The sequence below is a fragment of the Pseudarthrobacter sp. TE3704 genome, from assembly GCF_056279405.1.
On sequence record NZ_JBWCCJ010000006.1, the window covers coordinates 55,970 to 111,818 of the forward strand.

The following is a 55,849-nucleotide window of genomic DNA, read 5'->3' on the forward strand; positions in this document are numbered from 1 at the left end:
CGGAATTCTGATAGGCGACGACGCCGCCCTGGAGCATGCCGGAAGCACCGGGGGTGTCGGCCAGGACGGCCGACACCATGCCCGCGGTCAACGACTCGGCGGTTCCCACGGTACGCCCGGACTCAAGGGCCTGCCGCACTGCCTGCTGGGCGAGGTGGTGGAGGTTCGTCATGGCTGTTCCTGTCCCTGGTCGGGCCTTGCCTGCAGCTTCCCCTTGGCCCGGAGGCGCAACGCTTCAACAACATATTCGACGCCGGTCCAGACGGTGATGATGACAGCAGCCATCATGACGGCGAACGCCACCCAGGCCAGCCAGGGGGCGAAGGCACCCAGCGGCAGGAGGTAGAGGAAGATCGCCGCGGTCTGCACCACGGTCTTGAGCTTGCCGCCGCGGGACGCGGGGATGACGCCGTAGCGGATGACGAAGAAGCGCAGGCCGGTGATGCCCCATTCACGGACCAGGATCACCAGAGTGATCCACCACGGCAGTTCGCCCAGAACCGACAGCATGACCAGGGCAGACCCGGTAAGGAGCTTGTCCGCGATGGGATCGGCAATCTTGCCAAAGTCCGTGACGAGGTTCCGGCTCCTGGCGATGTCGCCGTCGAGCTTGTCTGTGTAGATTGCGACGGCGAACGCCAGGACCGCCGCCCAGCGCCACAGCCCGGACTCGCTGCGCAGGCCGGGCGCATCGGCCAGGAGGAACCAGACGAAAAACGGCACCAGCGCGATGCGGAGCATGGTCAGGACGTTGGGGAGGTTCCAGACCCCGGCACGGCCCGGGCCGGCGGCGGTTGCATCGGTGCTAGTCACGTTCTTAGGCTACCGTCTTTAGGGCTAGCGTCCGGTGAGGGACCAGGCGTCTTCGGACCCGTCGTCGTCGTCGCCGTAGCCCCCGGGTGCCGTATCCGACCCGTCGTAATATTCGACGTTCTGCTTCCGCTGGTCCAGGTCCGCCGCCACCAGGTCCTCGGCATAGCCGCCCTGGGCGATGTTCGCATTGGCGTTGTCACTCAGGGCGGCGGTCTGTGCGTCCGCCGAGGCCGGAGCCTCCTGGCCCTTCATGGCTGCGAGGACGGCAGCGAGGTCATCCGGCTTCACCAGCACGTCGCGGGCCTTCGATCCTTCGGAGGGTCCCACCACTCCCCTGGACTCCAGCAGGTCCATGAGCCGGCCGGCCTTCGCGAACCCGACGCGCAGCTTGCGCTGAAGCATGGACGTGGACCCGAACTGGGTGGTGACCACAAGTTCGGTGGCCTGCAGCAGCACCTCGAGGTCGTCCCCGATGTCGTCGTCGATCTGCTTCTTTTCCGCCTCCGGGGCGACGTCGTCACGGTAAACGGCCTGGAGCTGTCCCTTGACGTGCTCCACCACCTTGTGGATTTCGGATTCCGTCACCCAGGCGCCCTGGACGCGCATCGCCTTGGAAGCACCCATGGGCAGGAAGAGGGCGTCGCCCTGGCCAATCAGTTTTTCGGCTCCGGGCTGGTCGAGGACCACGCGGGAGTCGGTCACGGAGGACGTCGCAAACGCCATGCGGGAGGGCACGTTGGCCTTGATCAGGCCGGTCACCACGTCTACTGAGGGCCGCTGGGTGGCCAGGACCAGGTGGATGCCGGCGGCACGGGCCAGCTGGGTGATGCGGACGATCGAGTCTTCAACGTCGCGCGGCGCCACCATCATGAGGTCGGCGAGTTCGTCCACGATCACCAGCAGGTACGGGTAGGGACGGATGACCCGCTTGGAATCCACGGGCGGCTGGACCTTGCCGGCGCGCACCGCTTTGTTGAAGTCGTCGATGTGCTTGAACCCGTAGTTGGCGAGGTCGTCGTAGCGGGCATCCATCTCACGGACCACCCACTGCAGGGCCTCCGCCGCTTTCTTGGGGTTGGTGATAATGGGCGTGATGAGGTGCGGAACGCCTTCGTAGGCGGTCAGTTCCACGCGCTTGGGGTCCACCATCACCATGCGCACCTCGTCCGGGGTGGCGCGCATGAGGATGGAGGTGATCATGGAGTTCACGAAGGATGACTTACCCGCGCCGGTGGCGCCGGCCACCAGGAGGTGGGGCATCTTGGCCAGGTTGGCCACGACGTAGCCGCCTTCCACGTCCTTGCCCACGCCCATGACCATGGGGTGGTCCGTCCGGCGGGCGTTCTGGCTGCGGAGGACGTCGCCGAGGGAGACGGTCTCGCGGTCAGTGTTGGGGATTTCGATGCCGATGGCGGACTTCCCCGGAATGGGGCTCAGGATCCGGACGTCGCTGGAGGCCACGGCATAGGAGATGTTCTTGGACAGTGCCGTGACCCGCTCCACCTTGGTGCCGGGCGACAGTTCGATTTCGTACCGGGTGACGGTAGGGCCGCGGCTGAAGCCGGTCACCTGGGCCTCGACGTTGAACTGCTGGAGCGTGTCGGTCAGGGCAGCGACGACGGCGTCATTGGCTTCGGTGCGCTCCTTCGGGATGGATCCCGGCGTCAGGTAGTCCGAAGCAGGCAGGGTGTAGGTGACGTCGCCGGCAAGGGACAGCTGCTCGGTGCGCTGCGGGATGGGAACGGGCGGCGGCGCGGGAGCCACCGGCGTCGAGGGCACGGACGGTACGGCCGAAGCCGGCGGGCGGCCCGGAGCGGGAGTACCGGGAGCGGGCATGCCGGGCGTGATCAGCGGAATCGCTTCGGTGGCGTTCTCCGCTGCGGCCGCGGAGGCGCCGAGGCCCTGGGCCGCCTTGATCTTTTCGACGGCGATCTCCGCCTGGGTGGGCCGGCGGACGCCGGGCGCGGGACGCGGCGGCTGCGGATCGTCGTCGTCGTCGTCGTCGATGACGGCGTGCTCGAAGGCTTCGTCGCCCACGTAGCCTTCCAGGCCGGCGTCGGGCTCTTCGTCCTTGCCGAACAGGCGGCGCTTCTTCTTTTTGGGTGCGGCGGGAGCTGTGCGCTCCAGGTAGCTGCGGTCGTGTGTGTCCTTGGACTGCTCGTGGTCCATCAGGTCGATGCCCATCAGGTGCTCGTAGGCTCCGCGCAGCCGCCGCGGGATGGCCGTGAACGGCGTGGCGGTGATGATCAGCAGGGACACGAAGGCAAGGAGTCCGTAGAGAACCAGCGGGACGGCGGCGTGGATGGCCGCGAGCGGGGTGGCTGCCAGGAAGCCCAGCATTCCGCCGGCCTGGCGCAGGCCGTCAAAGCCTTGGGCCACGGTGGGCTGGCCGCCCAGGACGTGGGCAAGGCCGCAGCCGGCGAATGTCATGACAAGGAAGCCGATCCCCACCCTGTTGTTGCCGCGCCCGTCGGAGGGCTGCCGGAACAGCCTGAAGGCGCAGACGAACAGCATCAGCGGGAGCAGCAGGGACATCCAGCCGAAGGTGCCGTTGACCACGGCGTAGACAGCATCCGGGAACCAGCCTGTCAGGCCCCACCAGGCGAAGGTGGCGATGAAGACGCCGAGGACAAGGTTGAACAGTGCGGCACCGTCGCGCCGTTCCTCAGCGGGAAGGTCGCTGACGTCATGGCCGATGCGGCGGATTCCCCCGCCCACCAGGTGTCCGATGGCCAGCCAGGCGCCGCCCACCACGCGCAGCAGCCACGGCTGCTGGTGTTCGACGGCGGGAAGCTGGCGGGTGCGGGCCGTACTGGAGGAGCCCCCGGACCTGCTGGATTTGGCTGCTGCCGACCCGGAACCCCGGCCTGTGGACCCGGCGGATTTAGTGCCGGAGCTGCCCCTGGCTGTTCCACTGCGCGCGGAAGTAGTACGTGTGGCCATGATAGCCACGCTACCGGAACCGGGCCGGAGTTCCGCGGATTTCCGGGCGGCTGGTCCTGCCTGGCCGCTACGCGGTGGACCTTTTGGACGCGAAGGGCCCGGTTCCGCAGGAACCGGGCCCTTTCGGGTACCTCACCAGGGCGCTGCCGTGGGGGCAGCGCTTTTTGTCAGGCCTCGAGCACCACGGGGATGATCATGGGGCGGCGGCGCAGTTTCCGGTTGACCCACGTGCCAACTACCCGGCGGACTACCTGCTGGAGCTGGTGGCTGGTGTGGTCCGCGTGGTTGAGGACGGCTTCCTCAAGGGCTGCGTTGATCTTCGGGATGATGTCGTCGAACACCGAGTCGTCCTCTGCCACGCCGCGTGCGTGGATTTCAGGTCCGGACACCACCTTGCCGGTGGTCCGGTTGATGACGGTGATGATGGAGATGAAGCCCTCGTCGCCGAGGATGCGGCGGTCCTTGAGGTCGGCGTCGGTGATTTCGCCCACGCTGGAGCCGTCCACATAGACGAAGCCCACCTCAACCTGGCCCACCACGTCTGCGCGGTGGTCCTTGAGGTCGATGACCGTGCCGTTGTCCGCAAGGATGACGCTTGCCTCCGGAACGCCGGACTCGATGGCGATCTTGCCGTTGGCGATCAAGTGCCGGGTTTCGCCGTGCACCGGCATGGCGTTGAGCGGCTCCAGGATGTTGTAGCAGTACAGGAGTTCCCCGGCCGCGGCGTGGCCGGAGACGTGGACCTTCGCGTTGCCCTTGTGGATCACGTCGGCGCCGAGCTTCAGGAGCCCGTTGATGATCCGGAACACGGCGTTTTCGTTGCCGGGGATCAGGCTGGAGGCCAGGATGACGGTGTCACCGTCTCCCACCACCACCCGGTGGTCCCCGTTGGCCATCCTGGACAGCGCGGCCATCGGCTCGCCCTGGGAACCGGTGGACATCAGCACCACGCGGTTGTCCGGCAGGTTGTCGATGTTTTTGATGTCCACGATCAGCCCCGGCGGCACATCCAGGTAGCCGAGCTTCTCGGCGATGGCCATGTTGCGGACCATCGACCGCCCCACGAACGCCACCTTGCGGTTGTGCTTGGCCGCCGCATCCAGGACCTGCTGGACCCGGTGGACGTGCGAGGAGAAGGACGCCACGATGATGCGCTTGGTGGCCTGGCCGAAGAGCCGTTCCAGCGTGGGCCCGATTTCCTTCTCCGCGGTGGTGAAGCCGGGAACGTCGGCGTTGGTGGAGTCGGACATAAAAAGGTCCACGCCCTCTTCGCCGAGCTTGGCGAAGTGCCGCAGGTCGGTGATGCGGCCGTCAAGCGGCAACTGGTCCATCTTGAAGTCGCCCGTGTGCAGGACGGTGCCGCCTGCGGTGCGGATGAACACGGCCAGCGCGTCCGGGATGGAGTGGTTGACAGCCACGAACTCGCACTCGAACGGCCCGAACTTCTCCACCTGGCCTTCCTCCACCGTGAGGGTGTAAGGCCGGATGCGGTGTTCCTGCAGTTTCGCCTCGATCAGGGCGAGGGTCAGCTGCGAGCCCACCAGGGGGATGTCGTTGCGGAGCCGCAGCAGGTACGGGACAGCGCCGATGTGGTCCTCGTGGCCGTGCGTGAGGACGACGGCGACGATGTCGTCCAGCCGGTCTTCGATATAGGAGAAATCAGGCAGGATCAGGTCGACGCCGGGCTGGGTTTCCTCCGGGAAGAGGACGCCGCAGTCCACGATCAGCAGTTTGCCGTCGATTTCGAACACAGCCATGTTCCGGCCGATTTCCCCCAGTCCGCCGAGCGGAACGATCCGCAGCGTGCCCTGGGGCAGGCGCGGAGGGGTGACAAGGCCGGTTAGGGCGATTTGGGTCATATTGCACTACTTTCCAGGCGGAAGGGTGCCGGTCTTCGCCGTCAGGAGTAGACCAGCCCCGCTTCCGCCAAATCCCCGCGGATGATTTCGATCTCGGCTTCGTCCGGCTCCACGAGGGGCAAACGGACAATCGAGTTGGGCAGGACTCCCTGCCATTTAAGAATCTGCTTGGCCGCCACGGCACCCTGGACGCGGGTCATGGTTGCGCGGACTACCGGCTGGAGTTCGAAGTTGATCTTCCGGGCGGTTCCGAGGTCGTTGGCGTTGACGGCATCGATGAGTTCGCGGAAGCGCCGCGTGGCCACGTGCGTTGTGACGCCTACCAGTCCGACGGCGCCGAGCGCCATCCAGGGAAGGGTCAGTCCGTCATCGCCGGAGTAGAAGAGGAGGTCGGTTTCGGCCATGACGCGGGTGGCGGCGACGAAGTCGGCCTTGGCGTCCTTGACGGCCACGATGTTGGGGTGCTGCGCCAGGCGAATCATCGTGTCGGGTTCGATCGCGATGGAGGAGCGGCCCGGGATGTCGTACAGCATGACGGGCACGTCGACGGCGGAGGCGACCGTTTCGAAGTGGGCGCGGACGCCTGCCTGGCTGGGCTTGTTGTAGTACGGGGTGACCAGCAGGAGGCCGTCGACGCCGAGGGCTGCGGCCTGCTGGGACAGGTGCACGGAGTGTGCGGTGTCGTTGGTTCCGGTGCCGGCGATGATGGCCGCCCGTCCGCCCACGGCTTCCTTGACGGCCCGGAACATGCCCAGGTTCTCTTCGTCCGTGAGGGTGGAGGTCTCGCCGGTGGTTCCGGTGACCACCAGGCCGTCGCAGCCGTCGTCCACCAGTTTGGTGGCCAGTGCCGCTGCCTGCTCGTAGTCCACGGCCCCGTCCTTGGTGAACGGCGTGACCATGGCGGTCAGGAGGGTACCGAGGGCAGGGATGTGCGCGGAAGAGTCAGCCATGGAAAAAACGTTACCCTGTCCCCGGCTGGTTAGGACAATGCCACGGGCGTGATGAACGTCAAATTAGGGGTTGCCGGGCATTGAAACGCCCCGGATGGTCCGGTATCTCCTCACGACGCTCCGCTGCAGGAGGCAGGTCACCACTTCGGTCCGCGTTCCTGACGCACGCGCCAAGGCCAGCCCGTCGGGACTCCACACGCCGCTCAGTCCGCAGGACTCCCCCTCCGTCGTACTGCCGCCCAGGTTGGCGAGGAGCGTAAACATCCGGTAGTCCATGGCACGGGCGCCGAGATGCAGGGCAAGCCGGTGCTCCTCGTTTCGGGTGTACAGCGCGGAGACGCAGTACACGTCCGCCCCGCCCTCGGCTGCGGCAGCAGCGTGGCCTGGCACCGCGGCATCAAAGCACAGTGCCAGGGCGATCCGCCAGCCGTCCACCTCGACGAGGCCTGCTCCGTTTCCCGGTACGAACAGGTCCCGTTCCTGGCCGTGCAGGTGGGTCTTGAATGCCGTTTCGGTACTGCCGTCCGGATGCAGCACCAGCGAGGCCAGGCGCTTGGTGCCTTCGGCTTCCCGGAAGGGAGCGCCCACCACAGCGGTGATTCCCGTCCGGCGGCAGATCTCACGGATCGGGCTAAGGCGGGAGTCATCGGTCGTCAGCCATGGGTCCGCGGCCGCGAGCTGGTCCAGGCGGTAGCCGGTCAGGGACAGCTCGGGGAAGAGGACCAGCCGGGAACCGTGCGCATCGGCATCCTCGATAAGACGCACGTGCTCCGCGACATTTTCCTGGATTCCCGCGGGCAGCGACCCGCGCCGGAAGGATGTGTGCCGGACGTGCTCGTGCTCGATGCCGCCGTCAGAACGGACGGGTTCATATTGGACGACGGCAACAGGGAGTGTCTCGGTCACCACTTCATCCTAGAAGTTCATCAGGAGGCAGGGCGCCCGCCCTCACGCGGCACCTCCCCCGGCGCATGGCAGTACCGGCCCACCGCGGCCTGCCTCAGGCCCTCAGCCCAGTCGGCCAGCCGCTGGGCCGCCCTGACGTAGTGGAACAACTCCAGCGGAGTGAGTGCGTCGATGTCCGTTTCGGCGAGGCGGCGGGCAAGTTCGGCGCCCTCGGGCTGGGAGGACAGGCTGATGCCTTCCTGTTCCCACTGAATGTCTTCTGCAGGCCGTCCGGCGACCAGCTGCCGGAAGAGGAAGTCCACGACGCCCGGGCTCATGGCCTTCAGGAGTCCGGTGCTGCCGGGCTCGGAACTGTCCCGTCCGGCGCCGGGGGTTCCGTGTGATGGGGTGTGCATGCCGTCCATCCTATTCGAACATATATTCGAACACAAGAGTTCCGCGTCGGCCGTAGGAGGCCTCCAGCCGAGGCTCTTCAGCTCTTGACAGAAGGGTTCATAGGCAGGTGTGAGACTATCTGGTCATGACGTCCCGCACTCCCGCCAGAGCATCCCGGAAGACGGCAGGACCGTCCATTCAGGCACGGCTGCAAGGTATTGACGCTGCCCGCGGGCTTGCCCTGTTGGGCATGATGGCCACACACCTGCTGCCCACCTTCGAGTCGAACGCCGATCTCACACCTACATGGATCGGCCTGACATTCTCCGGTCGGGCGGCCGCCCTATTCGCGGTGCTGGCGGGGGTGGGATTGGCGCTGTCCACCGGGAAGCACAAGCCCCTGGCCGGTCCGGAACTGTCAGCAGCCCGGCGCGGCGTGGCCTTGCGCGCCCTGGTGATCGCCGCCGTCGGGCTCACCCTGGGCGGCGTGGAAGTGAACCTGGCCATCATCCTGGTCCACTACGCCGTACTGTTCCTCTGCGTCCTGCCCTTCCTGGGCCTGGAGATCAAACGCCTCTGCGCCTGGGCCGCCGGCTGGATCCTGGCGTCCCCGGTGCTGGCCTACCTCCTGCGGCCATGGCTGCTCGCCGCGGAGCCTCCCCTGAAGCTGGGGCACAACCCGTCCTGGGAGGATCTGGCCACTCCCTCCCGCCTGCTCGCCGACCTGTTCTTTACCGGTTACTACCCGGTGTTCCAGTGGCTGTCGTACCTGCTGGTGGGGCTTGTCATCGGCAGGCTGATGCTCACCAAGGCGCTGGTTCCGGTGGTGCTGCTGGTGGCGGGAACGGCAGTGGCCGTCGCGGCAAAGGCCCTGGGCGTGATGGCCATGGAGAACTGGGGCGGCAGGGCTGCCCTGGAAGCGATCCTGAATTCGCCGGGTTACCCCCTGGACAGCGTCCTGCAGGTCAACCTGACCGGGATCCCGCAGGAAGGATCATGGTGGTGGCTGGCATCTGCGGCCCCGCATTCGGGAACCACGCTGGACCTGCTGCACACCTCGGCGGTGGCGGCGGCAGTGATCGGTGCGTGCCTGCTTTTGGGCCGGCTGGCCGAGTGGGTGGACCTGGACCTGTTGCTGCCTCTGCGCGGAGCCGGGGCCATGACGCTCACCCTGTACACCGCCCACGTCTGGGTGGTTTCAGGTTTCTACCTGAAGCCGCTGCCTGCAGGGTGGACCGAGGACGGTATGTACTTCGCCCATGAAGCCACGGCCATCATCGTGGGGATGGTGTTCGTCCTGCTGAAGTGGCGCGGCCCGCTGGAATGGCTGGGGCATGCAGCCAGCCAGGTGGGCAAGGGACAAGCCAAAGCCCTCCGGTAGGGCAGGCGCTCCGGTAGGCCAGGACCCCCGCCCTGACTAGGCGGGAACCTTGCCCTGGAACAGCCGGACGGCGTCGCGCATGGACGCCCTGGCCCGCTTGCGGTCGCCGGCAGCATCGTAGGCGCAGCTCAGCCGGAACCAGGAACGCCAGTCGTCCGGGGCAGCCTCCGCCTCCGCACGGTACTTTTCAAACTCGGCATCGGCAGCCGCACGGACGATCCGTCCGGCGGGGGTGCGCGGCAGTTCGTCTACGGGCAGCCCGCCTTCAGCCTCCAGGACTTTCGCCATCTGTTCGGTGCGGGCACCGAACATCAGCTCGCGGATCAGGGCCCAGGCGCCGATGACGGGCAGCACCAGGTAGGCAGCCCCGATGGCCTGCGCGGCCAGGTTGCTGTCCGTCAGGAGAAGAACCGAGCGCTGGAAGGACACCACCAGGTAGAAGACCAGCAGCAGCGTCACCGCCCCCACCCAAATCTTGGTGCGGTTCTTCCGGAAGGCTGCGAGGAACCTGCCCACAGCCTAGAGCCCCAGGTCCAGGTAGCCGTCCAGGCCCACCGTCAGGCCCGGGTGGCTTGCCACGTTGCGTACGCCAAGGAGGACGCCGGGCATAAAGGAAGCACGGTCGAAGGAATCGTGGCGGAGGGTCAGCTGCTCGCCGGGACCGCCCAGGAGTACCTCCTGGTGTGCCACGAGCCCGCGGAGCCGCACGCTGTGGACCCGAACGCCGTCCACCTCGCAGCCCCTGGCGCCGGCTACTTCGCTGGTAGTGGCGTCCGGGCTGGGCGGGACCTGGGCTGCGCTGCGCTCGGCAGCGATCAACTGCGCGGTCCGGACGGCCGTGCCGGACGGCGCGTCCACCTTGTCCGGGTGGTGCAGCTCAATGATCTCCACGGATTCGAAGTACTTTGAGGCTTTCGCGGCGAACGCGGACGCCAGCACCGAGCCCAAGGCAAAGTTCGGCGCGATCAGCACGCCGGTTTCCGGATGTTCAGCCAGCAGTGCTTCCAACGCGGACAGGCGGCCGGCGTCCCAGCCCGTGGTTCCGACGACGGCGTGGATGCCATGTTCGACGGCGAAGCGGACGTTCGCCTCGGTGCTTTCCGGGACGGTCAGGTCGACCAGGAATTGGGCACCGGAAGCGGTCACCTGCTCTAGCGAATCGCCCCTCCCCAAGGCTGCGACCAGCTTCATGTCGGGGGCGGCTTCAACGGCTTTTACGGCTTCAGCGCCCATACGTCCGTTGGCGCCCAGGACGGCCACCAGTTTGGGATCGGAAAGTTGTTCGGTCATGGCGTTAAGCCTACCGGCGTGCTGCACACGCCAAGGAACCGGGCGGCGTGCGTTACCTCGCAGGAAGCGTCAGCTTCCCGCGCCCACCCATTCCACGGTTCCGTCTGAAAAGAACTGTTCTTTCCAGATGGGCACCTGTTCCTTGATCCGGTCCACCAGTTCCGAGCACACGGCAAAGGCCTGGCCGCGGTGGGCAGCGGAAACGGCACACACCAGGGCGGGATCGCCGATCTCCAGCATGCCAATGCGGTGCGCGGCCCAGATGCGGACCGGCGGGGTGTCAGTTCCGGTTCCGGATGCCTGCTGCTCCGCCACGAGCCGCGCGACGACGTCGGCCATCACCTGGTGTGCCGTGGGGTGCGCGCTGTAGCTGAGGCGGTCAACCGGCTTTCCGCCGTCGTGGTTGCGCACCACGCCGCTGAAGCTGACCACGGCGCCGGCGGTGTCGCTTTCCACGGCGGCGATGGCCTGGTCCACGGAGATGGGTTCCGCACTCAGGACTGCAGAAACTACCTCGAATGCTGATTCAGTGCCCATGTCCGCCTTCCAGCTGGTCGCAGAGGTGCCCGATCACCGGATCCAGGACGCTTAGTCCGTCCATGACCCCTTTCGGTGATCCGGGGAGATTAACAATAAAGGTGCTTCCCGCGGCGCCCGCGTGGCCGCGGCTTAGGGCGGCAAGCGGTGTTTTGGCCGCACCGGCGCGCCTGATGGCCTCCATGATCCCGGGAATCTCCCGGTCCAGCAGGGGCAGGGTGACATCCGGTGTGCGGTCATCCGGGCTCAGTCCCGTGCCGCCGCTGGTGATCACGACGGCGGGACGCTGGGTCAGCAGCGCCCGGATGGCGGCCCCCACGGGCTCGCCGTCCGGGACCACCATCGCCGGGAACACGTCAAAGCCGTGTTCCGTCAGCCAGTCGGTGATCACGGGGCCGGTTTCGTCGTCGTAAATCCCTGCGGCCGCCCGGGTGGACGCGATGACCACTCCGGCTTTCCGGCCCTGCACGTCTCCGTGCCGGTGCGGCTCGGGGGCACGATGCGTCGTGGGGATGCTCGGGGTGGTCACAGTGCCCAGTCTCCGCTCTTGCCGCCGCTCTTGGCCAGCACCTTGATGTCGGTAAGGACCGCGTGCTTGTCCACGGCCTTGATCATGTCGTACACACTCAGGGCGGCCACGGACGCGGCGGTGAGTGCTTCCATTTCCACACCAGTGACGCCACGGGTTTTCACGGTTGCCAGGATGGCGACGAAGTCCCCCGCCAACTCGAAGTCCACGGTCACTTTGGACAGCGGCAGCGGATGGCACAGCGGGATCAGCTCCGGGGTCTTTTTGGCCGCCATGATGCCGGCCACCCGCGCGACGGCCAAGGCGTCTCCCTTGGGAAGGCCGCCGGAACCGAGGAGGGCCATCACCTCCGGCGTGGTCCGGACGGTGGCGGTGGCCGTGGCCTCGCGGGTGGTCTCTGCCTTGGCGGAAACGTCCACCATCTGGGCGCTGCCGTCCTGGCGCAGGTGCGTCAGCGCGGCGGGGGTCTGTTCTGAATTCACAGCATCCATACTTCCACCTCATCACCGGCGGCGAGCGCGGATACTCCTTCGGGTACATGGACCAGTGCGTTGGATCCGGCCAGGGCGTGCATGAGGTGCGAGCTTTCGCCACCTTCCAGCTGCACTGTGCCGTCCGGCTGGAGGCTGCCGCGCCGCACCTGGTGCTTGTGTTCCGGGGACGTGAGCGCGTGGCGGAGCCGGGCGCGGAGAGGCAGCCGTGGTGCCGGTGCGCCGAGCAGCGCCGAGAGTGCGGGGCGGAAGAACATTTCGAAGGAGACGAGGCAGCTGACGGGGTTTCCCGGGAAGCCAAGGAACGGGATGCCGTCGAAGGTCCCGATCCCCTGCGGTCCGCCGGGCTGCATGGCCACATGCAGGAACTCGACCGGCTGGTCCGCCATCGCCTGCCGCACCACTTCGTACGCGCCCTTGCTCACCCCGCCCGTGGTGACAATCAGGTCTGCGCCCATGCCCTGGCTCCGCAGCAGGTTCTGCAGCTCTTCGGGGTTGTCGGTGGAAATCCCGGCGCGCAGGACCCGCAGGCCAGCCTGCTTCATGGCTGTTTCCAGGAGCGTCCCGTTCGCGTCATAGATCTTGCCGGCGGACAGTTCCAGGCCCGGTTCCACCACCTCGTCCCCCGTGGTCACCAGTAGCACGCTGACGGTTTGGTACACCGTCACCTCCGGGATGCCGAGGGCGGCGAGCAGCCCCAGCTGGGCCGGGCCCAGGAACGTGCGGGCAGCCAGTGCCCGCTCCCCCGCAGCGATGTCGCTTCCGGCCGCACGGACAAATGTTCCCGGTTCCGTGGCCGGCAGCTTCACCGCCGCTTCCTCCCCGGGGGCAAGGAAGCGGTCCGGAACGGCCCGTTCAATAGGTACGACGGCGTCAGCCCCCGCCGGGATCATGGCACCTGTCATGATGGGGGCCGCCATTCCCGGTGCCAGCGCGACTGCCCCGGCCCCGGCCGGGACGGGCGCTGCGACACGCAACTCTGTGCCGCCGTCGGGCACGTCGCTGCACCGGACGGCGTAACCGTCCATCTGGGAATTGGCGAAGGGCGGGAGGCTCACCGGCGCCAGGACTCCGTGCGCCAGGCCCCTGCCCAGGGCTTGGGACAGGGGCAGGACCTCGGTGCGTGCCTGTGCTCCCAGGGGGCGGAGGAGTTCTGTGACGGCTGCGAGGTGGTCGGCGATGGACCGGGCCCGGTGGGCCGCGTCCCGGTGCACTGCTTCATGGAGGTGTCCGTGCGGGTGCGGGCTGGTCATAGGTACGCCTTCGGTTGCGGCCGTCAGGATTTCACGTCCACTCTAACGGTGTGGAACCCCGTGGCTCCGTCCGGCGCGACCGGCCTTGCTTGCTCGTCCTGCGCTGTGCCGCGAAGGTCGGTGGCACGGACCTGGACTTCGTACTGCCCGGGGGTCAGGTCAATGCCGAGCTTCCATTGGTACCAGGTGTCCACGGAAATACCGGGGGCAAGGTCGGCTTCCCGCCACGGCCCGCGGTTGATGCGAAGCTCCACTTTTCCGATGCCCGTATGCTGCGCCCAGGCGACGCCGCCGAACATGACGGTCCCCGCCACCACGGACCGCCCGCTCCGTGGCACATCGATCCTGGACGACATCTTGATGGGCCCCCGCTCGGACCAGCCCCGGGGTGTCCAGTAGGCGGCATCATCGGCGAACCTGGTGACTTTGAGTTCGGTGACCCACTTTGTCGCGGAGACGTACCCGTACAGCCCCGGCACCACCAGGCGGACGGGAAAACCGTGTTCGAGCGGCAGCGGTTCGCCGTTCATGCCCACGGCCAGCAGGGCGTCCCTGCTGTCGGTGAGCACGTCCAGCGGGGTACCGGCAGTCCAGCCGTCGGTGCTGCGCGAAAGCACCATGTCGGCGCCTGGCTGCGGGCCTGCCAGGGCCAGCAGTTCGCGGACGGGCCAGCCCAGCCAGCGGGCGTTGCCGATCAGGTCCCCTCCCACCGTGTTGGACACGCAGGCGATGGTCACATGGCGTTCGATCAGGGGTTTGGCCAGGAGCCCGGCGAGGTCCAGCTCAATCTCGCGGTCCACCATGCCGGTGACTTTCAGGACCCAGGTGTCGGGATTGACCGCCGGCACGGACAAGGCGGTGTCGATGCGGTAGAAGTCGCGGTTGGGGGTGACCAATGGCTGCATCCCGTCCACCCAGGCTTCAGCTCCGGCAGGAATGGGCGGCGCCGGCGATGCGGCCCTCGGAAGCTTCACACGTTCCCTCGCTTCGCTGACACCGGCAGTGGCGCCGCGCCACATACCTGCCACGATTCCGCCGATCACCGTGGCTGCCGCACCTCCGGCCAGGTTTTGCAGGAAGCGCCGGCGTGCGGGGCCGGGGGCAACGGCGCTGTCGGGCGCCCGGCCGGCCCACTCCTGCAGCCTGCGGATCAGGTATCCCAGCAGAAGTGCAGCAACGATCGCGGTAACGATCGGCAAGGCCAGGGCTACGGGCGTCAGCTGGGCACGTGTAGCGACCGCCGCCACTCCCACCAGCCCGAACACGCCAACCATAGCCACACCGGCGTAGCGACGCCGGTCTTCCGCAGCTCCGGCCAGTGCGGCCAGGGCTGCGATGACCAGCCCCATGCCCACCAGGAGGGCAACCTTGTCCGCCGTCCCGAACAGGGCCACGGCCCAATCCTTGACTCCGGGCGGGACAGCGTCGATGACGGCGCCGCCCACCGCCGTCATCGGTGAGATTGAGGGGCTGAACAATCCCGCCAGGAGCTCCGCTGCCACCACCGCGGCACCCACCGTGACAGCACCGGCGGCCCCCGCAAAGCGGCGCCGGGAGCGTTGCGTTAACTCTTGCGGCCGGTGGCTGCCGGCGCGCTCCCCAAGGCCCGTGCCGCCGTCGTGCGTTTCCTGCTGTGGCTGGGAGCTGTTCACACCTCCAGCATAGGTTCGCAGCTGGCGGACAGCGCTGGCCGCAGGGGATTCTGCCTGCAGCCCACTCCGTGGTCATCGGTGTGATCTACGGCCTATCGTGGCGTAGCCTGAATTCATGACTGTCCAGCTAGGAATGCCGCAGCCCCGGGAGGATGGCCGGTCGGTCCCGGCTGCCCGCCCGGCGGATGCCGGCGCCGGGCTTGTGGACCGGTACGGCCGCCGTGCTACCGACATGCGGCTGTCCCTCACGGACAAATGCAACCTCCGCTGCACCTACTGCATGCCGGCGGAAGGGCTGGAATGGCTCGCGAAGCAGGCCGTCATGACAGCCGACGAGATCGTCCGGATTGTCCGGATCGGTGTGGACCACCTCGGCGTCCGCGAACTGCGGCTTACCGGCGGTGAACCGCTGGTCCGGCACGACTTGGTGGACATCATCACGGAGCTGCGTCAGAACCATCCCGCCCTGCCCATCTCGATGACAACTAACGCTGTGGGCCTGGCGAAGAAGGCTGCCCCACTGAAGGCTGCCGGGCTGACGCGCATCAACGTGTCGCTGGACTCCCTGCACGAGGAAACTTTCACCAAACTGACGCGCCGGCCGTTCCTGGACCAGGTCCTGGCCGGCGTGGATGCCGCATGGGAGGCCGGGCTGGGCCCGGTCAAGCTCAATGCCGTGCTGATGAGGGGCATCAATGATGCCGAAGCGCCGTCGCTGCTCGCCTGGGCGCTGGGGCGCGGGTACGAGCTGCGCTTCATCGAACAGATGCCGCTGGACGCCGACCACGGCTGGACGCGGCGCAACATGATCACGGCGGCGGAGATCCGCGGCCTGCTGTCCGCCGACTTCGTCCTCACCCCTGATCCCCGGGCCCGTGACGGCGCCCCTGCCGAACGCTTTGAAGTACGACGCCGGGTGGCCGGGACTGCTGATTCCACCGGTCCGGTGCTGGGAACCGTAGGAATTATTGCCTCAGTGACGGAGCCGTTCTGCTCGGACTGCCGCCGCACCCGGATTACCGCCGAGGGCAAGATCATGAGCTGCCTGTTCTCTCGGGAAGAATTCGATCTCCTGGGCCTCCTGCGGTCAGGTGCCGGCGACGATGACCTGGCACGGCGGTGGCAGGATGCCATGTGGATCAAACCAAAGGCCCACGGCATGGACCATGTGGGACTTGACGCTCCGGACTTCGTCCAGCCGGACCGCAGCATGAGCGCCATCGGGGGCTGAATTGTGATGAACGTACGTTACTTCGCTGCCGCGCGCGCTGCTGCGGGTGTTGAGGAAGAAAAGTTCGACCTGCCGGAAGGCGCTACCGTGGCGGAGCTGCTCGAAGCCGTCCTGTCCGTGGAGCGCCCCGAACCGCCTGCCGGCACTCCCCCGCTGGCCCGCATCCTGTCGCGCAGCAGCTTCCTGCTCAACGAGGTGGCGGTGCGCGACCAGTCAACCGTTGTGGGACCCGATGATGTGGTTGACGTGCTGCCTCCGTTCGCTGGCGGATAAAGCCCTCACCGCGCCGTATTTCTATAGTGGGCGGTTTTCGTAGCGGCTCGATTTCCCAGCGGCTCGTGGCATATCCGCCCCTTGGTCATGCCGCGGATCCGCCCGACGGAGTGCTGGCGGCCAGAATGTCAGTGCCTCCCGCGATGATTCTTGTATGGGAAACGGCGGGGGCTCCGGAGCTGACGGGACAGCGCTGTTTCCTGCCGTCGCAGCTGCTCCACCACAAATTGTCAGTGCCTCCCGCGATGATTCTTCTATGGGAAACGGCGCGGTCATGGCAGCACCAATGGAGGGTATTTTTGCCACCACGGCTGCCATCAACGCGCTGTTCCTTGAAGAGGAAGCCCTTGCGGCTGCTTCACTGGGGGCTGATGGCGGCGACAGCATTGATCTGCTGGACCGGTTCTACCGGAACCGGTTGGAGCGGCTGGGCCTGGAAAAGCGACTCGAGGCGCAGGTCGCCGCGCTCAAGGCCCGCGATGCCGTCCAGTGCCTCGACCTGCAGCAGGCCATGACGCCGCCCGGCGCCTCCACCCACGACCGCACCTACGCGGAAATATCGGCAGTGGAAGAAATCGCCGGGATCCTGACCGTCAGCTCCGGGGCAGCGGCCGCGTTCCTGGCCCAGTCCCGTCGGGTGTGCTCGCTGCCTACCGCCTTTGAGGCGCTGTCCACCGGGTCCCTCTCATGGCAGCACGCCCGGGTCATCGCCGACGAAACCGAGAACCTGGACCACGCCGGCGCTGTGGCCTTGGCGGATCATTTTTTGGACCCGGATGCGCCGAATCCTGCGCGGGGCTGTCCGGCTGGGCAGCTGGTGCCTTCACGGTTGAGGTCAAAGGTACGGGCTTGGCGGGAACGGCATCATCCGGAGTCAATCGAGAAACGGCACGCCAAGGGTGTTGCGGACCGGCGGGTCGAATTCACCCCTGACCGGGACGGCATGGCGTGGATCTCGGCCTACCTCCCGGCCGATTCCGCGTTGGCGGCCTGGAACAAAACCACGGCCATCGCCCGCGGCCTGCAAGGCCCCAACGAAACCCGAACCCTTACTCAGATTAAAGCTGACGAGTTCACCCGCCGCATCCTCGGCACCGGCACCACCGCCAGGGCGGCGGGCCGCACCGCGGGGGCCAGCGGGGCGGACGACAGGATCCCGGATAGCAACAGCGCGGGCGCCTGCCACACCGGCATCCGCATCCCCGGGCAGGCCTCCCATGACAACGGTGCGGCTGTCCAACAACTCCCCGAAGGGTTCATCGGGCTTGCCACGCTCGATGGGTCCGACGAACCAGCAGCAGACCTCGGCATCCCCGACGCCCTGGCAGCGGCGTCCATGGAGGCGAGCAGCGCCGGCGACCACGGAACCACGAGCCTTAGCGATCCCGCAACCAGCGCGTTTTTCGGCGACCCGGAAGTCGGGAAGATTCCGACCCCGCGGACGGACGTCATCGTCACCGTCCCCGTGTACGCCCTGATCGGCCAAACCGACGAACCCGCCAACCTCGACGGTTACGGCCCCATCCCCGCGTCCATGGCCCGCAAACTCCTCACAGAAGGCGCAGATTCCTTCACCCGCGTCCTCATCGACCCACGCGACGGAGCACCCCTCGAAATAGGCCGCACCAGCTACCGGATCACCAAAGCAATGCGACAAGCCATGGCCCTCAGGGACGGCAAATGCACCTTCCCCGGCTGCAACAACAACGCCCTGGACAACGACACCGACCACCTCACCGCCTGGCAACACGGCGGAACAACCGGCATCAGCAACCTGGCACAACTCTGCCCAAAGCACCACCGCCTCAAACACAACAGCGGCTGGACACCCACAGAAGCAACAAGAACCAAACCACCAGGCTGGACGTCACCCACCGGCCGCCACTACACCAGCGAACAACCCGACCGGGAACAAACCATCTGGCCGGACAACATACTGGTTCAGGAAATGAACAACGTGCCGCATCTGCTGGAACCACCCTGTGAAGAACCAGAAGACAACAACCTCATCGACGCCGACGACATCGCACCCTACGACCCCGCGTGGGACGACTTCTACGCCACGCCCATCGTCCTGCCACTGGACCCACAAAAGGACATGGCCCTGGAAAACTGGGACGTGGGGAACTGTATTCCGCTCCTGACGTGAATTTGTACTGGCATGAACCAGGCGCCTAGCTCATCAGAAAGTGTCCTCGGGAACTTCGGCCGTCAGGCCCGGCTGAATGTTGAGGTCATGAACGGGGTGTAGGCCGAGCCTGTACCGTCAGCGCCGGCGTCTTCAGCGCTGCCGCCGGGCGCCACTCTGGAAGGCCCGCGCGACCTCAGCTCGGTCACATGCGTCAGCACGTCACCGTCAAGGCGCACGGAGTGCCGGGTCCAGCCGGCACTCCCGTGACGTTCCACCCGGAGGACGCCGTCGTGCCAGGTACAACGGGCCGGACCCTCGGGCGCAGGGCCATGACTGTCCACGTAGTACCAGAAGACGTCCTGGTGATCCGGATCCATAGTGAAGATCCCGTGGCCTTCGAAATGCGTCCCGTCAGCTTCGAGGTGGCGGTAGCTCTGCACCACGGCGAAGCCACCGGCCACGCGCCTGTAGGTTACCTCGGCGTCGACGGTTCGCTCCGGCCCCCACGGGCCAGCCGCGAGACGGGTGCTTCCCCGCCAACGGCCGAGGAGGCTGGACAGTGCCGGGTGATCATGGGCTGAGGGGGGTTCACTCATGCGTTCCCCCCTCACACCAGTTCCCACACCGCGCAGCAACGACGGATGGCCCCATCGTAAGCCCGCGCAGCCTTAATACGTGTGGCTTGGGGGTGAAGGTCAGAGACCGAAGGTTTCCGTCTCCTCGAACGGGCCGACCACAGTAACTGTCCGGGGGGCCGCCGCGAGCTCGGCTGCCAGGTCCTGGACCTGCTCCGCAGTCACCGCCTTGATGAGACGGAGCGTCTCGTCGATGTCCTGGTACTCACCGGAAACGAGTTCTGCACGGCCCAGGCGGGACATCCGCGAACCGGTGTCCTCCAAGGCAAGCACGATGCCGCCGCACAGCTGGCCGACCGCCTTGCGGAGCTCGTCATCGGAAATGCCGTCCTCGGCGAGCTTGTCCAGCTCAACACCCAGCAGCTCCAGCACCTGCCGCACCTTCGACGGCGTGCACCCGGCGTACATGCCGAAGTAGCCGGCATCAGCGTAGGAGGACGCAAACGAATAGGTGGAGTAGACCAGGCCACGCTTCTCGCGGATCTCCTGGAACAGCCTGGACGACATGCCCCCGCCCAGGACAGCATTCAGGACGCTCATCACGTAGCGGCGGTCGTCGGTTGCGACGATGGTGGGGCAGCCCATGATGATGTTGGCCTGCTCCACGGCGCGCTTGACCACGTGCAGACCCGCGGTGCCGGTGATGAGGGCGCGTTCGGTTGAGCGGCGCTTCACGGGTGAGGCGTTCGTCTCCAGCGACCAGCCGGCCGATTCAAGGGCGTCAACCACAAGGTCGCAGACGACGTCGTGGTCCAGCCCGCCGGCGGCGGTGATGACGAGTTCGTCCGGCCGGTAGTAGCGCCGGTAATGCTCCCAGACGGAGTCGCGGGCAACGGCCTTGATCGCGGCGGGGGTCCCGCCGATGGGCCGGCCCAGGGGGTGGCTCCCGAGGACGGCCGAGACGAAGTGCTCATGGGCGACGTCCGTGGGGTCGTCGCTGTCCATGGCGATTTCCTCGAGGATGACGTCCCGTTCCTGCTCCATCTCGGCAGGGTCCAGGACCGCGCCGGTAATCATGTCCGCAATGACATCGATGGCCATCGGCAGGTCCGTATCGAGGACCCGGGCGAAGTAGCAGGTGCTTTCCTTCGCAGTGGCGGCGTTGGACTCGCCGCCCACCTCGTCGAAGGCTGAAGCGATTTCCAGGGCGGTGCGGCGCTTGGTGCCCTTGAACAGCAGGTGTTCCAGGAAGTGGGTGGAGCCGTGCTGGCCAGGTGCTTCGTCGCGGGACCCTACGCCGACCCAGAAACCGATGGTGGCCGACCTCTGCCCGGGCATCGCCTCTGTCAGCACCCGCACTCCGCCGGGCAGCACCGAACGCCGGACTTCGGAGCCGCCGTCGGAACCGTGGACCAGGGTATCGCCGCGATGGTTCTGCTCGAGAGGCAGGGGTACAACAGTCATTGAGGCCTTTCAAAGGGGCAGCCGGGATCTGGCTGCCATCGTAACAGCGGCGGGACCGGTGGATCATCCACCGGCCCCGCCGATTCATGCTTGTGCCGGAAACCGGGCTGTTAGACGTCAGCGCCTTCAGCAGGTTCCGTGGTGTGGGCGCGCTCGGTCTCAGCCGCGCCTTCCTCCTCGGCTACCACCGGGGCGAGCGAGAGCTTTCCGCGGTCGTCGATCTTGGTGATTTCCACCTGGACCTTCTGGCCGACGGAAACGACGTCATCCACGTTGTCCACGCGCTTGCCGTTGGCCAGCTTGCGCAGTTCGGAGATGTGCAGGAGGCCGTCCTTGCCCGGGGTCAGCGACACGAAGGCACCGAAGGTGGTGGTCTTGACGACCGTACCCAGGTAACGCTCGCCGATTTCCGGGACCTGCGGGTTCGCGATGGCGTTGATGGCGGAGCGTGCTGCGTCTGCAGACGGGCCATCCGTGGCGCCGATGTAGACCGTGCCGTCATCCTCGATGGAGATGTCCGCGCCGGTGTCTTCCTGGATCTGGTTGATCATCTTGCCCTTGGGGCCAATGACCTCGCCGATCTTGTCCACGGGGATCTTCACGGCGATAACGCGCGGTGCGAACTCGGAAAGCTCGTCCGGGGTGTCGATGGCCGAGTTGATGACATCCAGGATGTGCAGGCGTGCTTCGCGGGCCTGCTTAAGTGCTGCTGCCAGCACCGAGGCGGGGATGCCGTCCAGCTTGGTGTCCAGCTGGATGGCCGTGACGAATTCGGACGTACCGGCAACCTTGAAGTCCATGTCACCGAAGGCATCTTCGGCGCCGAGGATGTCGGTCAGGGCTGCGTAGCGGGTCTGGCCGTCCACCTGGTCGGAAACCAGGCCCATGGCGATACCGGCGACGGCGGCCTTCAGGGGCACACCGGCGTTCAGCATCGACAGGGTTGAAGCACACACGGAACCCATCGACGTCGAGCCGTTGGAGCTGAGGGCCTCAGACACCTGGCGGATGGCGTACGGGAATTCCTCGCGGGACGGCAGCACCGGCACGAGGGCGCGCTCTGCCAGGGCACCGTGGCCGATTTCGCGGCGCTTGGGCGAACCCACGCGGCCGGTCTCACCGGTGGAGTACGGCGGGAAGTTGTAGTTGTGCATGTAGCGCTTGCGCGTCACGGGAGACAGCGAGTCGATCTGCTGTTCCATCTTCAGCATGTTCAGCGTGGTGACACCCATGATCTGGGTCTCGCCGCGCTCGAAGATGGCCGAACCGTGGACGCGGGGCAGAACCTCAACCTCGGCGGTGAGCTGACGGATGTCCGTCAGGCCACGGCCGTCGATGCGGATCTGGTCCTTCAGGATGCGCTGGCGGACAACCTGCTTGGTCACCGAGCGGAACGCTGCGGAAACTTCCTTTTCGCGGCCTTCGAACTGGCCGGCGAGGGAGGAAACCACTTCATCCTTGAGCGCATCCGAAGCGTCGTTGCGCTCCGTCTTGTCTGCGATCTGGAAGATAGCCGACAGCTTGTCAGCGGCGGCAGCCTCAACAGCGGCGTAAACGTCGTCCTCGTAGTCCAGGAAGACCGGGAACTCAACGGTGGGCTTGGCTGCACGGGCGGCCAGGTCCGCCTGGGCGTCGCAGAGTGCCTTGATGAACGGCTTGGCAGCCTCGAGGCCCTCGGAGACAACCTCTTCGGTGGGGGCGGTGGCGCCCTGTTCCTTGATGAGGTTCCAGGAGTTGTCCGTCGCTTCGGCTTCGACCATCATGATGGCGACGTCGTCACCGGCGATGCGGCCGGCCACAACCATGTTGAAGACGGAGTTTTCCAGCTGGGAGTGCTTGGGGAAAGCAACCCACTGCGACCCGTTTTCGTCAGCAACCAGGGCAACGCGGACGCCGCCGATGGGGCCGGAGAACGGCAGGCCGGACAGCTGGGTGGACATCGAGGAGGCGTTGATGGCCACAACGTCGTACAGCTCGTCCGGGTTGATCGCCAGGACGGTGACCACGATCTGGACCTCGTTGCGCAGGCCCTTGATGAAGGCGGGGCGCAGCGGGCGGTCCATGAGCCGGCAGGCCAGGATGGCTTCGGTGGACGGACGTCCTTCACGGCGGAAGAACGAGCCCGGGATGCGGCCGGCAGCGTACATGCGCTCTTCGACGTCGACCGTCAGCGGGAAGAAGTCGAAGCCTTCACGCGGGTGCTTGCCGGCGGTGGTGGCGGACAGCAGTGCGGTGTCTTCGTCGATGTACACCATGGCTGCGCCGGCTGCCTGCTTGGCGAGGCGGCCGGTTTCGAAGCGGATTACACGCTTGCCAAAGCGGCCATTGTCAATGACTGCTTCTGAGAACTGGATTTCGGGACCCTCCAAGAGAGTCACCTCCGTTTCTTTCTTACGGAGTCCAGCCGCATCAACCCAGCCAGCATCTGTCTACTGGCCCTGCACCCGGTCATCGATCGAGACCCACGGGCCGGGGCTTCAGTCGACGAAGCCTTCCCGGGGATCACTACCGAGGACCGCGAATGCGTGATGCGGTTGATCCTCCTGTTTAGTTTTTATTTGAAGAAGGCGGCCCGTTCCATGCCGGAAAGGGCCGCCCCCAAAGTGCGACTAGCGGCGCAGGCCGAGGCGCTCGATGAGCGAACGGTAGCGGGCGATGTCGGTCTTCTTGAGGTAGCTCAGCATGCGCTTGCGGCGACCAACCATGGCCAGCAGACCGCGCTGGGTGTGGTAGTCGTGCTTGTGCTCCTTCATGTGCTCAGTCAGATCCTTGATCCGCTGGGTCAGGACAGCAACCTGGACCTCGGGTGAACCCGTGTCGCCTTCGCCGGTTGCGTATTCCTTGATGATGGACTGCTTTACAGCGGCGTCAAGTGCCACAATAACTCCTAGTAAATGTGCCGTGAGGGCCCAGGTCAGAAAATCACTGCCGGGTCTGCCGCCGCGGCATAACCCCCGGAAGAACCGGGATGCCGTACGCAACAGGAACCAGCCGCCACGGACTGCAGCCGGATCCATCGTCCAGTTTACCGGCCGCGGCCTAATGTTGTCGAAACAGGGGCGCAGGAGAGCCGTTGCAGGAAGACGGTGCCCCGGTCAGCCCTGGAGCCGGTCCCGGATGGCTGCCATCCCGTGCAGCACTTCCTGGAAACTGGTGCTAAGGGGCGACAGGCCAACCCGGATGCCGCGCGGCGACCGGAAATCGGGGATGACGTCGTCGTCCCACAGCGCTGCAACCGTTGCCTTCGTGAATCCGGGGTGGTCCACGGTGATGTGGCTGCCCCGCTCCCCTGGATCGCGTGGCGTTGCCAGTTCAGCCCCCAGGGGTGCCAGCCATTCATCGAACACCTCGACGGCGAACCCCGTCAGCTGTACCGACTTCTTCCGGATGGCCGCCATGGACGCTTCCTCGATGAGGTCCAGGGTGCCGCGCATGGCCAGCATCCCGAAGATTGCGGGAGTGCCGCTCAGGAATCCCCTGATGCCCGCCGCAGGCTCATACCCGGCCGCCATCTCAAAGGCATCCTTCCGGCCCATCCAGCCCCAGATGGGCTGGTTGAGCGAGGTCAGGTGCCGCTGGTTGACGTAGGCGAACGCGGGCGAGCCCGGACCGCCGTTGAGGTACTTGTACGTGCAGCCGGCAGCAAAGTCCACGCCCGCGCCGTCCAGGTCGATCTCCACGGACCCCGCGGAATGGCAAAGGTCCCACACCACCAGCGCGCCGGCGTCGTGCACGGCGGCAGTGATGCCCGGAAGGTCCGCCAGGTGGCCGGAGCGGTAGGCGATCTGGCTCAGGAGTACGACGGCGGTGCGCGGCCCCGTTGCGTCGCGCACCTGGTCAACGGTCACCCCTGCGGCGGGATCTGTTTCGATCCAGCGGAGCGTGAGGCCCTCCTCCAGCGCTATGCCTTCCACGAGGTAGCGGTCCGTGGGAAAGTTCTCGGTGTCCAGGACCAGTTCGTTGCGGTCCGGGTCGGCCACCGCCGCCAGTGCCGCGCGGATCATCTTGTACAGGACCACGGTGGTGGAGTCGGCGATGATGGTCTGGCCCGGGGCGGCACCCAGGACCGCCCGGCCCAGCTGGTCGCCGATGGCCTGCGGCAGCTCCAGCCACTCCTCGTCCCAGCCGCGGATCAGGCGCCCGCCCCAGCCGTCGCGGATAAACACCGCAATGTCCTCGGGAGTCCGTTTCAGCGGGCGTCCCAGGGAGTTGCCGTCCAGGTAGGACAACGGCGTGTCGGTGCCGATGAAGTGGCCACGGAAACGGGCCAGCGGATCCTGCCGGTCCAGCTCTGCGGCACGCTGCTGCAGTGCATGGCCTGTTGCCGGGGAGGGATGTGCCTGCTCAATGCTCATTGTCCGATCTCCGTCCTGACAGCGAATAATTCCGGGAAAAAAGTCAGTTCCAGGGCCTTTTGAAGGAAGGCCGCGCCGCTGGAGCCGCCGGTTCCGGATTTCATGCCGATGGTCCGCTGGACCGTCCGCAGGTGGCGGAAGCGCCACAGCTGGAAGTTGTCCTCAAGGTCAACGAGCTCCTCACAGGCTTCGTAGGCGCCCCAGTTGTCCGCGGCGTGCTCGTAGATGTGCTTGAAGAGCGGCACCAGGTCCGGGGTGAACTCGTGTGCCTTGGTGACGTCGCGTTGCAAAACGGCGGGGGGAACATCGAATCCCTGGCGTGCAAGGTAGGCGAGGAATTCGTCGTAGATGCTGGGCGCGGCGAGCAACTCCTCCAGCATGGCGTGCGCCTCGGGATCTGATTCGAAGACCGGAAGCATTTTGCGGTTCTTGTTGCCCAGCACGAATTCCACGGCGCGGTACTGGCTGGACTGGAAACCGGAGGAGTTGCCCAGGAAGCCGCGGAACTGTGAATACTCCGTGGGCGTCAGGGTGGCCAGGACGGACCACTGTTCCGTGAGGGTCTTCTGGATGTGCTTGACCCGCGCGATGCCCTTCAGCGCCGAGCCGAGGTCGTCCGCGCGAAGCCAGGCGGCGGCGCTCCGCAGCTCATGCAGCACGAGCTTCAGCCACAGTTCGGTGGTCTGGTGCTGGATGATGAACAGGAGCTCGTCATGGTGTTCGGGCTTGCTGACGGGCTGCTGCGCGCTCAACAGGGTGGGCAGCTGAAGGTAGGAGGCGTAACTCATCCTCGAGCTGAAGTCCCGGACGATCCCCTTGTCCAGCTTGCGGGTGTTCTTCTCGACGGACACGTGCTGCCTTTCCTTGCTGACACCCTGGCAGGCCTGCCAGGGTGGCGGGGGTCTGAACCGGGGCCGTCCAGGTGGCAGGTCAGCGGCTCATCAGCGCCTGGTCAGCAGATCATGTGCCTGGACAACGTCCAGCTTCATCTGGTCAACCAGGGCCTCAGGCCCACGGTAGGCCACCATGCCGCGGAGCCGCTCCACAAATTCAACAATTACTGTCTGGCCGTACAGATCGAAGTCCTCAACGGCTTCCCTGGGCCGGTCGATGACGTGCGCCTCCACCTGCCGGCTGACGCCGTCGAACGTGGGGTTTGAGCCCACGGAGATGGCCGCGGGCCAGCGTTTGCCGGCCTGGTCAACCAGCCATCCGGCGTAGATCCCGTCGGCGGGGATCAGCCCGCTCGAATCGGACGCGAGGTTGGCCGTGGGGAACCCGAGGGCGCGTCCCCGCGCGGCGCCGTGGACAACCTCGCCGCGCATCCGGTGCGGGCGGCCCAGCACGGCCGCGGCGGTGGTGACGTCGCCTTCCTGCAGGGCTTCGCGGACCCAAGTGGACGAGCAGCGGCGGTCCTTGCCGTCGTCGTCATGCAGGGGGTAGCCCTCGGAGCCAAACTCGCTGATGACCTGCACCTCGAACCCGAACTTCTGGCCGAGCATCTTCATGGTGTCCAGGTCGCCCGAGTTGCCCCGGCCGAAGCGGGCGTCATGGCCGATCACCACATGGCTGGCGTGCAGGCAGTCCACCAGGTACTGCTCCACGAATTCCTCGGCTGTCAGGCTGGCCAGGTCCAGCGAATACTTCACCACCAGGACGGCGTCCAGGCCGAGTTCGCCCAGGGCCTCGAGTTTGTCGTCCAGGCCCATGATTAGCTGCGGCGCGGCTTCGGGGCGGTGGACCAGCGCGGGATGCGGGTCAAAGGTGACGGCAACCGCCCTGGCATGGGTGAGCCGGGCTGAGCGGATCAGCTGGGACAGCACCTGCTGATGCCCGCGGTGAACGCCGTCGAAGTTCCCAAAGGTGACAACAGATGGGCCGAAGTCCGCCGGGACTTCGGACGGATCGTTCCAGATGTAGACCATCACCCTCGCCTTTAACTGCCTGCAAGCATCAACAATCCGCAGCCATGCCGGCCGCGGAACTCTTCAAGGTTACCCGCATTCACAGCGCGGTTTTCCCCTGCGATGGCCTGCGCCGGTACAGCCACACCAATCCGAGAATCGGGAGCAGCAGGGGGATGAAGCCGTAGCCGCGGCCAAAGAGGGACCACACGGTTTCGTGCGGGAACGCCACGGAGTCGAACACGCTCAGGGCACCCACCACCAGCACGCCCACGAGTTCCACCAGCACGGCGGCGAGGGACACCTTGAACCAGGTGCTGCCTGCCTTGGCAAGGGACACCGTGGCCGCGACGTAGACCAGGGCGGCGAAGGCGGAGAGCAGGTATGCCAGCGGAGCCTCGGAGAACTTGGTGAGGATCTGGTAGCCGGCGCGTGCCGAGGCAGAAATGGCGAAGACGGCGTACACCGCGATCAGCAGGCGCCCGGGACCGGTGTTGCGGGTGTTCCGGGCGGGGGCGTCACCGATGGCGGTGCGCGGGTGCTGCTCTTTCACGTTGTGTGCTTCTTCCACTTCAGTACCAGATCTGGTTCATGCGGGCGGCCATCACCAGGGCGGTCACGCCGACGGCGGCCAGGACGAAATTGCTCCACCGTGTCCGTTCCAGGATGGACCAGTAGACGGCGGCCGGGGGCAGGAGCATGGCGGTGGCGAGGTAGCCCCAGAATTCCCAGGCTTCACCGGCAATGGGTTCGCCGGCGATGACGCGGATGATGGAACCCACAAGGTAGACCACCAGGGCGACTTCGACGGCCGCCACCGACAGGATGGTGATGTCGTTGGGCGCCTTCTTAAGGATGCCCGCCGCCAGGCAGATCCCGGTGGACACCAGACCCACCACCAGGATGATGTAGAAATAGGCGTCCATCTAAGCTTCCCCGGCGTTGGTGACCGCTGGGCTGCCGTCGCCGGGTGCGAAGACCAGGACGGGTTTGGCGTAGCTTCCGGCGTCCGCCAGGAGGGCCACCAGGCTTCCGTCGGGCGCGAAGGCGGCGGCGGGACGGTCGGCGGTGGCCGCCGCGGGACTTCCCGGGGCTGCGCCGGCGGCAATGCGCCGGCCAAAGGAAATCTCCGTTGTTTCCTCGGGGGTGAGCTCCCGGTTGGGCATCAGCGCCCGGGCCGCCTGGGACATGTCCAGGACGTTGAGTTCCTCGGCAAGCTGTTCGAGGGTGCGGGCCTGGTCCAGCGAGTACGGGCCAACATGGGTGCGGCGGAGCGCGGTGAGGTGGCCGCCCACGCCCAGGGTGTTGCCCAGGTCCCGGGCAAGGGCACGGATGTACGTTCCGGAAGAGCATTCCACCGTGACATCAACGTCAAGGAACCCGGCTGCTTCATCCCGGCGGATGCCGTGCACCTCAAAACGGTGGATGGTGACGGGGCGGGCGGCGAGCTTAACATCCTCTCCGGACCGGACCCGCGCATAGGCGCGTTCACCGTTAACTTTGATGGCGCTGACGCTGCTGGGCACCTGCTGGATGTCGCCCGTAAGTGCGGCGACGCCGTCGTGGATTGCCTGCTCGCCCACCGCAGCGGTGGGGGCCGTGGCAGTCACTTCGCCCTCGGCGTCGTCCGTCACCGTGGACTGGCCCAGGCGGATGGTGGCGGTGTAGGTCTTGGAGGTGCCCACGATGTAGGTGAGCAGGCGGGTGGCCTTGTTGATGCCGACCACCAGCACTCCGGTGGCCATCGGATCCAGGGTCCCCGCGTGCCCCACTTTCCGGGTACCTGCGAGGCGCCGCATCCGGCCAACCACATCATGGCTGGTCCATCCCTGCGGCTTGTCCACTATCACCAGTCCAGAAAGCACGCCTCCCAGTATATCGGCGCTGGTGGGGCCGCCCGCGCACCCGCCGGTTAGGATGGCAGGCATGCCTGAGCTTGCCGCCCATGTCCGCGACGTGCCCGTCAACCAGATCCGCGAGATCACCGAGGCGGCATGGCGTACCCCGGGCGCACTGGTTCTCAGCATCGGGGAACCGGGGTTCCCGCTCCCCCGCCATGTCCTGGAGGCCGGCATGGCCTGCCTGGACAGGGACGAGACCAACTACACCCCCAACGCCGGCATCCCTGCCCTGCGGGAAGCCTTTGCGGCCAGGTTCCGCAAGGAGCAGGGATGCGACGTCGGCGCGGACCGGGTCTACGTGGTGGCCGGCGCGCAGCAGGGCCTGCACCTGGCCATGAGCCTGCTGCTCTCCCCCGGCGACGAGATCCTGATCCCCAACCCGGGCTATCCCACGTTCGCCATGACGGGCAGGCTCCTGAACGCCGTCCCCGTGGGCTACCCGCTGTACCCGGACAACGGCTTCCAGCCCAGGGAGGAAGACCTTGAGGCCCTCATCACGGACCGGACCAGGGTCCTGGTCCTGAACTCGCCATCCAACCCGCTGGGCGCGGTCCTTGGCGGGGACCTGACCCGGGAGCTGATGGACCTGGCCCGCCGGCACGATCTGTGGGTGATTTCCGACGAATGCTACGAGGCCTTTACCTACGACGTTCCGCACATCAGCCCGGCAAGGTTCGACGGCGGGACGCCCGGTGAAGCGCGCGTCTTCACCTCCCTGACGCTGTCCAAGACCTACGGCCTCACCGGCCTGCGGATCGGCGCGCTGGTGTGCCCTCCCGGACTGAAGCAGAAGATGGACAACGTGATGGAGTCGATCGTTTCCTGCGTGGCGGCGCCGTCGCAGTATGCCGCGCTCGCGGCCCTCACCGGTCCCCAGGACTACGTGCAGCATGCCTCCGGGCACTACAGGGAGAACCGGGACGCTGCCTCTGCCGTCCTCGATTCCCTGGGGATTCCGTACCTGCAGGCCCAGGGTGCGTTCTACCTGTGGGCTGACGTCTCGCACGTCAGCGGCGGCGATGTGCGGAGCTGGGTGCGCCGCTTCCTGGCGGACTCGGGTGTTGCGCTGGCCCCCGGTACCGCATTCGGATCCATCGGCGAGGGCTGGGTGCGCATTGCGCTGTGCGGGCGGAAAGAGGAGCTGCTCGAGGGCCTGTCCCGGTTGCCGGCCCGGCAGCAGGCTTGAGCGCTCGTTTCGGATGCGGGTCCGCTTCAGATGCGGGTCCGCTTCAGCTGCGGTGACAACTAAAACCGGGTCAGCGGGCGGCGCCGGAGAGCGCCCCGTCCAGCCAGGACCGCAGGACGTCGGCGGGCGCCGCTCCGGCCTGCCTCGCAGCGACCCTGCCGTCCACCAGCACCATCAACGTGGGGATGGCCTGCACGTCGAAGCGGCGGGACAGGCCAGGCGCCTTGTCCACGTCCACCTTCACCAGCTTGAGCCGGCCCGGCCGTTCGCGGGCCAGCTTGTCCAGGACGGGACTCACCATGCGGCACGGACCGCACCAGTCAGCCCAGAAGTCCACAAGCACCGGCACCGGCGACCGTTCCGCCACCGCCCCGAAGTCCGCGTCCCCGGCGTTCACGATCCACGGCAGCCCTGCCTTGCAGTTGCCGCAGCGCGGCTGGCCGGCCGCCTGCGCGGGAATCCTGTTGGTCTTTCCACAGGAGGGGCAGGCGATGAGTGTTGGTTCCATTCCTAGTACTCCTTGCGGTGCTTGTGGGCGCCCCACGCCTGGAAGGGGGCGTCCGACGCCGGAACATCGCCCCGGGTGACCGGCATCAGTTCCGGGCGGGTTCCGCTGAAGTACTCGTAGAAGAGAGCATCGTCGAAACCGGCGGCAGCGGCACCGTGGCGGTCCGCCGCGAAGTAGACCCGCTCGACGCGCGCCCAAAGGGCTGAGGCAAGGCACAGCGGGCAGGGCTCACAGCTCGTGTAGAGAACGGCGCCATGGAGATCGAACGTGCCGCGTGCCGCAGCGGCGGTGCGGATGGCCACCACCTCGGCGTGGGCCGTGGGATCGTTGTCGCGGGTCACCCGGTTGACGCCCTCATACACGCGGCCGTCGGGAGTGACCACCACCGCGCCGAAAGGTCCGCCGCCATCCCCCACGTTACCGGTGGCCAGTTCCACGGCCTGCTTCAGGTAGCGGGCGGCGTCGTCGAAGTCTCTTGCCATGGTCATAGCTAGATCCTAGCCATGGGCTGGCTGTTAGGGGGTGAAATTAGGGGGCGCATTAGGGGGAAAGTCCCCACGACATTCTTGACCGGCAGGCATATTCTGGCGCCCGGGGGTTTCCGAATTTTTGCCTCTCGCGAGGCTCCTTATCCGGCCCGCCAGGGCGTCAACCCGGAGTACCCAATGAAGAGAAAGCTCACCCTGATCGCGTGTTTGGCAACCGCGGCTGTCATAGCCCCGGCAAGCGCCTCCGTGGCGTCCGACCGGGACCACCGCCACGAGCCGGAGGCCACGGAGCTCGCCGGCGGGCTCGTTTCACCGCTGCACCTCGCCGTCGGAACCAATAAATCCGTGCTGGTGACCCAGGATTTCGCGGGGAAGCTCAGCCGCGTCAACAGGGACAAGACCGTAACCAATATCTACCAGGCTGCTACTGGCTTCGGCGTGGCGGGGGTGGAAACCCGCGGCGCCACCACGTTCTTCCTCGAAACTGCCGGTGCCGGCTCACCGAATCCTGCCGAGCTGAAGGGCTTTTTGAAAGCAATCAACCCGCGCGGAGATGTCCGGCAGATAGCTGACCTGGCCGAACATGAGCGGAAGAACAATCCGGATGCAGGCCAGGAGTATGGGTTCGGACGGGACGCCAGCACTAAGTGCCTGGACCAGGCGGCAGCGATTGCGGATGCACCACCGGCACGGTACAACGGCGCCCTGGACTCGAATGCCTACGCCACGGCTGTCCAAGGCAACACGGCTTATGTCGCCGACGCCGGAGCAAACGCTGTCCTGAAGGTCAACATCCACTCCGGCGCCGTCAGCACAGTGGCAGTCCTGCCTCCTAGACCGTCAGTCCTCACTGCAGACGCCGCCGCCGCCTTAAAGGCGCCGGACTGCGCAAATTTCAAGTATGCTTTCGAACCCGTTCCGACTGACGTGGAAATCGGCCCGGACGGCTGGCTGTACGTGACATCGCTTCCCGGTGGACCTGAAGTCCCTGGCCTGGGCGCACGCGGCGCGGTCTTCAAGATCAACCCGTGGACCGGGCACACGAGGCTCTGGGTGGATGGCATCCTCAGTGCGACGGGCCTGGCAGTGGCTAACAATGGCGACGTGTATGTGGCGTCGCTGTTCGGCAACGAGATCCTGAAGTTCAGCGCCTGGAAGGGCCACCGGTCAGTGTTCCTTCCGGTCCCCGCGCCGGCCGACGTGGAGATCCACGGCCGAACGTTGTATGCGACGGTGGACGCATTCAACCCGGCTGCCCCACCGCCTCCCCCTGCCGAAGGTCGGGTGATCAAGGCCGACATCCGGTAGCAGCGCACTACGTTTTCTGGGAAGCAGAAGGCCCGGACCCGCAATTGCGGTCCGGGCCTTCTGCTGACGTTTTGGGTTACTTGTTGCCGTCTTCGTCGAATTCATCCTCGTTGGCGAGGTCAAGGTCCTCTTCGTCGAAGTCGTCCTCGTCGATGTCCACGTCGGCTGACGCGTCACTCTTGTAGGGATCGGCTTCGCCGGCGTGCTTGGCCTTGGCAGCCAGGGCGGCCACCTCGGCGTCGCGCTTCTTGGCTTCCCGAAGCAGTTCCTCCAGGTTCGAGGCGTTGACGGGAATCTGGTCCGCAACGAATTCAAGGGTGGGAGTCAGGCGGACGGTGACGTTCCGGCCAACCTCCTGCCGTAGCACACCCTTGGCCTTCTCAAGTCCCTTGGCGGCATCAGCCTGAACAGCCTGGTCCCCGAAGACGGTGTAGTAAACGGTGGCGTGCTGAAGATCATTGGTCACCCGGGCATCGGTAACAGTGATGCCCTCGAGCCGGGGATCCTTAACCTTCCGGCTCAGGGCCTCAGCAACAACAACCTTAATCCGCTGCGCCAACTTGGCAGCACGTGCCGGATCAGCCATGAACAACTCCTATAAAAAGAAAAATTTGGGACGTACGACGGCGGCACAGGAGCTGCCTCGAACGTTTCAGTTATGTGCCACGCACTAAAAGCGAGCCAACGACGGACCCGCGTTGGATTTTTCCGGCGGCCTGGGAGTGGCATCGGGCCTGCCGAAGCTGGGTGGCCGACGTCGTAAGACGTTGGCCACCCAGCGAAGGGGCGGGGCCGCCGGAAAAATCCAACGACCCCGCACCGTTTTTAAGGCTGGAACAACCTAGACGCGCGGCTTCTCACGCATCTCGAAGGTCTCGATGATGTCGCCTTCGGTGATGTCGTTGTACGAGCCAAGGCCGATACCACACTCGAAGTCCGTGCGGACCTCGGTTGCGTCATCCTTGAAGCGCTTGAGCGTCTCAACGGTGAGGTTGTCACCGATGATCTTGCCGTCGCGGCTGATGCGGGCCTTGGTGTTACGGCGGATGATGCCGGAGCGAACGATCGAGCCTGCGATGTTTCCGAACTTGGAGGAGCGGAAGACTTCGCGGACCTCGGCGGTGCCCAGCTGGAATTCTTCGTATTCCGGCTTGAGCATGCCCTTGAGCGCCATCTCGATGTCATCGATTGCGGAGTAGATGACGGAGTAGAAGCGCATGTCCACGCCTTCGCGGTCTGCCAGTTCGGCAACCCGCTCGGCGGGCTTGACGTTGAAGCCGATGATGACGGCGCTGTCCACTGTTGCCAGGTTGACGTCGTTCTGCGTGATGGCACCAACACCGCGGTGGATGACGCGCAGCTGCACGCCTTCGCCGACGTCGATCTTGAGCAGGGCGTCTTCGAGGGCTTCCACGGCACCGGACACGTCACCCTTGAGGATGAGATTGAGGGTGTCGATCTTGCCGTCGGCCACTGCCTGGTCGAAGTCTTCGAGGCTGATGCGCTTGCGGCGCTTGGCCAGGGCGGCGTTGCGGTCGGCTGCTTCACGCTTCTCGGCGATCTGGCGGGCGGTGCGCTCGTCAGCGGTCACGAAGAAGGTGTCACCGGCGCGCGGCACGTTGGACAGACCCAGCACCTGGACGGGGCGGGACGGGCCGGCCTCGGTCAGGGCGCTGCCGTCGTCGTCGAACATCGCACGGACGCGGCCGTGGGCCGTGCCTGCAACGATGGTGTCGCCGACGCGCAGCGAGCCGGACTGCACCAGGACGGTGGCCACGGAACCGCGGCCCTTGTCCAGGTTGGCTTCGATGGCGATACCGCGGGCGTCCTTGTTCGGGTTGGCGCGCATGTCCAGGGCAGCATCTGCGGTGAGCAGGACTGCCTCGAGCAGCTCGTCGATGTTGAGGTTCTGGCGGGCAGAGACCTCCACGAACATGGTGTCGCCACCGTATTCTTCCGGAACCAGGCCGTACTCGGTCAGCTGGCCGCGGACCTTGTCCGGGTTGGCGCCTTCCTTGTCGATCTTGTTCACGGCCACGACGATGGGCACGTTGGCCGCCTGTGCGTGGTTGAGGGCTTCAACGGTCTGGGGCATAACGCCGTCGTCCGCTGCGACCACCAGGATGGCGATGTCGGTGACCTTCGCACCACGGGCACGCATGGCGGTGAACGCCTCGTGGCCCGGGGTATCGATGAAGGTGATTTTCCGGTCGTTGCCTTCGTGGTTGTGCGTGACCTGGTAAGCACCGATGTGCTGCGTGATGCCGCCGTGCTCGCCCGCCATAACGTCGGACTTGCGGATGGCATCGAGCAGGCGGGTCTTACCGTGGTCCACGTGGCCCATGACGGTGACTACCGGAGGACGTGCCTCAAGGTCTTCGTCGCCTTCGGCTTCCAGCTCTGCTTCGAAGTCGATGTCGAAGGTGGAGAGCAGCTCGCGCTCCTCGTCCTCCGGCGAGACGACCTGGAGCTTGTAGCCAAGCTCCTCGCCGAGCAGCGCGAAGGTTTCCTCGTCCAGCGACTGGGTGGCGGTTGCCATTTCACCGAGGTGGAACAGCACCGTCACCAGTGCGGCGGGGTTCGCCTCGATCTTGTCGGCGAAGTCCGTGATGGATGATCCACGGCGCAGGCGGATGACAGTGTTGCCGTCGCCGCGGGGTACGCTCACGCCACCCAGCGACGGTGCGCTCATCTGCTCAAGTTCCTGGCGCTTTGCGCGCTTCGACTTGCGCTGCTTGCCACGACCGGCGCCGCCCTTGCCGAAAGCACCCTGGGTGCCGCCGCGGCCGCGGCCACCCTTGCCGAAGCCACCGCCTGCGGGAGCACCGCCGCCGGCACCGGGACCGCCGGTGCCCGGGGCGCCACCGGGGCGTCCGGGGCCACGGCCGCCGCCACCGGGACGGCCTGCACCGGCGGGTGCAGGACGCTCAGTGCGGTTGGGCATCATGCCGGGCGTAGGACGGTTTCCGCCTGCACCACCGGGACGCGGCGCACCCGGGCGGGGTCCACCGGCACCGGCTGCGGGACGGGGTCCGCCTGCACCGGCAGCGGGACGGGGACCGCCCGGACGGGGGCCACCGGCACCTGCTGCGGGACGCGGACCACCGGGACGGTCGCCGTCGGTACGGCCGCCGCCCGGGCGGGGCATGCCCTGGGAGGTGGCGAACGGGTTGTTGCCCGGACGCGGCGGACGGTCTCCGTCGCCGCCACGGCCTCGGGGCATGCCCTGTGAAGTGGCGAACGGGTTGTTGCCCGGACGGGGGCCGCCGGGGCGGGGTGCGGACGCACCGGATGCGGAACCACCCTGGCGGGCAGCGGGTGCAGCCGGGGTGTCAGCCTTGGGAGCCGGGCGGGCACCGGGCTTGGCGCCGGTGGACGGCGCGGCGGGTGCAGCCGGCGCGGCAGGCGCGCTGGCGGCAGGCGTGCTGGCAGCAGGGGCTGCCGGAGCAGCGGCCGGAGCCGGGGCTGCCGGAGCGGCGGGGGCGGGTGCCTGCACCTTGGGGGCCGGAGCCTTGGGTGCAGCCGGGCCGGGAGCCGGGGTTGAAGGGCGTGATTCTGCCGCCGGGGCGGGCGCCTTGGGCGCGGCTGCCGGAGCTGCCGACTTGGCGGCGGCATCGGGGAAGGCGTTGCGCAGCTTTCGCACAACGGGGGCCTCAATGGTGGAAGAGGCAGAGCGAACGAATTCGCCCAGTTCCTGCAGTTTTGTCACTGCATCTTTGGAAGTAATACCGAGCTCTTTCGCAAGCTCGTGTACGCGGACCTTGGCCACATTTCTCCTGTCTCGGTCCGCACCGAGCCAGGCACGAACCGTCTACTTCTTACTGCGGGCCCCAGCCGCACATGCTGCAGAAGGGCCCATTGCAGAGCGCAACAAAGTTGTCATCGTTACGCACTCATCGCTGGGAACTCATCGGGTTTCCATCAGATTTCTGACCCGCTTTCAGGTTGGACGGTTGGTGTCGCAGCCACCGGGGCGCCTGCGACGCTCGGGCCTGACTTGATCCGGTGTTCGACGGCGGCGGTTCCGGTTGCGCCCCGAAGGGCACGTCCGAACGCTCGCCGTTTGATCGCCAGAGCCAGGCACGATTCGCTGGGGTGCAGCCATGCACCCCGGCCAGCCATCCGGCGTCGTTCATCCACCAGGACAGCGGTTGATCCGCTGCCTTCGGCGACGAGCCGGAGTAACTCAGACCGCGGCCCCTTCTTCCGGCATCCGATGCAGGTCCGTTCGGGTTGACTCCCGCTGGTAAGTACTTCTGCCACGGTCATCGTCCTGACGTTCATCTCTGCTGGCCGCAGGCAACCCTCCCGTTGACACGTAAAGGGCACACCCAAGGCGCACGACTGCCGGCCGTTAGGCGCGGTCCTATCTATTCTAGCCCCTTTGGGCCGTTCTGCCCGAAACCAGTTGCGGTTCCGGCGTGGCAGGGTCCACCGGAAAGGCCGTCAGTTTTCCTTGGCCGTGGCGGCGTCGGAAACGATGTCGATCCGCCAGCCGGTGAGCTTTGCGGCCAGGCGGGCGTTCTGGCCCTCCTTGCCGATGGCCAGTGACAGCTGGTAGTCGGGAACCACAACACGCGCCGACCGGGTGGCCTCATCAGTAATGGTGACCGAATTCACGCGCGACGGCGAGAGGGCGCTGGCGATAAAGGTTGCCGGGTTCTCGCTGAAGTCGACGATGTCGATCTTCTCGTCATTGAGTTCCGTCATGACGGCGCGGACGCGGGACCCCATCTCACCGATGCAGGCACCCTTGGCGTTGATGCCGGGGGTGTTGGCCTTGACGGCGATCTTGGTGCGGTGGCCTGCTTCACGGGCGAGGGCAACGATCTCCACGGACCGGTCGGCAATCTCGGGCACTTCCAGTTCGAAAAGCTTCCGGACGAGCCCCGGGTGGGACCGTGACAGGGTGACGGACGGGCCCTTGGAGCCGCGGTGGACGTCGATGACCAGGGCACGGAGCCGGTTGCCGTGGATGTACTTCTCGCCCGGGACCTGCTCGGGCGGCGGTAGCAGCGCCTCCACGGAGCCCAGGTTGACCTGGATCATGTGGGGGTTGTTGCCCTGCTGGATGGTGCCGGACACCAACTCGCCTTCGCGGCCCTTGAACTCGCCCAGGACGTTGTCGTCTTCAACATCGCGGAGCCGCTGCAGGATGATCTGGCGCGCGGTGCTGGCGGCGATGCGGCCAAACCCTTCCGGCGTGTGCTCGAACTCGCCGATGGGGGCGCCGTCGTCGTCAATCTCCACAGCCCAGATGGTCACGTGGCCGCTCTTGCGGTCCAGCTCCGCCCGGGCCTTTTCAAAGGCGCCGGGGGACTTGTGGTAGGCCACCAGGAGCGCCTGCTCGATGGTGGGGATCAGGAGGTCCAGCGGGATTTCACGCTCACGCTCCAGAAGTCTCAGTGCGCTCATGTCAATATCCATCAGGCCTCCTCAGAAGGTCCATTGTGTTCAGGTTCCAGACCGCCCTCATTGAGGTGGCTGAATTCGATCTCGACTTTTCCGCTGCGGATCCTGTCGAAAGGAAGTTTTACGGGCTCGCCCTGCTTGGGCTTCATGCCCTTCTTGACCGCGATCTCCGGGACGAGGGTCACTCCCCCGTTGTCCACGGACTGGATGCGGCCCATGATGTTGTCGCCCTGGACAACGTTCACTTTGACCATCCGGCCCTTGGCCCGGTGCCAGTGGCGGGGTTCCGTCAGGGGACGTCCCACGCCGGGTGAGGAGACTTCGAGATCGTACGGGCGGCCGTCGTCGCCCGGATCATTGTCCAGAACGTCGGACAGGACCTTGGAGATGTCCGCGATGACGTCCAGGTTGACGCCGCCGGTTTCCTCCTGGGGAAGGTCCACCACAACGTGGACTACCCGGTGCGAACCCGCAACGTTGATGGCGACGTCCTCAAGGTACAGGCGGTTGGCCAGGACCGAGGGTTCAAGGAGGGCCCGGAGCCGGGCTGCTTCCGGATTGTGTGCCGCTGCGGAGTCAGGCCGACCCGTTCCGGTGTGGTCTGATGAAGCCGTGGCTTCTGCATTGCTCACGATGCCGGCCGCCTCCCTATAGATGATGTGGTGTGTACTAGCGTAGCTATTTTACCGGCTCAGTGGTGCACGGCGATCCCCTTCCGGCGTGACACCATGGTCTGTTGTGAACGACGACCAGCAGGACAAGCGGCCCCGGATGCGCTACTTCCGGTACGCGGCTGCGTCGCTGGCAGCCCTCCTTGTCCTTAGCTTGGGATTCGCCCTCACGCCCGCCGAACCGCCGGCCCCGCCCGCTCCGCCATTCTCCGAGCAGGCGCGCGCGGCAGCCTTTGAGGACGCCCTCGAGCTCCGCGCCGCGGGGCTGGGACTCGCTGCCGGAGGCGCCGACGGCGGTGCTGCCGCCGCCACCGGCCGCATTGTGACTTTGCTGACCATCCAGGCCCGCGCACTGCTCCTGCCGGAGGCCGCCCCGGCGTCACCGCTGGCCACAGCTGCCCCGCCATCCGCTGCCCCGGAGATGACGGTGCCGGAACTTGCCGCGGCGTTGGCCGCCAGCGGTTCCGCACGGCTTGAGGACGCGAAGAGTGCCGACGGCGGCATGGCACGCCTGCTGGCCGGCGCCGGGACAGCACAGCTTCTGGCAGCCCGGGATCTTGCAGCCGCCGCCGGCGTTCCGGACCCCGTGCCACCCGCTGCTGCAGCCGAACCGGCATCTTCACCCTCCGCCACCGCGCCTGATCCCGAGACTGTGCCATCCTCCTGCCCAACCGCCTCGCCTGCCGGGCCGGACGCCGGCACTGCCCTGGCCGCCGCTTCCACCGCCGAACAGGAGGCGGTCTACGGATACCAGGCCGCACTGACGCGGCTGTCTCCTGCGGAGGCCGGACCGGCGTCGGAATTCCTTGCACGGCACCAGGACCTCGCGGCGGACGCTGAAGGTTGGGCCCGCCTCCACTGCGGCGCGGTCCCTCCCCAGCAGCCAGGCTACGTCCTGGACGCGGGCTTCCTTGCTGCGCCGGCAGCCGGCCTGGCGCGGCTGGAGGCCGCAACCCTGCCGGCCTACGGGGACGTGGTGGCGCTGGCAGAAGGGCCTGCCCGCGCCTGGGCGCTGCAGGCGCTCCAAGCGGCGGCCGCACGCACCCTGTACTGGGGCAGCGATCCGGGTCCGGTTCCGGGGCTGGCGCTGGACGAGGCCCAACTCCCCCTCTTGCCGGGGTGAACGCACCGGCGTCGAACCCTTCCGGATTCCGCAGACCCTGCCACCCCTGTCCGCACCTGCGCCTAGGCTGGTGCTGATGAGCCAGCAAGCAGCAGTCCCCATTCCCCCGGACCTCGCCGCCCGGTACGGCCGGAGCAGTGCAGGACGGGCCTGGCTCGCGTCGCTTCCCGGCCTGATCCAGGGGCGTCTTGAGCACTGGCGCCTGGAGCCCCACCTGGCGGATGGCAGCACGCCGTGGAACGGCCATGGCGCTGTGGTGATTCCGGTGCTGCAGGCTGACGGCTCCCCTGCAGTCCTCAAGGTCGCCTTCCCGCACGATGAAGCGAGGGTTGAACGGCATGCCCTGGCACTGTGGCGCGGCCACGGGGCGGTAACCCTGCTCGAATCGGACGCGGGCACCTGTGCGATGCTCCTGGAGCGGCTGGAGGCAACACAGTCGCTCAACGCCGTGCCGCTGCAGGACACGGTGGACGTGTGGGGCGGGCTGGTCCGGCAGCTGAGTCTAAGCCCGGACCAGCGGCCCCAGTGGCAGGAGTTCGAGCACATCGCGGCGCGTGCCGAACAGTGGAGCGATGACCTTCCCGCCGATTGGGAACAACTGGGGCGTCCCTTCCCCCGCTGGCTGCTCGAAGCGGCACTCGAGGTATGCCAAACCCGAGGGGCGGTGGGCCGGCGCTCCGGCCGCGATGTGCTGGTCCACACAGACCTGCACTTCCTCAATGTCCTGGCCCGGCCCGGCGCCGCCGTGACGGATGGACGGCCGACGGCGGCAGGATACGCCGCGATCGACCCCCAGCCGATGATCGGCGAACCGGAGTTCGCGGTGGCTCCGCTGCTGTGGAACCGGATCAGGGACCTGCCGGCCAACCAGCCTGAGGAAGGCCTGCGGCAGCGGTGCGCCGACTTCAGTGCAGCGGCCGGCCTCGATTCTGAAGCCGCCCGGCAATGGGGCATCGCCCGCGAAGTTGCCAATGCGCTGTGGTACGCGGGAAAGCCGGACCACCGGGGCGATATGGCACGCTCGCTCTGGGTGGCCAGCACCCTGGCCGGCCGGACGCTTGAAGGGCTGCCGCCGGCTCATGCCCTGCCCGAACCAGGCCAGGCGCCCGGCTAGCGCACCGGCACCGGCAACGGTTAAGTTCAGCTGCCGCGCACGGCAGCCAGGGCGTACCGTGACAGTTCCGGTACTTTTTCAAACGGGTCCCCCGGCCCTTCCGCATCATGCACTAAGTAAGTCGTGTGCAAGCCCATCGCCGAGCGGAGCGCAGAGGCGTCACGGACAATGGCGATGCCGCAGTCGTAAGGCACATTCAACGTTTTGTGGGCGTCGGTGGCCCAAGAGTCCGCATCCGCGCAGCCCCTTGTCAGGTGGCGCAGTTCCGGTGCCGCGGCGGCCCACAGGCCGAAGGCGCCGTCGATGTGGACCCACGCACCATGGTCCCTGGCGACGGCAATGGCTTCGGAGAACGGATCGAAAGCGCCGGAGTGCAGGTTGCCGGCCTGCAGGCACACAGGGCCGGCCCTGAACCATCCTGCAGCGCCGCATCCAGCGCCGCCGGAATCAAGCGTCCCTGGACATCCGCTTCCACCACCCGGGGCCTCCCGAGCCCGAGATACCGCAGACTGAGATCGATGGTGTCATGCCGCTCCCGGCCCACAAAACAGCGGATCCGCGGCGCAGCGGACAGCCCGTCCCGGTCCGGGTCCCATCCCGCATTCGTGAGGAGCCGCCACCGCCCGGCGGCGATTCCGGTGAAATTGGCCATGATGGCTCCGGTGACGAATCCCACGTCGGAACCGGCCGGAAGCCCGAGCAGTTCCGGGAGCCAGGTTCCTCAGCTGGGATGCCCTGGCCGGGATGGTTCCGGCGTCAGGCGAAGTTTTCCTGCCAGATGTCATAGCCGAGTTTGATGATGAGTGCCGCGACCACCACCAGGAATACCACGCGGACGAAGCGGCTTCCCTGCTTTACTGCCGTCCTTGCTCCGAGGTAGCCGCCGGCCATGTTGGCGGCGCCCAGCAGCAGGCCCAGTCCCCACAGAATGGAGCCGTGCGGCAGGAAGAACATCAGAGCGCCCGCGTTGGTGGCCATGTTCACGATCTTTGCCTTGGCGCTGGCCTCCAGGAAGGCGTACCCCATGGCCGAGACCAGGGCGATAACCAGGAACGAGCCCGTGCCCGGGCCGATCAGCCCGTCGTAGAAACCGATGACGGCGCCAATGAGGCACGCCACCACGTAGTGCTTGTGGCCGTCGTGCCGCAGCGCCGTGATGTCCCCGACGTCGGGCTTGAGCGCCGTGAAAAGCGCGACGGCGACCAGCGCCGCGACGATGATGGGTTTGAAGACGTTGGCCGGCAGGGTGGCCGCCAGCACGGCACCGCCAAAACTGCCCGCCAACGCGATCACGGCCATAGGCAGCGCCGTTTTCAGGTCCGGTCCCACGCGCCGGTAATAGGTGGTGGCGCTGGTGGCCGTTCCGAAGATGGAGCCCAGCTTGTTGGTGGCCAGGGCCTGCACCGGAGTGATGCCGGGGACCAGCAGCAGGGCGGGGAGCTGGATCAGCCCGCCCCCGCCCACCACCGCGTCCACCCAGCCGGCAGCGAAGCCTGCCAGCACCAGCAGGAGGATTGTTGTCAGCTGGAGGGACTCAAGTCCTAAATCCACCGCTGGGGTCAGCTGTTGCGGACGGCGTTGACCACGTAGTCAACCGCCTTATCAACCGCTACGTTCTCAGCTTCGCCCGTGCGCCGGTCCTTGATTTCCACGACGCCGTCCACCAGGCCGCGTCCGACTGCCAGGATGGTGGGGACGCCCACCAGTTCTGCGTCGCCGAACTTCACGCCGGGCGACACCTTGGGGCGGTCGTCATAGATGACCTGCAGGCCGGCTGCCTCCAGGTCCAGGGACAGCTGTTCCGCGGCGGCGAAAATGTCCTCGCCCTTGCCCACGGCAACCACGTGGACGTCAGCTGGCGCCACGGCGCGTGGCCAGACGAGGCCGCGGTCATCGTGGTTGGCCTCGGCAAGGGCAGCGACGGCGCGGGTAACGCCCACACCGTAGGAGCCCATGGTGACCACTACCTGCTTGCCGTTCTGGTCCAGCACCTTCAGGTCCAGGGCTTCGGCGTACTTCCTGCCGAGCTGGAAGATGTGGCCCATTTCGATGCCGCGGGCAATTTCCAATGGACCGGAGCCGTCCGGAGAGGGGTCGCCTTCGCGGACGTCGGTGCACTCGATGACGCCGTCCCAGGTGAAGTCCCGCCCGGCTACCAGGCCATAGACGTGCTTGCCGGCCTCGTTGGCGCCGGTGATCCAGGCGCTGCCGCGGACCACGCGGGGATCCACGAGGTAGAGGAGCTTGGTGGAGCTTTCGGTGCCCAGCAGGGGTTCGTCCAGGGTCAGGCCGGGGCCGAGGTAGCCCTTGACGATGAGGGGCTGCTTCTTGAGGTCATCGTCGTTGGCTGCTTCCAGTCCGATTTCCCCTGCGATGGGCAGGAAGGAGCCGATGTTGGCTTCCACGCGCTTGAGGTCAACGCCGCGGTCGCCCGGCAGGCCGATGACCACAAGCTGACGTTCACCGGTGGGCAGGGTGACGGCGAGGACAACGTTCTTGAGGGTATCCGCGGCTGTCCAGGCGCCGCCGTCGGCCTCGCTGCGCGGGGCCAGTTCGTTGGATGCCGCCACCAGCGTTTCGATGGTGGGGGTGTTCGGGGTGTCCAGTACCTGGGCGGCAGGTGCGTTGCTGAAGTCGATCTCCGCGGGGACCACGGTGGTGACGGCTTCCACGTTGGCGGCATAGCCCGCGCCCGACCGGACAAAGGTGTCCTCGCCGATCTCCGTGGGGAACAGGAATTCCTCGCTCTTGGACCCGCCCATGGCGCCGGCGGTCGCGGCAACCGGGACAACCTCCAGGCCCAGCCGGGCAAAAATCTTGAGGTAGGCGGAACGGTGCGCGGCGTAGCTGGCGTCCAGGCCGGCGTCGTCCACGTCGAAGGAGTAGGAGTCCTTCATGATGAATTCGCGACCGCGGAGCAGGCCTGCCCGGGGACGGGCTTCATCGCGGTACTTGTTCTGGATCTGGTAGAGGCTCAGGGGCAGGTCCTTGTACGACGAGTACAGGTCCTTCACCAGCAACGTGAACATTTCCTCGTGCGTCGGCGCCAGCAGGTAATCGGCGCCCTTGCGGTCCTGGAGCCGGAACAGGCCCTCACCGTACTCGGTCCAGCGGTTGGTGGCCTCGTACGGTTCGCGCGGCAGCAGTGCCGGGAAGTGGACTTCCTGCGCGCCGATGGCGGCCATTTCCTCGCGGATGACCTCCTCGACTTTGCGGAGCACGCTCAGCCCCAGCGGAAGCCAGGTGTAGATGCCGGGGGCTGCGCGGCGGATGTAGCCGGCGCGGACCAGAAGCTTGTGGCTGGCGACCTCGGCGTCGACGGGATCTTCGCGCAGGGTGCGCAGGAAAAGCTGGGACAGTCTTAGGACCACGGGTGGTATCCGTTTCTGGGGAAGTGCTGGATCAGCAGGGCCGGACAAATTCGTCTGGGTACTAATCTACCGGCACCCGGCGCCAGGCTTGGACTGCGGACCGGACTGGTTTCTCGCCAAAAGTACCGGACACAGTAGAGCCACGCCCGGAATTACAAAGCCCCTGGCCCCCCAGTGAGGCTGGTCATCGCATCCGGGCGTGGCTCGACGCCGTTATCGCCCAAGTACCGGTGAGGACTGGTGAGACCGCCCACGCCACTCCAGCGCAGCTAGACCGAACCTATGTGATCGCGCACACGTTTGGCAAGTAGCCTTCGTTTTTGGACCGTTGACCCCCGGATGTGCGCGTCCTACCTTTAATTCATCAGGTGATGAATTACCGGCGCACGACGTGCCGGAAACCCTCCTGTCGAGAGCGGAGGCGGCAATGTCCCATTCGGCAGCAGCAGGAATCCAGGCCCCCGGGACCGGCGGCGCGGTGATAGCACGTGGCCTGAATGTGGTGCGCGGAAAGGTTCCCGTCCTGAGCAGCTTGGACTTCGCCATCCCGGCCGGGCAAATCACCGGCCTCCTGGGACCCTCCGGAAGCGGTAAAACCACCCTCATGCGGGCCATCGTCGGGGTCCAGCTCGTGTCGTCCGGAACGGTGGATGTCCTGGGCCTTGCCGCGGGGAGCCCGGCGCTGCGCCACCAGGTGGGTTACGTGACCCAGTCGCCCAGCGTCTACCCGGACCTGACGGTGGAAGCGAACGTACGGTATTTCGGCGCCATGCACCGCAAAAGGAAAACGGATGTGGATGGGGCGATTGCCGCCGTCGGGCTTGAACAGCAGGCACGCCGGAAAACGGCGGACCTGTCCGGAGGCCAGCTCAGCCGGGTTTCGCTGGCCTGCGCGCTGGTGGCCCGCCCCAGGCTGCTGGTGCTGGACGAGCCCACCGTTGGCCTGGATCCGGTGCTGCGGGCAGACCTTTGGAGCCGTTTCCGGTCCATGGCCGAGGACGGCACAACCCTGCTCATATCGAGCCACGTGATGGAGGAAGCCAGCCACTGCCAATCGCTGCTGCTCCTGCGGGAAGGCAGGCTGCTGGCCCAACTGACCCCTGAAGAGCTCAGCAGGCGGGGGCACAGCAATGACCTCGAGAAAGCTTTCCTCACCATCATCCGCGAGTCGGAAAACAACGACGGCGGGAGCCTGGGAGGCCGCGACGCGGCCGCCGGTGCCGCCACCACGGACAGGAGCGGACGGTAATGGACATCTGGATGCTTCTCGCCACCACGCGCCGGGTCCTTGGCCAGCTGCGCCATGACCACCGCAGCATCGCCCTGATCCTGGTGGTTCCGGCGCTCCTCCTCACCGCGGTCTATTTCCTCTACGAAAATGAGGTTCTTCCGCCAGGAACTCCGCGTACCTTCGACCGGGTGGGCCTGATGATGCTGGCCATCTTCCCGTTCGTGGTCATGTTCCTGGTCACGTCCATCACCATGCTCCGCGAACGTACGTCCGGAACGCTGGAACGGCTGCTCACCACCCCTGTGCATAAGGCGGACCTGCTCTTTGGCTACGGCCTGGCCTTTTCCATCATGGCCGCACTCCAGTCGCTGGTGGCAACGGCGGTGGCCTACTGGGTTTTCGACCTGGACATTGAAGGTTCCCCGGGCTTTGTGGTGATGATTGCGGTCATCAACGCCGTCCTGGGCGTGGCGTTGGGCCTGCTGTGTTCGGCCTTTGCCAGGACTGAGTTCCAGGCGGTCCAGTTCATGCCGGTGGTGGTGGTTCCGCAGATTCTGTTGTGCGGCCTGTTCGTGGCACGCGACCGGATGAACGATGTCCTGGAAGCGGTGTCCAACGTCCTTCCGCTGACGTTTTCCGTGGATGCGCTGCAGGAAATCGCGGCCAACTCCGAGGCCACAGAACAGCTCTGGCAGGACGCAGGCATCATGGCAGCCATCGTCCTGGGCGTGCTGGTGCTGGCATCGCTCACCCTCCGCAGGCGCAGCGCGTGACCGCAGGCGGGCACGACGCTGCAGGTGTCAGGCGGGGACGCCGCGGCGGCAGTGCCGCGTCCCGGGACCATATCCTCGAGACCGCGAGGCGGCAGTTCGCCGAACATGGCTTTGAGGGTACGAGCCTTCGTCAGGTGGCCCGGGTGGCGGGCGTTGACCCGGCCATGATCCACCACTTTTTCAACGGCAAGGACGAGCTCTTCGCCCTCAGCGTGGAGCTTCCGGCGGACCCCGAGCAGGTGCTTTCGGGGGTAGCCGGATCCGACCCCGGCCAGCGTGCGGAGCTGATTGTCCGCGCCGTGCTTCGCCTGTGGGAAAGCCCCGCGCAGCCAAGCCTGGTGGCGTTTCTCCGGGGAACACTGGGATCAAAGGCGAAGACTGCCCTGCTCCGGGAAATGGTAAACAGGACCACTATCAGCCGCATCATGGCGGGCATTCCGGGAACCCCGGATGAGGTGGCCCTGCGTGGCGACCTCGTGGCAACGCAGATGGTGGGCCTGATGATGGTCCGCTACGTGGTCCGTCTGGAGCCGCTGGCGTCGGCTGAGCCGGAGGATGTTGTCCGGCTCATCTCCCCCAACGTGCAGCGGTACCTGACCGGTGACCTCACGTAACCAGGCCGAATTGTGAGACTTCCGCAGGCAGCCGCCCGCTAAAAGAGAACGGTAGCGAACGTTCCCACCTGCCGGAAACCGACGCGTTCATACGTGGACCGAGCCCTCACGTTGAAGCCGTTGACGTAAAGGCTGGTGACCGGCGCGACCTTCTGCGCCTGCTCCACGACGGCGGACATGTACCCGGGGCTCAACCCCTGGCCGCGGAAGAGCGGATTCATCCATACGCCCTGGATCTGGGTGACCTCGGAGGTGACAGCGCCCAGCTCCGCTTTGAACACCACTTCCCGGGCATCGTTGAGGTGGACAAGGGAGTGGCCCTGCCGGATGAGGCCTTCCACCCGGCGGCTGTAGAACTCCCGCCCGCCCAGGAAAGGCGAGTATCCGACCTCCTCCTCGAACATCGCGGCGCAGGCAGGGAGGATGCGGTCAAAATCCGCCAGGTTTCCCAGCCCGAGGCCGGGGTTGGGTTCGACGCAGGACGGCCCGTCGATAATCATCAGGGGCTGGTCGGCGCGCACTTCATGGGCACGGTGGCCCAGCTCCACGAGTTCCGCATGAAGGGCCAGCACGGCCTGCGCGGGCCCAAAGGCCGAGGCGTAGCGCCGGCCGGACCTGTTGGCGGCCTCGGCCACAACTCCGGCAAGGGCGGGATCCAGCTGGACCGGAACCAGGTTGGCGCCTGCCCAGCAGGCACCCACCAGGATGCCGTCGTCGAACACTCCGATGATGCCGGCACCGCCGCTGGTAGGCGCGGCGGTACCGGCAGCACGCAGGTGGGCGAGGATGAACACATTGGTGACCGGATCCTGCCGGGCAAGGAGCCTCAGCGCCTCGGTGTCCTGGCCGTCCAGCGTGCGGACGGAAATCCCCGCCAGATCGGTAACGTCCTTACGAGACGCTAACCACGGGGCTACCCTTGACAGCATCTTCGCCATCGGCCTCCCCCATCTCTTCCGCGATACGCATGGCCTCTTCGATCAGTGTCTCAACAATTTCGCTTTCGGGAACAGTCTTGATGACTTCGCCCTTCACAAAAATCTGGCCCTTGCCGTTACCGGAAGCAACGCCGAGGTCGGCTTCACGTGCCTCACCCGGTCCGTTCACCACGCAGCCCATGACGGCCACGCGCAGCGGGATCTCCATTCCCTCCAGCCCGGCGGTCACCTGCTCCGCCAACGTGTAGACGTCCACCTGGGCTCGGCCACAGGACGGGCAGGAGACAATTTCCAGCTTGCGGGGCCGCAGGTTAAGGGACTGCAGGATCTGGTTTCCCACCTTGATTTCCTCCACCGGCGGGGCCGAGAGGGAAACACGGATAGTGTCGCCGATACCCCTGGACAGGAGGGCGCCGAAGGCAGTGGCGGATTTGATGGTGCCCTGGAACGCGGGGCCGGCTTCGGTCACGCCGAGGTGGAGGGGCCAGTCACCCTTTTCGGCCAGCATTTCGTAGGCCGCCACCATGATGACGGGATCGTTGTGCTTGACCGAGATCTTGAAGTCGTGGAATCCGTGCTCCTCGAAGAGCGAGGCTTCCCAGACGGCGGACTCCACCAGCGCCTCGGGGGTGGCCTTGCCGTACTTCTTGAGGATGCCCGGTTCCAGCGAGCCGGCGTTGACGCCGATCCGGATGGACGTGCCGTGGTCCCGCGCCGCAGCGGCGATTTCCTTGACCTGGTCATCGAACTTGCGGATGTTTCCCGGGTTGACGCGCACGGCGGCACAGCCGGCCTCAATGGCAGCGAACACGTACTTCGGCTGGAAGTGGATGTCTGCGATGACGGGGATCTGGGACTTCCGGGCAATGATGGGCAGCGCCTCGGCGTCGTCCGCGGAGGGGCAGGCAACACGCACGATGTCGCAGCCGGAAGCCGTTAGCTCCGCGATCTGCTGCAGCGTGGCGTTAATGTCAGTGGTGGGCGTGGTGGTCATCGACTGCACGCTGATGGGGAAGTCCGAGCCCACCCCAACGGAACCGACTTTGATCTGGCGCGTCTTGCGGCGAGGGGCAAGGACGGGTGGCGGTGCTGACGGCATTCCCAGGCTGACCGAGGTCACGTGGACTCCTAGAGTTGAAAGGGTAAGGAAGAGGCTACGCGGTGAGCCCGGCGAGCATGCCGGTCACGGGAGACCATTCGGTGATGCGGATTCCTGCAATGACTCCGGCGGCCGCAAACGGGTCCTGCTTGAGGATCGAGTTGAGGGCTGCTTCGTCCGCTGCCTTGAAGATCAGCAGGGCGCCCGCGCCATCACCGTAGGGGCCGCTGGCCAGGATGGCGCCGTCCTGCGCCAGGGTGCCGGTCCATTCGCGGTGGGCGGGCCGGGCCTCGTTCCGGGCCTCGGTGGAATCGGCGGCATAAACGTACTCAACGGCAAAAACTGTCATACCGCTACCCTATCGCCATGGCCGCCCTGCCACCCATCCGGGCCCTTTCCTCAGCCCGGGCAAAAGGGCGGTTCAGCTGAGGAAGAGGACCTTGACGGCGGCTGCGGTACCGGCTGCCCAGAGCATGGACGTCAACGTTCCGATGATGAAACGCTCGGCCGCGACCGGCGTCTCCTTCAGCTCCGCGAACCTGCCCAGGCCTTTGATGGCCACGATGTAGGCGATGGCCACGGGCTGCCCGGTCAGGATGGCCAGGCACACTCCCAGCCGCTCCAGGATGCCGATGATGGCTCCGCCGCGCAGGATCCGCTGTGCCGATGCGGCTGGCTCCGCAGGTGCAGCGCCCGACGCCGGGTGCTCAGGTGCAGCCGTCAGCTCGCCGTCCACCTTTTGGCCGGCTTCGTCCGGGTGGCTTCCGCGCACAGGGTCAACAGTGACGTCCGCGGACGGATCCTCCGCAGCCCGCCGGGCCTGCTCTGCTGCCTTGGCCGCATCCGCCCTGTCGTCGATGGTCCTGGCGAGTTTGAAAACGAGCGCCGTCACGGGCCAGCCCGCAAAACCTGCGGTAAGCAGGGCAACCGTGATCCACAGTGCGTTCATTGATCTCCTTCACTATGGGAACGGACAGTCTGGGAACGGGAAGTCCTCGAATGGGCAATCGTTGAATGTGCATGGTCCAGGAGCATTGCTGCCGCCGGCCTGGCTGCCCATTCTTCCTGCCAGCCGGACCGGAGTACGGTTCGGCTCACCGACTGTTCGCTGATTCCAAGCTCCAGCGCCACCTGCTTTTGGCGTCCGTGCCTGGCGGCTTCCTGGCGGCGGAGGGCGTCCACCACCCGCCACTGGGCATCGGTGCGCTCCTGCACAACGCGGCCCAGCAGGCGCAGCACCGCTTCGGCGTTGGCACAGGCCCGCACCCCCTCGGCGTCCACGGCGCGGCTTTCCGCGTCTTTGCCCATAGTGCCCGGCACCACCGACAACGGAACCTGGGAACCGGCTGCCTTGGCCCGGTCCACGGCGTGGCGTGCGGCAACGAACGCTGCCCCTGTCCCCTCCCGCGGGCTGGCACCGCCAGGGAGGGATACCGCTCCGATGCCGATTCCCACATACCACCGGCCGGCCCGCAGCGCATGCAGGGCAATGTCCACAACATCGGCCGGATCGCCGACCACGCCCTGGAGCTCGTCGCCCACGGAGCGCTCAAAGGCAGCAGGTGTCAGTTCGGCAAGCTGCGAGATTAGGTCCGGGACCCGGTCCGTGTCCCCTGTGCTGCCCCGCTGGTCGATCGTCATAACGAACATGGATCAACCATATGCGGCTGACTATCCGATCTCAATCAAAAATGACTGATTTCCGGCAATCAACCGTTTCCGTTTCAGTATTAGGGATCAGCCGAAGAGATTTACGGGCTTGACGATGTCCGCGTAGATCAGCAGGGCGCTCATGCCCATCAGCAAGGCCGCCACCACGTACGTCACGGGGAGCAGTTTGGCGATGTCAAAGGCCCCCGGGTCCGGCTTGCCAAACAGCTTTGCAACCCATCGCCGGGCACCTTCGTACAGCGCACCGGCAACGTGGCCGCCGTCGAGCGGCAAAAGCGGGATCAGGTTGAAGACGGCCAAGGCGAAGTTCAGCCCTGCCAGCAGCCCGATCAGGGTGGCCACCCGGGACTGGACCGGGATTTCCTCCATGGCGGCGACTTCGCCGGCCACCCGGCCGACGCCCACCACGCTGATGGGACCGTTGGGATCGCGGGGCTCTTCACTGAAGGCAGCCTTCGCCACGCCCACCACGCGGGCGGGCAGGTTGAAGATGACGCCGGCAACCTGCCGGATGTTCTCCCCCGCCATGGGCAGGACGGTCGACGCCGGCTGGGGCACCAGTTCAGTGTGTGCGCCGATTCCCAGGAAGCCGACGTCCTGGTACCGGAGGTTGCCGGCGTCGTCCGTCTCCTGCCGGCCGTCCACCCCGATGATGGGCCGGGCGGACAAAACGGGAGTCACCGTTGTGGAGAGGGGGGCGCCGTCGCGCTCCACGGTGATGGCTACCTCGCGGCCGGCGGAGGCGCGGATCCACTCGGTCAGCTGGTCCCAGCTGGTGACGTCCTTGCCGTCGAAGGACGTCACGGTGTCATTGGGCTGCAGTCCTGCGGCGGCGGCAGGCGTCAGCCGGCAGTCCGCGGAGTCGGGGTCCACCGTTTCGCCCGCCGCCACCTGGCACTTGGAAACGTCAGAGATGGTGGTGGTGGCCGTTGCCATTCCGAAGCCCATCAGCAGGACGGCCGTCAGGATGAGGCCGAGGACCATGTTCATGGCCGGTCCGCCGAGCATCACGATGATCTTTTTCCAGACCGGAAGCCGGTAGAAGACGCGGTTTTCGTCGCCCGGGCCAACTTCCTCATGCGCCATGGACCGGGCTTCGGTGGCCAGGGTCTGGAACATTCCCGTGCTGGACGGGCGGACCGATCCGTCGTCCTTGTTGGGCGGGTACATGCCGATCATGGACACGTAGCCGCCCAGCGGAATGACCTTCACGCCGTACTCGGTTTCGCCCCTCCGTTTCGACCACAGGGTGGGGCCGAAGCCGATCATGTACTTGGTCACGCGCACCTTGAAGAGCTTGGCGGGCACCAGGTGGCCCACTTCGTGGAGCGCGATGGAGGCGGCGATGCCGATGGCCACAAAGACGACGCCGAGGATAAAAAGGAGAACGGGGGTCATGGAGGTGCTTGCTGCTTCCTAGAGACTGCTGACTGCTAAACGTTCGTGGGCGCGGGCGCGTGCCCAGCTCTCAGCATCGAGCACGGATTCCACCGTGAGCCGGGAAGAACCTGCATGTTCGCTGAGCACGGCGTCCACCGTGTCCACGATGTCGGTGAACCGGATGCGGCCGGCGTGGAAAGCCGCCACGGCTTCCTCATTGGCTGCGTTGAAGACTGCCGGGAAGGTGCTGCCCTGCCTGGCGGCATCCTTGGCGAGATCGACGGCGGGGAAAGCGGTCACGTCCAGCGGCTCGAAGGTCCAGGTGGCCGCCTTGGTCCAGTCGCAGGCGGCCGCAGCCTTGGGCACCCTGTCCGGCCACCCCAGCCCCAGCGCAATGGGCAGGCGCATGTCCGGGGGCGAGGCCTGGGCAATGACGGAGCCGTCGATGAACTGGACCATCGAATGCACCACGGACTGCGGGTGGACCACAACGTCTATCCGGTCCAGCGGAACATCGAAGAGCAGGTGCGCCTCAATCACTTCGAGGCCTTTGTTGACGAGCGTGGCTGAGTTGGTGGTGACCATAACGCCCATGTCCCAGGTGGGATGGGCCAGCGCTTCGTCCGGGGTGACACCGTGCAGTTCCTCACGGCTCCTGCCCCGGAACGGGCCTCCGGACGCGGTGAGGATAAGTTTTTCCACTTCACCGACCGTGCCGGACCGCAGGCATTGGGCAATCGCGGAGTGCTCTGAGTCCACGGGGACAATCTGGCCGTCCCGGGCCGCTGCCTTGACCATCTCCCCGCCCACAATGAGGGACTCCTTGTTGGCCAGGGCCAGTGTGGCGCCGGACTTGAGCGCCGCCAGGGTGGGGGCCAGTCCTATTGAACCCGTGATGCCGTTGAGCACCACGTCCGCCTCGATTTCCGCAATGCGGGTGGAGGCGTCGGGGCCGGACACGATCTGGGGCCGGTAGCCGGACTTTCCCGCAGCGGCGGCCGCCTGGTCGATCAGGGCGGCCAGGCTTCGCGGATCACCGCCGGCGATTCCCACGGCTGCAGCTCCCGTATGCACCGCCTGCCGGGCGAGGAGTTCCAGGTTGCCGCCGCCTGCGCTGAGTGCCACGACCTCGAAAAGGTGCGGGGCGCCGTCGACGACGTCAATCGCCTGGGTGCCGATGGAACCGGTGGATCCGAGGAGGACGACTCTGCGTGGCTGCATTGGTTAAGTATCCCGCACCTCCTTGACCGGCTGCGCCTTGACCTCGGCACGGCCCGGCGTAACGTGGATGCCGTGGACTGGCTGTCTTGGTTCGATGCGCCGGAATACGAGTTCGCCCGGCAAGTGCTGCAGCGGGGCATCGCCGCGCTCTACTTCGTGGCGTTCCTGTCCTCGCTGAATCAGTTCCCCGCGCTGCTGGGTGAGCGCGGACTTCTCCCGGCACCGGAATACCTGGGCGGCTTCAGCAGGCTGCGCCGGCCCACCCTCTTCCGCTGGCGCTACTCCGACGGCCTGCTGCGGGCCGTCTGCGCAACGGGGCTTGTGATATCGGCGCTGCTGGTGGCCGGACTCCCGCAAATGGGACCTCCCTGGGTGCCGCTGATCGCGTTCCTGTCCCTCTGGCTGCTGTACATGTCCATCGTGAACGTGGGCCAGACGTTCTACGGATTCGGCTGGGAGATGCTCCTCCTTGAAGCGGGCTTCACCGCGGCGTTCCTCGGTTCTGACCAGACGGACCCGCCCCGGACCATCCTGATCCTGATCGTGTGGCTGGTGTTCCGGCTGGAATTCGGCGCCGGGATGATCAAGATCCGCGGCGGCCGGGAGTGGCGCGACCTGACCGCGCTGTACTACCACCATGAGACGCAGCCAATGCCCGGTCCGCTCAGCCGGCAGGCGCATCTGCTGCCCAAGCCCCTCCACAAGGTGGAAGTGCTGGGCAACCATTTCGCCCAGCTGGTGGTCCCGTTCCTGCTGTTCGCTCCCCAGCCGGTGGCCAGCGTGGCCGCGGCGATCGTCATCCTCACCCAGCTGTGGCTGGTGGCCACCGGCAACTTCGCCTGGTTGAACTGGATCGCCATCGTGCTGGCGTTCGCCGCCGTCAGCGATCCGGCTGCCCACGCCGTCCTGCCGGCCATCCCTCTGGACTGGCACGGGGCGGGCGTGGCGCGGGAAACTCCGCTCTGGTGGCTGGTCATCACGCTCGCTGCCACCCTGTTGCTGGTGGTGCTCAGTTACTGGCCGCTCCGGAACCTGTTCTCCCGCGGGCAGCTGATGAATGCGAGCTTCAACCGCTGGCAGCTGGTGAACACCTACGGGGCGTTCGGGACTGTCACCAAGCAGCGCATCGAGATCGTGGTGGAGGGCACCCTGGACGACGACCCCGATGAGTCCTCCGACTGGCGTGAGTACGGCTTCAAGGGAAAGCCCGGGGATGTGCGCCGGGTTCCCCGCCAGTACGCCCCCTACCACCTGCGGCTGGACTGGCTCATGTGGTTCCTGCCGCTGCGGACGGTGCACGAGGAGTGGTTCTACGCGTTCCTCGGCAAGCTCCTGGAGGCGGACCGGAAGACCCTGCGGCTCCTGCGCCATGACCCGTTCGACGGCGGGGCGCCCCGCTGGGTGCGCGTCCTCAGCTACCACTACCGCTTCGCCACCCGCAAGGAGTTCCGGGAGACGGGGAACCGGTGGGTCCGTACCCGGCTCTACGAGGCCATCCCGCCGATCTCCCTCCGGCGGTCGCAAGGCCGGCGAAGGTGAGCGGCCGGCCAACGCGGGAACCGGCGTCGGCCTCCACGGCGGCCTTGTCCCGGCAGGGCTTTTAGGCGTGCTCCCCCGCCCGGCGGATGATGGCCTCGGCGTGCTTCAGGATGGGCCCGTCGATCATCTTTCCCTCGTGCTGGAAAACACCGGAACCGGCGGTCCGCGCAGCCTGCAGCAGGGCTGAGGCCGCGGCCACGTCCGCTTCGGAAGGAGCGTAGGCGCCCCGCACCACAGCGGCCTGGCTGGGGTGGATGCAGGCTTTGGAACTGAAGCCGGACGCAACGGCGTCAGCCGCTTCCGCCGCCAGCCCTGTGAGATCCGGGATGTTGACATACACGGCGTCCACCGCTTCCTTGCCAAAGGCGCGGGCAGCCAGCAGCACCGATGACCGGGCATGGAGGGCCACGGCCCGGTAGCCGCCGTCGTCACCGCGGCTGGATATACCGCCCAGGGTTGCCAGGAGGTCCTCGGCTCCCCACATCAGCGCCACCACGTTGGGGGCGGCGGCAATGGCCGGCGCATTCAGGATGCCGAGGGCAGTCTCACAAAGTGCGATGACCTGGTAGGCCTCAAGCGCTTTCAACTGCTCGGCATTTTCCGCCTTTGCCAGCATGACCGTGCGGTAGGGCGTGTGCGCCAGGGAGTGCAGATCCTTTTCGAATTCCTCGGTCCCGGCCGGGTTCACCCTGATGATGGTCCGGCTGGGATCCAGTTCCGGGACGTCGCCCGTGGCTCCCACCTGGGCAAGGATGGCGCCGCGGGCGCGCTGCTTGTCACCAGGGGCAACGGCGTCTTCGAGGTCCAGGATGACGGCGTCGGCGCGGGTGGCGGCCTTCTGGTAGCGTTCCGGCCGGTCAGCAGGGCAAAAGAGCAGGGCAGGGCCCATCACAAAGGTCATACCGGCATTGTCTCCTGTCCGTTGCCGGGCTGCCTGGTGTGTGCCTCGCGGGTCCACATCAGGCAGCTTCGGGTTGCGAGCGCCACTACGGCGCCGTCCTGGTTCCGGCCGGTGTGCTGCATGGTGACGATCCCCTGGCCCGGCCGCGATTGGGAGAGCCGCTTCCCGGCGATCACGGTCTCCGTATAGAGGGTGTCCCCGTGGTACAGCGGATGCGGGAAGGACACGTCGGTCAGGCCCAGCTGGGCGATGATGGTCCCCTGCGTCAACTGGGTGACGGACTGGCCCACCACCGTGGAAAGCGTGAACATGGAATTAACCAGCCGCTGGCCAAAGGGCTGGCCGGCGCTCCAGGCCGCGTCGAGGTGCAGGGCCTGCGTGTTCATGGTGAGGGTGGTGAACAGGACGTTGTCCGCCTCCGTCACCGTGCGGCCGGGACGGTGGGCGTAAACCACCCCTTCTTCCAGTTCATCGAAGTACAGCCCGCG

Annotated in this window: 54 protein-coding genes and 1 pseudogene (2 of these 55 cut by a window edge); 12 read left to right on the forward strand and 43 right to left on the reverse strand. The window is 66.5% G+C overall.

The genetic code is table 11. From position 1 onward, the window contains the following. The 7 genes from ACZ9BC_RS16425 to ACZ9BC_RS16455 all read right to left on the reverse strand — a co-directional run. Window positions 1–172 carry the beginning of a CinA family protein gene (locus ACZ9BC_RS16425; protein ID WP_115525026.1) on the reverse strand. It extends 308 nt beyond the left edge of the window, so 172 of the gene's 480 nt are visible here — the first part of the coding sequence; the start codon lies at window positions 170–172; its stop codon lies off the left edge, out of view. After that, a complete protein-coding gene (gene pgsA / locus ACZ9BC_RS16430; protein WP_079595483.1) occupies window positions 169–813 on the reverse strand; it encodes a CDP-diacylglycerol--glycerol-3-phosphate 3-phosphatidyltransferase in 645 nt (214 codons plus the stop codon). Before pgsA ends, ACZ9BC_RS16425 begins: the two co-directional genes overlap by 4 nt. A gap of 24 nt (window positions 814–837) precedes the next feature. Continuing rightward, the gene (locus ACZ9BC_RS16435) at window positions 838–3,756 is read right to left on the reverse strand and encodes an FtsK/SpoIIIE family DNA translocase (protein WP_476246860.1); all 2,919 of its coding nucleotides are present in this window, start codon (window positions 3,754–3,756) and stop codon (window positions 838–840) included. Window positions 3,757–3,923: 167 nt separating this feature from the next. Continuing rightward, on the reverse strand, window positions 3,924–5,615 hold the full coding sequence (locus ACZ9BC_RS16440) for a ribonuclease J (protein WP_476246861.1): 1,692 nt from the start codon (window positions 5,613–5,615) through the stop codon (window positions 3,924–3,926). 41 nt (window positions 5,616–5,656) lie between these two features. Continuing rightward, window positions 5,657–6,565 carry a 4-hydroxy-tetrahydrodipicolinate synthase gene (gene dapA / locus ACZ9BC_RS16445; RefSeq protein ID WP_079595486.1) on the reverse strand — a complete coding sequence of 303 codons (909 nt, stop codon included), beginning with the start codon at window positions 6,563–6,565 and terminating at the stop codon, window positions 5,657–5,659. Window positions 6,566–6,628: 63 nt separating this feature from the next. Beyond that, on the reverse strand, window positions 6,629–7,471 hold the full coding sequence (locus tag ACZ9BC_RS16450; protein ID WP_476246862.1) for a carbon-nitrogen hydrolase family protein: 843 nt from the start codon (window positions 7,469–7,471) through the stop codon (window positions 6,629–6,631). 20 nt (window positions 7,472–7,491) lie between these two features. After that, on the reverse strand, window positions 7,492–7,866 hold the full coding sequence (locus ACZ9BC_RS16455) for a hypothetical protein (protein ID WP_476246863.1): 375 nt from the start codon (window positions 7,864–7,866) through the stop codon (window positions 7,492–7,494). 125 nt (window positions 7,867–7,991) lie between these two features. Here ACZ9BC_RS16455 and ACZ9BC_RS16460 point away from each other — a divergent pair, with 125 nt between their 5' ends. Beyond that, window positions 7,992–9,227 (forward strand): heparan-alpha-glucosaminide N-acetyltransferase domain-containing protein, encoded by a 1,236-nt coding sequence (locus tag ACZ9BC_RS16460; RefSeq protein ID WP_476246864.1) that lies wholly within the window; start codon window positions 7,992–7,994, stop codon window positions 9,225–9,227. A gap of 36 nt (window positions 9,228–9,263) precedes the next feature. Here the strand turns inward: ACZ9BC_RS16460 and ACZ9BC_RS16465 are convergent, their stop codons facing one another. The 7 genes from ACZ9BC_RS16465 to ACZ9BC_RS16495 all read right to left on the reverse strand — a co-directional run bounded on the left by ACZ9BC_RS16465 (window position 9,264) and on the right by ACZ9BC_RS16495 (window position 14,781). Then, window positions 9,264–9,743 carry a hypothetical protein gene (locus ACZ9BC_RS16465; RefSeq protein WP_275729461.1) on the reverse strand — a complete coding sequence of 160 codons (480 nt, stop codon included), beginning with the start codon at window positions 9,741–9,743 and terminating at the stop codon, window positions 9,264–9,266. A 3-nt stretch (window positions 9,744–9,746) separates the two neighbouring features. Continuing rightward, window positions 9,747–10,517 carry a 4-hydroxy-tetrahydrodipicolinate reductase gene (dapB, locus tag ACZ9BC_RS16470; RefSeq protein WP_476246865.1) on the reverse strand — a complete coding sequence of 257 codons (771 nt, stop codon included), beginning with the start codon at window positions 10,515–10,517 and terminating at the stop codon, window positions 9,747–9,749. A gap of 69 nt (window positions 10,518–10,586) precedes the next feature. Beyond that, window positions 10,587–11,054: a molybdenum cofactor biosynthesis protein MoaE gene (locus ACZ9BC_RS16475; protein WP_275729464.1), complete on the reverse strand. Its 468-nt coding sequence runs from the start codon at window positions 11,052–11,054 to the stop codon at window positions 10,587–10,589. Further along, window positions 11,044–11,583 (reverse strand): MogA/MoaB family molybdenum cofactor biosynthesis protein, encoded by a 540-nt coding sequence (locus tag ACZ9BC_RS16480; RefSeq protein ID WP_476246866.1) that lies wholly within the window; start codon window positions 11,581–11,583, stop codon window positions 11,044–11,046. The genes ACZ9BC_RS16475 and ACZ9BC_RS16480 overlap by 11 nt, the downstream gene beginning before the upstream one ends. Further along, window positions 11,580–12,074 carry a cyclic pyranopterin monophosphate synthase MoaC gene (moaC, locus tag ACZ9BC_RS16485; protein ID WP_476246867.1) on the reverse strand — a complete coding sequence of 165 codons (495 nt, stop codon included), beginning with the start codon at window positions 12,072–12,074 and terminating at the stop codon, window positions 11,580–11,582. The genes ACZ9BC_RS16480 and moaC overlap by 4 nt, the downstream gene beginning before the upstream one ends. Next, a complete protein-coding gene (locus tag ACZ9BC_RS16490; RefSeq protein WP_476246868.1) occupies window positions 12,062–13,327 on the reverse strand; it encodes a molybdopterin molybdotransferase MoeA in 1,266 nt (421 codons plus the stop codon). Before ACZ9BC_RS16490 ends, moaC begins: the two co-directional genes overlap by 13 nt. 23 nt (window positions 13,328–13,350) lie before the next feature. Next, window positions 13,351–14,781 (reverse strand): molybdopterin-dependent oxidoreductase, encoded by a 1,431-nt coding sequence (locus ACZ9BC_RS16495; RefSeq protein ID WP_476247048.1) that lies wholly within the window; start codon window positions 14,779–14,781, stop codon window positions 13,351–13,353. A gap of 313 nt (window positions 14,782–15,094) precedes the next feature. Here ACZ9BC_RS16495 and moaA point away from each other — a divergent pair, with 313 nt between their 5' ends. From moaA to ACZ9BC_RS16510, 3 genes are all read left to right on the forward strand, one after another. Then, window positions 15,095–16,210, forward strand: coding sequence for a GTP 3',8-cyclase MoaA (gene moaA, locus ACZ9BC_RS16500; protein WP_476246869.1), 1,116 nt, complete (start codon window positions 15,095–15,097; stop codon window positions 16,208–16,210). Between the two features lie 6 nt (window positions 16,211–16,216). Further along, entirely contained in the window at window positions 16,217–16,483 is a 267-nt protein-coding gene (locus ACZ9BC_RS16505; protein WP_115525037.1) for a MoaD/ThiS family protein, read from the forward strand. A 274-nt stretch (window positions 16,484–16,757) separates the two neighbouring features. Then, complete coding sequence (locus tag ACZ9BC_RS16510) at window positions 16,758–18,632, forward strand: HNH endonuclease signature motif containing protein (RefSeq protein ID WP_476246870.1); 1,875 nt, start codon at window positions 16,758–16,760, stop codon at window positions 18,630–18,632. 62 nt (window positions 18,633–18,694) lie between these two features. Here ACZ9BC_RS16510 and ACZ9BC_RS16515 read toward each other — a convergent pair whose 3' ends face one another. The 10 genes from ACZ9BC_RS16515 to truB form a co-directional block, all read right to left on the reverse strand. Then, entirely contained in the window at window positions 18,695–19,210 is a 516-nt protein-coding gene (locus ACZ9BC_RS16515; protein ID WP_476246871.1) for a DUF1579 family protein, read from the reverse strand. A 99-nt stretch (window positions 19,211–19,309) separates the two neighbouring features. Next, window positions 19,310–20,653 carry a M16 family metallopeptidase gene (locus ACZ9BC_RS16520; protein WP_476246872.1) on the reverse strand — a complete coding sequence of 448 codons (1,344 nt, stop codon included), beginning with the start codon at window positions 20,651–20,653 and terminating at the stop codon, window positions 19,310–19,312. A gap of 110 nt (window positions 20,654–20,763) precedes the next feature. Next, a complete protein-coding gene (locus ACZ9BC_RS16525) occupies window positions 20,764–23,022 on the reverse strand; it encodes a polyribonucleotide nucleotidyltransferase (protein ID WP_476247049.1) in 2,259 nt (752 codons plus the stop codon). Between the two features lie 240 nt (window positions 23,023–23,262). Further along, entirely contained in the window at window positions 23,263–23,532 is a 270-nt protein-coding gene (gene rpsO / locus ACZ9BC_RS16530; protein ID WP_013600532.1) for a 30S ribosomal protein S15, read from the reverse strand. Between the two features lie 216 nt (window positions 23,533–23,748). Beyond that, window positions 23,749–25,008 carry a kynureninase gene (locus ACZ9BC_RS16535; RefSeq protein WP_476246873.1) on the reverse strand — a complete coding sequence of 420 codons (1,260 nt, stop codon included), beginning with the start codon at window positions 25,006–25,008 and terminating at the stop codon, window positions 23,749–23,751. Continuing rightward, window positions 25,005–25,859, reverse strand: coding sequence for a tryptophan 2,3-dioxygenase (kynA, locus tag ACZ9BC_RS16540; RefSeq protein ID WP_476246874.1), 855 nt, complete (start codon window positions 25,857–25,859; stop codon window positions 25,005–25,007). Before kynA ends, ACZ9BC_RS16535 begins: the two co-directional genes overlap by 4 nt. Before the next feature lie 90 nt (window positions 25,860–25,949). Beyond that, a complete protein-coding gene (locus ACZ9BC_RS16545; RefSeq protein ID WP_079595499.1) occupies window positions 25,950–26,933 on the reverse strand; it encodes a bifunctional riboflavin kinase/FAD synthetase in 984 nt (327 codons plus the stop codon). A 79-nt stretch (window positions 26,934–27,012) separates the two neighbouring features. Beyond that, complete coding sequence (locus ACZ9BC_RS16550) at window positions 27,013–27,465, reverse strand: hypothetical protein (protein ID WP_476246875.1); 453 nt, start codon at window positions 27,463–27,465, stop codon at window positions 27,013–27,015. Between the two features lie 19 nt (window positions 27,466–27,484). Next, the gene (locus ACZ9BC_RS16555; protein ID WP_079595500.1) at window positions 27,485–27,838 is read right to left on the reverse strand and encodes a hypothetical protein; all 354 of its coding nucleotides are present in this window, start codon (window positions 27,836–27,838) and stop codon (window positions 27,485–27,487) included. Further along, window positions 27,839–28,777 (reverse strand): tRNA pseudouridine(55) synthase TruB, encoded by a 939-nt coding sequence (gene truB / locus ACZ9BC_RS16560; RefSeq protein ID WP_476246876.1) that lies wholly within the window; start codon window positions 28,775–28,777, stop codon window positions 27,839–27,841. Window positions 28,778–28,838: 61 nt separating this feature from the next. Here truB and ACZ9BC_RS16565 point away from each other — a divergent pair, with 61 nt between their 5' ends. Next, window positions 28,839–29,999, forward strand: coding sequence for a pyridoxal phosphate-dependent aminotransferase (locus ACZ9BC_RS16565; protein ID WP_476246877.1), 1,161 nt, complete (start codon window positions 28,839–28,841; stop codon window positions 29,997–29,999). Window positions 30,000–30,069: 70 nt separating this feature from the next. Here the strand turns inward: ACZ9BC_RS16565 and trxA are convergent, their stop codons facing one another. After that, window positions 30,070–30,507 carry a thioredoxin gene (gene trxA, locus ACZ9BC_RS16570; RefSeq protein WP_476246878.1) on the reverse strand — a complete coding sequence of 146 codons (438 nt, stop codon included), beginning with the start codon at window positions 30,505–30,507 and terminating at the stop codon, window positions 30,070–30,072. 2 nt (window positions 30,508–30,509) lie between these two features. After that, window positions 30,510–30,995 carry a nucleoside deaminase gene (locus tag ACZ9BC_RS16575; protein WP_476246879.1) on the reverse strand — a complete coding sequence of 162 codons (486 nt, stop codon included), beginning with the start codon at window positions 30,993–30,995 and terminating at the stop codon, window positions 30,510–30,512. Between the two features lie 177 nt (window positions 30,996–31,172). Between ACZ9BC_RS16575 and ACZ9BC_RS16580 the strand changes: the two genes are divergently transcribed. Beyond that, the gene (locus tag ACZ9BC_RS16580; RefSeq protein WP_476246880.1) at window positions 31,173–32,303 is read left to right on the forward strand and encodes a ScyD/ScyE family protein; all 1,131 of its coding nucleotides are present in this window, start codon (window positions 31,173–31,175) and stop codon (window positions 32,301–32,303) included. Window positions 32,304–32,379: 76 nt separating this feature from the next. Here the strand turns inward: ACZ9BC_RS16580 and rbfA are convergent, their stop codons facing one another. The 5 genes from rbfA to ACZ9BC_RS16605 form a co-directional block, all read right to left on the reverse strand. Beyond that, window positions 32,380–32,889 (reverse strand): 30S ribosome-binding factor RbfA, encoded by a 510-nt coding sequence (gene rbfA / locus ACZ9BC_RS16585; RefSeq protein WP_476246881.1) that lies wholly within the window; start codon window positions 32,887–32,889, stop codon window positions 32,380–32,382. A 255-nt stretch (window positions 32,890–33,144) separates the two neighbouring features. After that, complete coding sequence (gene infB / locus ACZ9BC_RS16590) at window positions 33,145–36,072, reverse strand: translation initiation factor IF-2 (protein ID WP_476246882.1); 2,928 nt, start codon at window positions 36,070–36,072, stop codon at window positions 33,145–33,147. A gap of 152 nt (window positions 36,073–36,224) precedes the next feature. Further along, window positions 36,225–36,587 (reverse strand): YlxR family protein, encoded by a 363-nt coding sequence (locus ACZ9BC_RS16595; RefSeq protein WP_476246883.1) that lies wholly within the window; start codon window positions 36,585–36,587, stop codon window positions 36,225–36,227. A 162-nt stretch (window positions 36,588–36,749) separates the two neighbouring features. After that, window positions 36,750–37,730 carry a transcription termination factor NusA gene (gene nusA / locus ACZ9BC_RS16600; protein WP_079595508.1) on the reverse strand — a complete coding sequence of 327 codons (981 nt, stop codon included), beginning with the start codon at window positions 37,728–37,730 and terminating at the stop codon, window positions 36,750–36,752. Continuing rightward, window positions 37,730–38,347 (reverse strand): ribosome maturation factor RimP, encoded by a 618-nt coding sequence (locus ACZ9BC_RS16605; protein ID WP_476246884.1) that lies wholly within the window; start codon window positions 38,345–38,347, stop codon window positions 37,730–37,732. Before ACZ9BC_RS16605 ends, nusA begins: the two co-directional genes overlap by 1 nt. Before the next feature lie 88 nt (window positions 38,348–38,435). Between ACZ9BC_RS16605 and ACZ9BC_RS16610 the strand changes: the two genes are divergently transcribed. Next, window positions 38,436–39,509 carry a DUF4439 domain-containing protein gene (locus ACZ9BC_RS16610; protein ID WP_476246885.1) on the forward strand — a complete coding sequence of 358 codons (1,074 nt, stop codon included), beginning with the start codon at window positions 38,436–38,438 and terminating at the stop codon, window positions 39,507–39,509. Between the two features lie 76 nt (window positions 39,510–39,585). Then, the gene (locus ACZ9BC_RS16615; protein WP_476246886.1) at window positions 39,586–40,623 is read left to right on the forward strand and encodes an aminoglycoside phosphotransferase family protein; all 1,038 of its coding nucleotides are present in this window, start codon (window positions 39,586–39,588) and stop codon (window positions 40,621–40,623) included. 50 nt (window positions 40,624–40,673) lie between these two features. On the opposite strand, the pseudogene ACZ9BC_RS16620 reads toward ACZ9BC_RS16615, so the two are convergent. From ACZ9BC_RS16620 to ACZ9BC_RS16630, 3 genes and pseudogenes are all read right to left on the reverse strand, one after another. Then, a pseudogene (locus ACZ9BC_RS16620) lies at window positions 40,674–41,344 on the reverse strand (pyridoxal phosphate-dependent decarboxylase family protein); the annotation flags it as partial. Between the two features lie 35 nt (window positions 41,345–41,379). Next, window positions 41,380–42,174 (reverse strand): sulfite exporter TauE/SafE family protein, encoded by a 795-nt coding sequence (locus ACZ9BC_RS16625; protein WP_476246887.1) that lies wholly within the window; start codon window positions 42,172–42,174, stop codon window positions 41,380–41,382. Between the two features lie 8 nt (window positions 42,175–42,182). Beyond that, on the reverse strand, window positions 42,183–43,994 hold the full coding sequence (locus ACZ9BC_RS16630) for a proline--tRNA ligase (protein WP_476246888.1): 1,812 nt from the start codon (window positions 43,992–43,994) through the stop codon (window positions 42,183–42,185). 427 nt (window positions 43,995–44,421) lie between these two features. On the opposite strand from ACZ9BC_RS16630, the gene ACZ9BC_RS16635 reads away from it, so the two are divergent. From ACZ9BC_RS16635 to ACZ9BC_RS16645, 3 genes are read left to right on the forward strand one after another with little or no spacing between them, the layout of a single operon-like run. After that, window positions 44,422–45,243 (forward strand): ABC transporter ATP-binding protein, encoded by an 822-nt coding sequence (locus tag ACZ9BC_RS16635; protein ID WP_476246889.1) that lies wholly within the window; start codon window positions 44,422–44,424, stop codon window positions 45,241–45,243. 11 nt (window positions 45,244–45,254) lie between these two features. Beyond that, a complete protein-coding gene (locus ACZ9BC_RS16640; protein ID WP_476247050.1) occupies window positions 45,255–45,998 on the forward strand; it encodes an ABC transporter permease in 744 nt (247 codons plus the stop codon). Continuing rightward, window positions 45,995–46,612, forward strand: coding sequence for a TetR/AcrR family transcriptional regulator (locus ACZ9BC_RS16645; protein WP_476246890.1), 618 nt, complete (start codon window positions 45,995–45,997; stop codon window positions 46,610–46,612). Before ACZ9BC_RS16640 ends, ACZ9BC_RS16645 begins: the two co-directional genes overlap by 4 nt. A 38-nt stretch (window positions 46,613–46,650) precedes the next feature. On the opposite strand, the gene ACZ9BC_RS16650 is transcribed toward ACZ9BC_RS16645, so the two are convergent. The 7 genes from ACZ9BC_RS16650 to dxr form a co-directional block, all read right to left on the reverse strand. Next, complete coding sequence (locus ACZ9BC_RS16650) at window positions 46,651–47,541, reverse strand: GNAT family N-acetyltransferase (protein WP_476247051.1); 891 nt, start codon at window positions 47,539–47,541, stop codon at window positions 46,651–46,653. Further along, on the reverse strand, window positions 47,504–48,670 hold the full coding sequence (ispG, locus tag ACZ9BC_RS16655; RefSeq protein WP_079595518.1) for a flavodoxin-dependent (E)-4-hydroxy-3-methylbut-2-enyl-diphosphate synthase: 1,167 nt from the start codon (window positions 48,668–48,670) through the stop codon (window positions 47,504–47,506). The genes ACZ9BC_RS16650 and ispG overlap by 38 nt, the downstream gene beginning before the upstream one ends. A 34-nt stretch (window positions 48,671–48,704) precedes the next feature. After that, a complete protein-coding gene (locus tag ACZ9BC_RS16660) occupies window positions 48,705–48,998 on the reverse strand; it encodes a YciI family protein (protein WP_476246891.1) in 294 nt (97 codons plus the stop codon). Between the two features lie 72 nt (window positions 48,999–49,070). Beyond that, window positions 49,071–49,598, reverse strand: a complete 528-nt coding sequence (locus ACZ9BC_RS16665; RefSeq protein ID WP_476246892.1) for a hypothetical protein — start codon at window positions 49,596–49,598, stop codon at window positions 49,071–49,073. After that, window positions 49,595–50,299: a MarR family transcriptional regulator gene (locus ACZ9BC_RS16670; RefSeq protein WP_476246893.1), complete on the reverse strand. Its 705-nt coding sequence runs from the start codon at window positions 50,297–50,299 to the stop codon at window positions 49,595–49,597. Before ACZ9BC_RS16670 ends, ACZ9BC_RS16665 begins: the two co-directional genes overlap by 4 nt. A gap of 87 nt (window positions 50,300–50,386) precedes the next feature. After that, on the reverse strand, window positions 50,387–51,718 hold the full coding sequence (locus ACZ9BC_RS16675; RefSeq protein ID WP_476246894.1) for a M50 family metallopeptidase: 1,332 nt from the start codon (window positions 51,716–51,718) through the stop codon (window positions 50,387–50,389). An 18-nt stretch (window positions 51,719–51,736) separates the two neighbouring features. After that, window positions 51,737–52,921, reverse strand: a complete 1,185-nt coding sequence (gene dxr, locus ACZ9BC_RS16680) for a 1-deoxy-D-xylulose-5-phosphate reductoisomerase (protein WP_476246895.1) — start codon at window positions 52,919–52,921, stop codon at window positions 51,737–51,739. A 72-nt stretch (window positions 52,922–52,993) separates the two neighbouring features. On the opposite strand from dxr, the gene ACZ9BC_RS16685 reads away from it, so the two are divergent. After that, complete coding sequence (locus ACZ9BC_RS16685) at window positions 52,994–54,460, forward strand: lipase maturation factor family protein (protein ID WP_476246896.1); 1,467 nt, start codon at window positions 52,994–52,996, stop codon at window positions 54,458–54,460. Between the two features lie 61 nt (window positions 54,461–54,521). Here the strand turns inward: ACZ9BC_RS16685 and ACZ9BC_RS16690 are convergent, their stop codons facing one another. Together ACZ9BC_RS16690 and ACZ9BC_RS16695 are read right to left on the reverse strand one after the other, a co-directional pair. Beyond that, window positions 54,522–55,361, reverse strand: a complete 840-nt coding sequence (locus ACZ9BC_RS16690) for an HpcH/HpaI aldolase/citrate lyase family protein (RefSeq protein WP_476246897.1) — start codon at window positions 55,359–55,361, stop codon at window positions 54,522–54,524. Beyond that, a protein-coding gene (locus tag ACZ9BC_RS16695) for a MaoC family dehydratase (RefSeq protein ID WP_476246898.1) crosses the window boundary here: on the reverse strand, window positions 55,358–55,849 show its 3' portion. Its footprint extends 84 nt past the window's final position; only the last 492 of its 576 coding nucleotides appear in the window; its start codon lies beyond the right edge, outside the window — the gene reads right to left on this strand; the stop codon is at window positions 55,358–55,360. Before ACZ9BC_RS16695 ends, ACZ9BC_RS16690 begins: the two co-directional genes overlap by 4 nt.

What these genes read in the sequence shown, in the direction of transcription:
- ACZ9BC_RS16535 (WP_476246873.1), bottom strand. Translation starts at nt 25,008, where the DNA reads ATGAGCATTGAGCAGGCACATCCCTCCCCGGCAACAGGCCATGCACTG.
- ACZ9BC_RS16580 (WP_476246880.1), top strand. Translation starts at nt 31,173, where the DNA reads ATGAAGAGAAAGCTCACCCTGATCGCGTGTTTGGCAACCGCGGCTGTC.
- ACZ9BC_RS16475 (WP_275729464.1), bottom strand. Translation starts at nt 11,054, where the DNA reads ATGGGCACTGAATCAGCATTCGAGGTAGTTTCTGCAGTCCTGAGTGCG.
- ACZ9BC_RS16455 (WP_476246863.1), bottom strand. Translation starts at nt 7,866, where the DNA reads ATGCACACCCCATCACACGGAACCCCCGGCGCCGGACGGGACAGTTCC.
- trxA (WP_476246878.1), bottom strand. Translation starts at nt 30,507, where the DNA reads ATGGAACCAACACTCATCGCCTGCCCCTCCTGTGGAAAGACCAACAGG.
- ACZ9BC_RS16545 (WP_079595499.1), bottom strand. Translation starts at nt 26,933, where the DNA reads ATGGTCTACATCTGGAACGATCCGTCCGAAGTCCCGGCGGACTTCGGC.
- rbfA (WP_476246881.1), bottom strand. Translation starts at nt 32,889, where the DNA reads ATGGCTGATCCGGCACGTGCTGCCAAGTTGGCGCAGCGGATTAAGGTT.
- ACZ9BC_RS16460 (WP_476246864.1), top strand. Translation starts at nt 7,992, where the DNA reads ATGACGTCCCGCACTCCCGCCAGAGCATCCCGGAAGACGGCAGGACCG.
- ACZ9BC_RS16440 (WP_476246861.1), bottom strand. Translation starts at nt 5,615, where the DNA reads ATGACCCAAATCGCCCTAACCGGCCTTGTCACCCCTCCGCGCCTGCCC.
- ACZ9BC_RS16650 (WP_476247051.1), bottom strand. Translation starts at nt 47,541, where the DNA reads ATGCTGTCAAGGGTAGCCCCGTGGTTAGCGTCTCGTAAGGACGTTACC.
- ACZ9BC_RS16660 (WP_476246891.1), bottom strand. Translation starts at nt 48,998, where the DNA reads ATGACAGTTTTTGCCGTTGAGTACGTTTATGCCGCCGATTCCACCGAG.
- ACZ9BC_RS16575 (WP_476246879.1), bottom strand. Translation starts at nt 30,995, where the DNA reads ATGACCATGGCAAGAGACTTCGACGACGCCGCCCGCTACCTGAAGCAG.
- ACZ9BC_RS16565 (WP_476246877.1), top strand. Translation starts at nt 28,839, where the DNA reads ATGCCTGAGCTTGCCGCCCATGTCCGCGACGTGCCCGTCAACCAGATC.
- dapB (WP_476246865.1), bottom strand. Translation starts at nt 10,517, where the DNA reads ATGACCGAACAACTTTCCGATCCCAAACTGGTGGCCGTCCTGGGCGCC.
- dxr (WP_476246895.1), bottom strand. Translation starts at nt 52,921, where the DNA reads ATGCAGCCACGCAGAGTCGTCCTCCTCGGATCCACCGGTTCCATCGGC.
- ACZ9BC_RS16615 (WP_476246886.1), top strand. Translation starts at nt 39,586, where the DNA reads ATGAGCCAGCAAGCAGCAGTCCCCATTCCCCCGGACCTCGCCGCCCGG.
- ACZ9BC_RS16520 (WP_476246872.1), bottom strand. Translation starts at nt 20,653, where the DNA reads ATGACTGTTGTACCCCTGCCTCTCGAGCAGAACCATCGCGGCGATACC.
- ACZ9BC_RS16635 (WP_476246889.1), top strand. Translation starts at nt 44,422, where the DNA reads ATGTCCCATTCGGCAGCAGCAGGAATCCAGGCCCCCGGGACCGGCGGC.
- nusA (WP_079595508.1), bottom strand. Translation starts at nt 37,730, where the DNA reads ATGGATATTGACATGAGCGCACTGAGACTTCTGGAGCGTGAGCGTGAA.
- ACZ9BC_RS16515 (WP_476246871.1), bottom strand. Translation starts at nt 19,210, where the DNA reads ATGAGTGAACCCCCCTCAGCCCATGATCACCCGGCACTGTCCAGCCTC.
- ACZ9BC_RS16670 (WP_476246893.1), bottom strand. Translation starts at nt 50,299, where the DNA reads ATGTTCGTTATGACGATCGACCAGCGGGGCAGCACAGGGGACACGGAC.
- ACZ9BC_RS16435 (WP_476246860.1), bottom strand. Translation starts at nt 3,756, where the DNA reads ATGGCCACACGTACTACTTCCGCGCGCAGTGGAACAGCCAGGGGCAGC.
- ACZ9BC_RS16505 (WP_115525037.1), top strand. Translation starts at nt 16,217, where the DNA reads ATGAACGTACGTTACTTCGCTGCCGCGCGCGCTGCTGCGGGTGTTGAG.
- moaC (WP_476246867.1), bottom strand. Translation starts at nt 12,074, where the DNA reads ATGGATGCTGTGAATTCAGAACAGACCCCCGCCGCGCTGACGCACCTG.
- ACZ9BC_RS16490 (WP_476246868.1), bottom strand. Translation starts at nt 13,327, where the DNA reads ATGACCAGCCCGCACCCGCACGGACACCTCCATGAAGCAGTGCACCGG.
- moaA (WP_476246869.1), top strand. Translation starts at nt 15,095, where the DNA reads ATGACTGTCCAGCTAGGAATGCCGCAGCCCCGGGAGGATGGCCGGTCG.
- ACZ9BC_RS16595 (WP_476246883.1), bottom strand. Translation starts at nt 36,587, where the DNA reads ATGAACGTCAGGACGATGACCGTGGCAGAAGTACTTACCAGCGGGAGT.
- ACZ9BC_RS16690 (WP_476246897.1), bottom strand. Translation starts at nt 55,361, where the DNA reads ATGACCTTTGTGATGGGCCCTGCCCTGCTCTTTTGCCCTGCTGACCGG.
- ACZ9BC_RS16555 (WP_079595500.1), bottom strand. Translation starts at nt 27,838, where the DNA reads ATGGACGCCTATTTCTACATCATCCTGGTGGTGGGTCTGGTGTCCACC.
- ACZ9BC_RS16495 (WP_476247048.1), bottom strand. Translation starts at nt 14,781, where the DNA reads ATGACGGCGGTGGGCGGCGCCGTCATCGACGCTGTCCCGCCCGGAGTC.
- ACZ9BC_RS16665 (WP_476246892.1), bottom strand. Translation starts at nt 49,598, where the DNA reads ATGAACGCACTGTGGATCACGGTTGCCCTGCTTACCGCAGGTTTTGCG.
- ACZ9BC_RS16510 (WP_476246870.1), top strand. Translation starts at nt 16,758, where the DNA reads ATGGCAGCACCAATGGAGGGTATTTTTGCCACCACGGCTGCCATCAAC.
- ACZ9BC_RS16675 (WP_476246894.1), bottom strand. Translation starts at nt 51,718, where the DNA reads ATGACCCCCGTTCTCCTTTTTATCCTCGGCGTCGTCTTTGTGGCCATC.
- dapA (WP_079595486.1), bottom strand. Translation starts at nt 6,565, where the DNA reads ATGGCTGACTCTTCCGCGCACATCCCTGCCCTCGGTACCCTCCTGACC.
- ACZ9BC_RS16640 (WP_476247050.1), top strand. Translation starts at nt 45,255, where the DNA reads ATGCTTCTCGCCACCACGCGCCGGGTCCTTGGCCAGCTGCGCCATGAC.